We start from the raw sequence: 55111 nt of genomic DNA, 5'->3' as shown, positions 1-55111 counted from the left end.
GGCGTGGGCTACCGGCTGGAGGCGGCCCCTTGAACCCGGGCGGGGCCAGGTGGCGCGGGCCGAGCCTGGCGGTCACCCTGATGCTCGCCATGCTCCTCACCGTAGGACTGGCGGTGGGAGGGATGTTCCTGTTTTCCAACCTGGCCGTCCGCCGCCAGGTCTCCCGGCTGCCCCCCGAGGTGCAGGCCTACCTGCGCGCCCGCCAGGAGGCCGAGCGGCTGGGCCAGCAGCTTGCCCCCACCCCACCTGTCCCCGAGATCCGCCTGGGCGACGCGGATGAGAACACCCTGTCCCCCGGCCAGTCGAGCCCCGGCGTAAGCGGCAGCGTCGTCCTGCCCAACGGGGCGGTGATCGCGGTGACGGGCGGGCGCCGCGAGGAGGGGCAGGGCCGCCGCCCGGAGCGGGCCTTTCCCGCCGTGCTCAACCCCCGCAGCCAGGACTTCGTGCGCGACGTGCAGACGAGTTTGGTGCAGGCGGGGCTCCTCGCGGCTTTGGTCGCGGCCACGCTGGGGCTGCTCCTGGCCCGGCGGGTGGCGCGGCCCGTCACGGCGGTTTCCCAGGCCGCCGCGCGGCTGGCCGGGGGAGACCTGGGTGCCCGCGCCCCGGTGCTGACCGGCGAGCGCGAGGTCGCCGACCTCGCCCGCACCTTCAACGAGATGGCCCAGAGCCTCCAGGCCCTCGAACGTGAACGCCAGCAGGCCGTGGCCGACATCGCCCACGAGCTGCGCACCCCCATCGCCATCATGCAGGCCCGCCTCGACGCCCTCGAAGACGGTGTCTACCCCCTCGACCCCGCGCAGATCGGCCTGCTGAGCACCCAGACCCAACTGCTCACCCGCCTCGTCGGCGACCTGCGCACCCTGACGCTGGCCGACGCGGGGCGACTGGGCCTGCACCTGCGGGAGGTGGACCTGGCCGACCTCGCCGGGCAGGTGGTGCGCGACCTGGGGGACCGGGCGGGGGCGCGGGGGGTGACGTTGACCTTGCGGGCCGAGCCCGCGCCGCTGATGGCGGACCCGGACCGGATGCGGCAGGTGGCGGCGAACCTCATCGAGAATGCGCTGAGGCATGCCCGTGCCCGGGTGGAGGTGCAGGTGGAGGCGGACGCCGACGTGGCGCGGGTACATGTGGACGACGACGGACCGGGGATACCGGAGGAGAGCCGGGAGCAGGTGTTCACGCGGTTTACGCGGCTGGATGAGAGCCGGGCGCGCGACACGGGGGGGAGTGGGCTGGGACTGGCCATCGTGCGGGCACTGACGCTCGCCCACGGCGGGCAGGCGAGCGCGGGCACGTCTCCCCTGGGCGGCGCCCGCTTCACCCTGGTCCTGCCGCTGAGGGCCGGGGGGTGAGGCTGGCGGAGCGGTCGGCCTCCTCATTCCTCAGCGTTCCTTGAGGCGTGTGGGCTGTGCCGCCCCACTCCGGAATGCGTAGACTGACGCCCAGATGCTAGGCGCCAAGACCGCACTCAAGGCGATTCAACCCATGCTGGAGCGGGGGCTGACGGCCCTCGACAACGCTGTCAGCGGCTACGTCCAGCCCCGCCGGGCGCGCGGCAAGCTGATCTTGCAACCCTACGTGGGCTGGGGCACTCCGCAGGCGGTGGAACTGACCGGCCGGGTGCTCCTGCCCCGCATGGTCGCGCCCCCCAAAAGGGGCGACCCCCGCTGGCGCAACTTCCGCAATATCCTGCGCCGCCTGCTCTCCCGCGAGGTCTCGGGCGTGCGCGTGACGGGGAGGCTGGGAAACGCCGTGGCGAGTGCGGTGAGCGACGCCGACGGGTACTTCACCCTGACCTTCACCCCCCCGGAGGGCAACCCCCCCTTCGCCGACGGCTGGCACGAGGCAGGCCTGAGCATCGAGGGCCGCGACGGCACCACCCGCGCCCGGGTACAGGTGGTCGCCGACGCCCGCTTCGGCATCATCAGCGACCTCGACGACACAGTGATCCAGTCGGACGTGACGAGCCTGCCGCGAATGCTCGCCACCAGCCTGACCGGCAACGCGCGTACCCGCCTGCCCTTTCCCGGCGTCGGGGCGCTCTACCGGGCGCTCACCCGTGACGGCGAGGCGCGCAACCCGATCTTCTACGTGTCGAGCAGCCCCTGGAACTTCTTCGACCTGCTGTGGCAGTTCCTCGACTACCGCCGCATTCCCCTCGGGCCGATCTTCCTGCGCAACTGGGGCTTCGACCTGCTGGGGGGGCACGGCGGCTACAAGCACGGGGTCATCGAGCGCATCTTCACCCGCTTCCCGGGGCTGAGCTTCGTCCTCGTCGGCGACAGCGGCGAGAAGGACCCCGAGATCTATGCCGAGGTCGTGCGCAGATGGCCGGGCCGGGTCCTCGCCGTCTACATCCGCGACGTGACCGAGGCCACCCGCGACGAGGGCGTCATGAACCTCCGCGAGGAGGTCCGCAAGGCGGGCGTGGACCTCGTGCTCGCTGCCGACAGCCTGAACGCCGCCAGTCACGCGATGGCGATGGGCCTGATCACGCCCGGCGAGTTGCGGAGCGTGCTGACGAGCGTGGCGCGAGCGTACGAGACGTGAGGGAGGGGGTGGGGCTTTGCTCCCTCTCCCCTTGCGGGTGACTTGTAAAGCTGCTTGCAGAGGAGGCGTGTGACCCACTCCACCACCGAGAAGATGCCTTCCCCTTCCTGCTGGTCTTGCGACGCCCTGCCCGCTCACCCCCTCCCAATCTCCCCCCTCTGCAAGCAGCTCTCCGAGTCAAGGGGGAGGAGTTCTTGTGCGTGTTCCACTTTTCCGCGTCACGCCCTCCCAACCAGAAAGGCGGGCCAGAGGTTTTCCCCTGACCCGCCCCGTTGAGTGAATCTACGTCGCCTGACCCCTACCCGCCGTTTCCACCCCGGCGTCCCCGGCGACGGCGTCGGCGACGGGCCTCGGCGTCACCACCGCCCTGCCCGCCGTCCCCCTGCGAGGGAGCCTGGGCCTGCTGCGCCTGGGGACGGGGTGGGCGTCCTCCGCCCTGGCGCCCATTGGGGTTGGACAGCGCGCCACCGCCCTGCCCGCCGCGCGAGAAGCCCGGGCCGCGCCCGACACGGTCACCCCGGTCGAAGCCGCGTCCGCCGCGCTCGCCGCCGTGGCTTTCCTCGGGGGGCATGTTGTCCACCGTCCAGTCGCCGAAGTACATGCGCTGCACGGTGATGTTCACGGGCCGCAGGTGCTCGTTGCGGGGGCGCTCCAGCGTGATCACGCGCCGCTTGTAGCCGCCGCCCTGCCCGCCCGGGCGCAGGGGGGGACGGACGCCGGGGTCACGCCCGTTCGGCTCGCGGCCCTGTCCGTCACGCCCGTCGCGTCCCTGGCCGCGCCCGCGTCCGCCGTCGGCGCGGGCGGGGGCCGCCGGGGTGACGGGCTGGGGTTCGTCGAGGGTGAACTTGCGGGGGGCAGCCGTGCTCACCGCCTGCAACTTCTCACGTTTCTCTGCCTCCCGGTCCTCGCGCCGTCTCGCGCGGGGCCGGACTGGGGTGTCGCCGTCCATAGCGGTCTCCTGGGTGAAATCGATTTGCCGGGCCAGGGGGTTCACCTGGCTGATGGTCACGGTGAGGGCGTCCCCGAGGCGGAAGGTGCGCCCGTTCGAGCGTCCCCGCAGAATCTGGGCGTCCTCCAGGTAGATGTAGTAGTCGTCGTCGAGGTTGGAGATGTGCAGCTTGCCCTCGACGCCGTTGTCCAGCGCCACGAACAGCCCGCTCGCCACCACCCCCGACACGTTGCCGGGGAAGGTCTCGCCCAGGTGCTCCTGCGCCCACTTCGCCTGGTAGTACTTCGTGAGGTCGCGCTCGGCCTCGGCGGCGGCGCGCTCGCGCTCGGACGTGTGCTCCCCCATCCCCGGCAGTCTGCCCCGCAGGTCGTGGGTCCCCCGTGAGGAGGCCGTCAGGTCCCCCGCCAGCACGCCCTTGAGGACCCGGTGGACCAGCAGGTCCGGGTAACGCCGGATCGGCGACGTGAAGTGCAGGTACTCCGGGAAGGCCAGCCCGAAGTGCCCCAGGTTCTCGCCCGCGTACTTCGCCTGCTGCATCGAGCGGAGCAGCAGGGTATTCACCACGCTCTCGCGCGGCGTGCCCCGCACGCCCTTGAGGACCGCCTGGTACGCCTGCGGGGTCGGCTCACCGCCCGGGAAGGAGATGCCCAGGCGACCCAGCGCGTTCGTCACGTCCTGGAACTTCTGGAGGGTGGGTTCCTCGTGGATGCGAAAGAGGGCCGGAATCTCGCGCTCGATCAGGGAGTGGGCGACCACCTTGTTGGCGAGCAGCATCAGGTCCTCGATCATCCCGCGTGCCGTCTCCTCGCGGATGGGGATCAGTTCCATCCGCCCGTCCGGCCCCACGTCCACCTTGACCTCGCGCAGCTTGAAGTCGAGGGACCCCTCGCGCAGCCGCTTCTGGCGCAGCTTGGACGTGATCTTGAGCAGGAGGTGGAGGTCTCCCTCCAGCGCGCGGGCGTGGTCGGGCAGCGTGGCCGTCGCCTCCGAGTACGCCTGCACCTCGTCGTAGGTGAGCCGCGCCTTGCTCTGGATCACGCTGGGCGCCAGCCGCACGTCGAGGATGTCGCCCTCGGCGGAGAGTTCCACCAGCGCGGTCATCGTCAGGCGGTCCTCATACGGGACGAGGCTGCACACCCCGTTGCTGAGGTGCTCGGGGAGCATGGGCAGGACCCGGCCGGGCAGATACACGCTCGTGGCGCGGGCGTAAGCCTCCTTGTCGAGCGGGGTGCCCTCGCGCACGTAGTGGCTCACGTCAGCAATGTGGACGCCCACCACGAAGGTGCCCTGGGGTGTCGGTTGGATGTGGATCGCGTCGTCGAAGTCCTTCGCGTCGCGCCCGTCCACCGTGAAGATGTTGAACTCGCGCAGGTCGAGGCGGCCCATCAGCGCCTCCGCCGGAATCTCCGTCGGGATCGCGTTCGCCTGGGCCAGCACGTCGTCCGGGAAGTCGCCGCGCAGCCCGTACTTGACGATCACGGCCTCGGTCTCGGTCGCGGGGTCGTCCTGCTCGCCGAGGACGCGCTTGACCTGCCCGAACACCTCGTCCTCGCCCGTCTGCTCCGGCCAGTACAGGTCGGTGACCACGCGGGCCCCGCTGGGCAGGCCCTCGATCCCCTCGGTCAGCAGCAGGATGCGGTGCCGGGCGCGGGCGTCGTCGGGCTTGAGGATGGGGTGGCCCTTGCTGAATTCGAGGCTGCCCACGAGCTGCTTGTACGCCCGCTGCACGATGCGGACCACCGAGGCGCGCGGGCTGCCGTCGCCTCGCTGGCCCCGGCGGGGTCCCGTACCGCCCCGCCCGGTGTCGCCCCGGCCCTCCATGCGGACCAGCACGATGTCGCCGTTCCAGGCCTCCATCGTGTTCTCGGGGGCGACGTAGAAGTCCTCGCCGCCGGAGTCGGGCACCACGAAGCCGAAGCCCGCCGCCGACGCCTGGAAGCGGCCCCGCACGAGGCTCATCGCCTCGGGCAGACCGTAGGTGCGCCGCCGGGTGCGGATAACTTCTCCCGTCCGCACGAGGTCTTCGAGCAGCGATTCGAGGTCACGCCAGTCGCCCAGGCGGCTGACCATCTGCCGGGTGAAGGTGCGCTCCAGGTCGCGGACGTGGATGGGGCGCCCTACCTTGCGAAGCTGCGCGATCACGAGATCACGGGCGGGGTCGGGTCGTCCGTCGGCGTCGGCGTCGTCTTCCCCCGCTTCGGTGGTCTCCTCCATGCTGGCAATCGGTGTGCTGGACTCGTCGTCCTCGCCCTCGAAGGCCGGGTTGTCCACGACCGGCAGGGGCTGCCCGGCGTCCGTCGAGACCGTCAGCGACATCTGCGGCGCGTCCTCGGTGGTCGCGGCCTGGGCGCCTTCCTCCTCGACCGCCACGGGCTCCACGCCGCCCAGCACCTCGGTCAGCGGCACCTCTGCGGGGGCGGTCTCCTGGGGCAGTTCGGCGACGGGGCCGACGACCTTCGGCCTGCGGCCCCGTCGGGTGCGGGGCACTTCGAGGAGCACGGGCTCGGCCGCCTGGGCCTGCTCCGGCTCGGCCTGACCCTCGTTCCCGGCGGGCTCAGCCTCGGCGACGGTCTGGGCCTTCGCCTTGCGTCCGCGCCGGTTCCTGTGGGTCTCGGCGGGTCCCTCGGCAGGGGAGGTGATCGCCTCCGGCTGAGCCTCGGGCTCGGTGGCGGCGGCTTTTGCCCTGCGGCCCCGGCGGTTGGAAGCCTGGGGAGCGGGGGAGGGCCCGGCGGCATCGACGGGTTCCGCCGTGTTGACCTCCGCCGCACCGCCGGTGGGAGTGATTTCGACGGGAGCCGTCTCCACGGGCGCGGCCTCGACGGGCGTGGGCTCGGCGGTGACCGCTTCGGCGGGGGCGGCCTGGGCAGGTTGGGCCTCCGCCCTCGGCTGACGGCCACGGCGGGGCTTGGGGGCGGGCTGGGGCTGGGCAGGCTGGGTGGCGCGCTTGCCTCGCTGGGCTTTGGGCGCGGCGGTCTGGGCCTGCGGGGTTTCGTTCGTGGCGGGCGTCTTGCGGCCACGGCCACGCTTCGGGGCGGAGGTCACGGCCTCCTGCTCCGGGGATGGGGTTTCGGCGGACTGAGCGGCGGTCTTCTTGCGGCCTCGCCCGGCCCGGCTTGCGGCGCTTTGCTGTTGTTCGGAGTCGGCGGGGACGTTTTGAGTGTCCGGCACCGGGCGCTCCTGTTTCGCTCTCGGCATTCCTCACCTGGTCAGGACACCCGTGGCATGTTCTCGTGTAGGACGCGGGGAGTCACCGTTTCTGAAAAAGGGCGCGAGCCTCTGCGGGTTGCTCTTGCACTTTCGGCAGGGTCGCGGCGGAAACGGGGGCTCCCGACGTGCATCTCACCCACGGGTCGGGGAAAGTCGCGTGTCTCGGGCGGCGCCCAGCCTGCCCGCCTGCCCAGAAGGGAGAGGGGAGAGGTGGGGGCGCTGTCCTGTCGCCCGGCAGCAAAGCTATTCTACCATGCGCGCCCACCCCTGCGGCCACGCGGGCGAACATTTAGGAAAGGGGGCGTGTGTTCGGCCACGCTCTCCCTTTCCAGTCCCTCCCACGGTTCGTGCCCCCGGATCAGGCGTACCGTGATGCTCACCCTATGGCCGCGCCGCTCGGTGCCCCACCCAACTACAGCACGCCCGCGATGCTGGGGCTGTCGCTGCTGTCGATCATCGCGTCCCTGTGGCACTTCACCTTCGGGGCGCTGGACTACGCCTCCGCCGGGCGCTACGAGGGTCTGGTCCTGATCCTCCTCGCCGGGCTGCTCCTCGTGTACGGCGTCCTGACCCTGATCCGCTACGCCGAGGCCCGCGACGCGATGGGCGACCCTCACCCCCGCATCGCCATGTACGACACCCCGCACGAGAGCCGGGTGCCGCTGGCGGGCCTCATCCTGGCCGTGTCCATCGCCGTCGCCGACCTCGCGTTCGCCCTCGCCGCCCAGCACCCGCTCGGCCACCTCATCGGCATCGTGCTCGTCGCCCTGGTGGCCCGGCAGGCGCTGCGCATCCGGCCCGCGCGGGGCGAAAGTTAGAGGTCCGTCACGTCGGTCGTCCGGTTGTCACCCGCCATGTCCGTGTCGGTGGAGTCGATGTTCCCTCCGCCCCCGTCCATGCCCAGCGTGCCCGCCATACCGCCCATTCCCCCCGTGCGGGAGGTGTCGAGCGTGGTGTCGAGGCTCGGGGCGGCGTTGTTGCCCGGTTCGTTCGCCAGGTCGTTTCCGCCCTCGCCAGGCGTGCCTTCGGTGTCCACGGGTGGGTTGTAGGTGTCGCTGCTGTGATCATCCGTCATGGTTGTGTCCTCCCGGGTGGTTTCTCAGATTGTCGACCCCACGACTTCCCACTTCTTGAGAGGCGGGGCAAGGCGCGTTGGGTGTCGGGGCTTTCCTAAACGGCCTCCACCCGCCCTTCATCCCCTGCCTCCCCCGAGCCAGGAGACTTGCGCCCGTGAGCAAAGCGAGCAAATCCCTGATCCTCGCCGGAACCCTGCTGGTCGCCGCCCCGGTCCAGCAGGCACAGGCCACCGCCTTCGAGAAGGCCCGGTTTCTCTTCCACCTGGGGGCCGCGTACTACGCCTTCAACACCTGGGTGCTGCGGCCCTACCGCCAGTACAAGTTCCAGACGGGTGCGCCCGGCCAACGGTCCGCCATCGTCAAGGCGGGCCTGGCGCTGGGCTTCGCCGCCTATCAGGTCAACTCGGCGGTCAAGCTGACGCGCAACACGAATGACCCCTTCCTGGCGCGCATCGGCTCGCTGCTGCCGGGCTACCAGAAGTCGCTGACGAGCGTGGGCAATACGCTGAAAAGCGGCCAGTTCGACGAGCAGGGCATCCAGAACCTCAATACCCAGACGAGCACGCTGCTGAATGCCGCCGAGAGCCAGGGGCAGAGAATCCGCCCGGTGGCGGTGCCGATCCCGGGGCTGTAAGGGTTGAGGGTTGAAGGGGCCGCTCGTGGGGGCGGCCTTTTTGCTGCTTGGTACTGTGGGAAGAAGGGAGCCCTATGACGCCACTCAGAATTGACACAGCTCAACTGTTCGAGATCGAGGGCAGTCAAGCGGTGCGGCTGCCCGAGGCGTACCGTCTGGAAGGCGATGAGGTGATTGTCAAGCGGGTTGGGGACGGCGTGCTCCTGCTGCCCCGCAACAATGGGTGGAAGAACCTGCTCTCCAGCCTGGAGAAGTTCGACGGCTTCGAGTTCGAGCAGGACCAGGGGGAGCAGCAGGAACACGACGGGGGCGATTTCTAGGAGTGCCGTATGACCGACGACCCACGAGACCGCATCCGCCGCATCCTCGCCGCCGAGGGCCAATTCGACGCTGACCCCACCTTTGACTACAAGCGGCAGCGTTGGCACAAGCAGGAGGAAGCTGGGGACTACGAGTTGGACGAGGAGGCAGTGGAGTGGGTACGGGAACGCGCCGCCCGCGCCAACCGTGAGGCGTTCCTGGCTGTGCTGGACAAGGCGCCCGACGTGCCCCCGCTCCCCGGCGACGAACTCCCGTGACGTTCCCGGCAGGCTTCAAGCGATCTTCTCGAACGTCACGCTGTGACCTGCCAGCCGCGCCGCGTACTCCAGACACGCCAGCACGTCCTCCCGCGTCAGCCGTGGGTAGGCGTCTAGTGGATAACCACAGACATAGCTAGGCCTAATTTTGGGACGGATATTGGCGGCTTAATTTCACTCGTGCCTTGTCTGTATTGAATTGCCAGCTCACCTTAACTGACCGAGCATTTCGATCCGCTTCCCAGGCTTTGACTTCATTGTTGAGTTCCTCAAAGGTTGCCAACCGTCTTCTCAAGCACTGTCGCTCCAAAACTGACCATTCCATTTCCGCCATGTTCAACCAGGAAGCGTGCTTCGGCGTGTAGACCCATTCAAACCGCCTCTTCAAGGCGTTTGCTTCGTCGGGCGGGAGGTGCTGGTACAACGAGGACGGCGTGTGCGTGGACAGTTGGTCCAGCACCAGGCGAATTGTCTTCGCCTCGGGGTAGCGCAAGTGGAGAGCCTGCATTTGTGCCACGAACTCCTCGCTGCTGCGACGTTCGGTCACGGTGACTGTCCGCTGCCCGGTCAAGGGTTCAAAAGCAATGAAGAGATTGGCCGTTCCACAACGCCTGTACTCGTAGTCCACCCGTGCCGGGTGTCCCGGCACGGGTGGAAGCGGTTCAGTGATGTGCGCCAACAATTGATAGGACTTCTCGTCGAAGCAGACCACGGGGTACAGTGGATCATACGGCTCAGCGTACGTGTCCAGCACCTCTTCCATGCGCCAGACGAAATCAGCGCCGACTTTGGCGATGCACCAACTCTGGACTTGCCAGGGCTTCAAGTCGTTTTTTTCAGTGTTCGCCGGATCGTCTCATCACTGATGCTTTCCACTACGCCCAGCGTCACCAAACGATCTGCAAGGAGTTGCATGGTCCACTTGGCTTGCCCATCTGGACCTCCTGAACAGGCTTCTGCAATCAGGATTGCTGTCTCCTTAGGACCCAGTTTTGACGGCGGTTTCGGACGAGCCTTCTCGTACAAGGCGGCTTGCAGCCCACCTTGGGTGTATTTCTTCCGAATGCTGGCGACCGTCAAATGACTGATGTCCAGCCGCTCGGCCACGTCATCATCCTTCAACTGTTGGTCAGCCAGAAGCAAGAGACGTGCGCGGGTCATGACCCGCGCACTGATCACGCCCTTTCGCGTCATGTCGGTAAGTTGACGACGCTCCTCATCGCTGAGCGTCACGACAAACTGCTTCCGCCGTCCCATACCCTCATCTTAGACCTTCTCTTGTCCGTGGTCGACCACTAGATCATCTTCCACGCTGTCCCCGGCGCTCAGGTGCCCCAGCACGGTTTGCACGCTGACCCGCGTTCCGGTGACGGTGGGCTTGCCGCCGTTCACCTCTGGGTCAATGCTGATGCGGCCATTCATACTGGAGAGTGTAGACCCCGGCAGCCCTGCGCTTCCCAACCCCCACCCCGCCGCCCCCACCTTCGACCCCAAGCGGCAGCGCCTGCAAAAGCAGAAAGAAACCGGGAAGCGGGTATTGAGTGGGAAACACTAAGTAAGTCCGGCAATAACTTGGCAGAACTTGTTAAATGATGTTGACTGCATGCACAAGTCTAAATTCATGGAAGCGGTAAAGGATGCACAGTCAACTGTCTCTGAGTAGGAAAAGCCTATCATTCTGTCACTAATCCACTCTTTTGCACCCCTGATCGCGTCTGGATTTTCGGGGGGAAATATGTCATCTGGTAAGCCTTTCTTGCCAGCTAATGAGGAGATGCTGTGTATAATCCAACTTTCGAATTCTCGAACAGCTAAAATAACTTCAACGTTCAGATGTGGAGCTGCTGCTTTAGCCCTGATATTAAGAGAGCTTTCCAATAGTAATGGGTCGTCGTCAGAATCTATTAGAACTATAATATTCCCGCTCCCACCTAGCTTGATGGACGCCGCGGTTACAGCTTTTTCAAGTTCGCCATCTCGCAAAAGCTTACTCCTCGGGATTCTGAATATGTTTTTATGATTCAAATTATGTACTACTGGAAAGCCCTTTTCAATGCAGACTCTTCTTATTAAGATCGGTAGTGATTCTACTTCTCCATGACCCTCGACCACAGCTACAATTGACATTTATGATAACTGCCCCATGCGTAGAAGCTCGCCAGGGTGATACAGCCCTCTTCTTATTATTTCTTTGGTATCTGAACTTATATTTGAAAATATTGTAAAGCCGTCTTTTGACAAATTTGTGAAAATTATATTCGTTTTATCTACATTTACATCTTCCAGTATATCTGCGCTGTGTGTAGTTATTACTATCTGCCTATCCTTGCTCGCCTCTATAATAGCATCCATCATTATATTTGCTGCTGCTGGATGAAGTCCGGTTTCTGGTTCCTCGATGCATATAAGCGAGAGCTTTGGTGCATCCAGCGAATCGTCTTGAAACATAGCAATCAACAACGCAAAGGCTCGGAGGGTTCCATCAGACATGCTGTCTGGATATAAATAATATCTATTGTTGGAGGTGGTGAAGTTGACTGCTTGCATTTTACCGAATTTCCTTCTAACAAAGCTACTTATGATTGGATTTATCTTAGTTAAATACCGAGTGACCCTCATCTTTCCTCTCCCAGAGTCCAATGCCCCAACTATCCCGGCTATGTTTTCTGCACCTTTTGATAGAAGTTGATTAGAATCGGGTAGTGCTAATGTTCTAATAGCGTCAACATTAGGTTAATACAGCCTCATGCCAGAAATAAAATCCTTTACTTTTGTATAAGCTTCTGAAGAGGCAGGTACTGCAAGAAGAAGGTTGTTACCAATATTTTTAGGTGCGATGCCGCCCTGAAAAGAATTAACAGTGCCGTCTACTGCTCTAAACTTTATTTTGGAATTAGCGGTTAGTACCTCCTCTACTATTTGATACTCTCTATATTTTGGTCTCTTAACCTTCAACTTATAGGAGTATTTAACTCCATCGTCCAACACAAAAAACAACTTTATAGAAAAATAGGATCCTAATCTCTGAGTGTTTCGTACTATGCTCTGCATGTCTCCACGAGAATTGATGGCAAAATCTAAACCATGTAATACAACATCTGACAAAAAAGTGATAGCATCCAACATGTTACTTTTACCAGAACCATTCATTCCAACAAAAACAGTTAAATCGGTGAGATTTATGGAGCCGCTACGTATACTTTTATAATTCGAGACGTACACTTTTGTCAAAGTACCAATCCTGCCCCTTTTACTTTGCAGCGGTATTATTCGTCCCTTACCAAATTGCTCCTCTATTTTCTTCATAGCAAGCTCTACAGCTTTATTTCGTTCCAAATCCCCAGATTCGGTCATAATGTGAGCATTATAGAGGAAGTAGAGCAGCTCTGTGGTTCCAGAACTGCCCTACGCATCCAAAATTCTAGTTAGAGTTCTAAACTGCCGCCCACTCCTCCACCGGCGGGCATGAGCACACGAAATTCCTGTCGCCGTACACGTTGTCCACCCGGTTCACGGCGGGCCAGTACTTCCAGGCTTTCTGCGCGGGCGTGGGGAAGGCGGCGGTCTCTCGGCTGTAGGCACGCTCCCACTCGGCGCTCACAAGGTCTTCCTGCGTGTGCGGCGCGTGCCTCAGCGGGCTGTCCTCGGCGCCCAGCAAGCCGTCCTCGACCTCCTGAATCTCGCGGCGGATGCCCAGCATGGCGGCGATAAAGCGGTCGAGTTCGGCCTTCGGCTCGCTCTCGGTCGGCTCGATCATCAGGGTGCCGGGGACGGGAAAGCTCATGGTGGGGGCGTGGAAGCCGTAGTCCATCAGGCGCTTGGCGATGTCCTCCTCGGTGATGCCCGTGGCGGCCTTCAGCGGGCGAATGTCTAGGATGCACTCGTGCGCCACCCGCCCGTTCATGCCCGTGTACAGGATCGGGTACGCGCCGCCCAACTTCTTCGCTATGTAGTTGGCGTTCAGCAGGGCGACCTGGGTAGCCTTCCTCAGCCCGGCAGGCCCCAGCAGCCGGATGTACAGGTACGAGATGGGCAGGATGCTCGCGCTGCCGTAGGGCGCGGCGCTGACGGCCCCGGTGCGGCTCTCGCCCACGGGGCGAACGTCGTGGTTCGGCAGGAACGGCGCGAGGTGCGCCTTGACCCCGATGGGCCCCATGCCCGGCCCGCCGCCGCCGTGGGGGATGGCGAAGGTCTTGTGCAGGTTGAGGTGCGACACGTCCGAGCCGATCAGCCCCGGCTTGGCGAGGCCCACCATCGCGTTCATGTTCGCCCCGTCCAGGTACACCTGCCCGCCGTGCGCGTGGATCAGCTCGCAGACTTCGGTGACGTGTTCCTCGTAGACGCCGTGCGTGCTGGGGTAGGTGATCATCAGGGCGCCCAGCCGCTCGCTGTGCTGTTCCGCCTTAGCCTTCAGGTCGTCCAGGTCGATGTTGCCGCTCGCGTCGGTCTTGACCACCACGACCTGCATCCCCAACATGGCGGCGCTGGCGGGGTTGGTGCCGTGCGCGGAGGCGGGGATCAGGCAGACGGTACGGTGCGCCTCGCCCCGGCTCTCGTGGTACTTGCGGATGGTCAGCAGCCCCGCGTACTCGCCCTGCGCGCCGCTGTTGGGCTGGAGGCTCACGGCGTCGTACCCGGTGATGTCGGCCAGCCACGCCTCCAGCTCGGCGAGCATCTGCGCGTAGCCTTCCGTCTGATCAGCGGGCGCGAAGGGATGCAGGCTGCCGAACTCAGGCCACGTCACCGGAATCATCTCCGCCGTGGCGTTCAGCTTCATCGTGCAGGAGCCCAGCGGGATCATGCCGTGGACGAGGCTGTAATCCTTGTTCTCCAACCCCTTGAGGTAGCGGAGCATGGCCGACTCGCTGTGGTGCGTGTTGAAGACCGGGTGCGTGAGGTAGGGGGAGGTGCGCTTGAGGTTGTCAGGAATGCCGTCGCCGCCCTTGTACTGGTAAGACGACAACACTTTGAACTCTTGCCCAGTCTGAGAGTTGAACCGAGTCCCGGCGATGACTTCGATTAGGTCTTCAACATCAGCGGGAGTAGTCGTCTCGTCAAGACTGACGCTGATTCGACCGCTATTCTCATAGCGGAGGTTGATGCCTTTAGCTTCGGCCCGCGCTCGGATAGCGGCAGCGTTCCCTTCAAAAGTGAGCGTGTCGAAGAAGGTGCCGTTGAGGGGAGCAATGTCCGACTCAACCAAGAACCGTTCGAGGATTCCCGTCAGCCGCTGCACCCGCTGGGCAATCATCCGAATCCCCTCTGGCCCGTGATACACGGCATAGGCAGCGGCCATGTTTGCCAGGAGTGCTTGCGCCGTGCAGATGTTAGAGGTCGCCTTCTCGCGGCGGATGTGCTGCTCGCGCGTCTGCATCGCCATCCGCAGGGTGGTCTTGCCACGAGCGTCCTTGCTGACGCCGATCACGCGGCCCGGCATGGACCGCTGGTACTCGCTGCGGCAGGCCAGGAACGCCGCGTGCGGCCCGCCGAAGCCCATCGGCACCCCGAAGCGCTGGGTGCTGCCGATCACGATGTCCGCCCCCTGCTCACCCGGCGGCTTGATCAGCGCGCAGGCCAGCAGGTCGGTCGCCACGATAAAGGCGCCCTGGACCGCATGAACTTTGTCGGCGATGGGGGAGAGGTCGCGCAGGTCGCCGTAGGTCCCCGGGTACTGCACGAGCGCCCCGAACGTTCCCTCCGGCAGGTCGTTCGCTGGGTCGCCTACCACGACCTCGTACCCGAAATACTCGGCGCGCGTCTGGATCACGTCGAGGGTCTGCGGGTGAACGTCATGCGCCACGAAGAAGACGTTGCCCTTGCTCTTGACCTGCCGCTTGGCGAGCGTCATCGCCTCGGCGGCGGCGGTGGCCTCGTCCAGCAGCGAGGCGTTGGAGACGGGCATCCCGGTCAGGTCCATCACGGTCTGCTGAAAGTTGAGCAGCATCTCCAGGCGGCCCTGCGAAATCTCGGCCTGGTAGGGCGTGTAGGCGGTGTACCAGCCGGGATTTTCCAAGATGTTGCGCTGCACGACTCCGGGCACGTTCGTTCCGTAGTACCCCATGCCGATGTACGAACGGAAGACTTTGTTCTTTGAAGCCACCGCCTTCAGATCGGCGAGGGCCTGCGCTTCCGTCACGGGGCCGCCCACGTTCAGCTCACCTTTGAAGCGGATGGACTCGGGCAGCGTCGTCTCAGTCAGTTCGTCAAGGCTGGAGACGCCCAATTCGGCCAGCATCTCGGCCTGTTCGGCGCCCGTGGGGCCGATGTGGCGGGAGGTGAAGTCGTCGGTTTGTAGGAGGTCGGTCAGGGGGCGCATGGGGGCTCCTTGGGGGCGGTAGGGCTGGTCACACGCCCCCTCACCCCGGCCCTCTCCCACCGGGGGAGAGGGAGAAAAAAGATGTTGTTGCTCCCCTCTCCCCCGGTGGGAGAGGGGTTGGGGGTGAGGGGGCGACCGCGCAAACGTTCCCGCCCTCTCCTCCCCCTTACTGCGCGCTTTCCGTGTACTCTTCGGCGCTCAGCAGGTCGTCGGCGGGTTCGGGGTTCTCGATGCGGAAGAGCCAGCCGTCCGCGTAAGGACCGCTGTTGACGAGTTCGGGGCTGCCGCTCAGGGCGTCGTTGACGGCGACGATGGTGCCGCTCGCCGGGGCATAGATGTCGGAGGCGGTCTTCACGCTCTCGACCACCGCGACCGCCTCGCCCGCCGTAACCTCGCGGCCCACCTCGGGCAGCTCGACGTACACCACGTCGCCCAGTTGGTCCTGCGCGAAGTCGGTGATGCCGACGGTGCCGTCGTCCTTGAGCCACTCGTGCGTCTTGGCGTATTTCAGTTCGGTGGGCGTCTGCATGGGGGGCATTGTCCTCGATTTGAGAGTCGGGTGTGTAGCAGGGATCGTAGATCGCGGGGGACTTCTTTTACGTTCTGAAGTCCACGTTCTAGGCGCGTCTGTAGAAGGGGAGTTCCATCCGCCGCGCCGCATGCGCTTTGCCACGCACCTCGACCTCGTAGGCGTCGGCGGTGCTGGCGTCTCCGCGCACGAGCGCCATCGCTATCGGGTGGCCGAGCGTCGGACTGCTCGTGCCGCTGGTGACGTGGCCGACACGCTCGCCTTTCAGCAGGACGGGATAGCCCTCGCGCACGGGCACCCGCTCCAGGGCGAGGCCGATCAGGCGGACGGGCGGCGCGAGGCTGATGTGCTCGCGGCCCAGGTGCGCCTTGTCCTTCACGACCCAGGAGTACGTGCTGGCAAGGGGGTGAATGTCGTCGGCGAACTCGTGGCCGTAGAGGGGAAAGCCCGCCTCCAGCCGCAGGGTGTCGCGCGCTCCCAGCCCCGCCGGGGTGAAGCCGACCGCGAGCAGCTTGTCCCAGACCGTCTCGGCCTCGCCCGCATCGGTGAAGATCTCGAAGCCGTCCTCGCCCGTGTACCCGGTGCGGGCGAGGAACACGTCGAAGCCGAAGAGCTTGGCGGGAAAAAAGGCGTTCTTCTTCCTGGCGGCCAGGTCCACGTCGATATGCGGCTGAAGCAGCGCCTCGGCCTGCGGCCCCTGCACCGCGAGCAGGCCCCAGCGGTCGCTCTCGTCGGTCAGCTCCACGTCGTAACCCGCCGTCTGGCTTTGCAGGTGCGCCCAGTCCTTGCCGACGTTGGAGGCGTTCACCACCATCAGGAATTCCTGCTCGCCGACCCGGTAGATGTAGATGTCGTCCACCAGCCCGCCCGAGTCGTTCGGCAGCCAGTTGTACTGGCCGCGCCCGGGCCGGAGCTTGCTCACGTCGTTCGTGGTGACATGTTGGAGGAAACGTTCGGCGTCTGGCCCCTGCACGCGGAACTCGCCCATGTGCGACACGTCGAATACACCCGCCCGGGTACGGACAGCGTCGTGCTCGGCCCTCACGCCCGCGTACTGCACGGGCATCTCCCACCCGCCGAAGGGAACCATGCGGGCGCCCGCGCGCAGGTGCGCGGCGTGCAGAGGTGTCCGCTTGAGCGGCGTCTCGGTGGCCTGGGTCACGCCTGAACTGTACTGGAAAATGAGGCTGTCGCGTCCGGCGAGGCTGGACATGGGGCGGGGTAAGCTGACCTATGGCCGAAGCTGCAAGTGCGCTCCTGCAAGGCTTTTCTCGGGTGTACTCCCCACCGTTGGAGCGCCGTGGCTAGCTCGCCGTCCTGCCTTCTCGGCCTCCTCCCACCGCCCGATCTCGCGGCCCGGGTCGAGGACTTTCGGGCCGGGTTGAAGGTGCGCGAGAGCACTCCACACGTCACCGTCAAGGCCCGCAGCGGCCTGAGCCCCGACCTCGCCTGGGTGGAGGCGGCGCGGAGGGCAGTGGCGGCTCACCCACCCGTTACGCTGAGCATCGGGGGCGCGCGGGCCTTCCGGAACGGCAGCGCCGTGTACCTCCAAGTCCACTCGCCGGACGCCGTGGCCCTGCATCTGCGTCTGCTTGGCGTCCTGCGCCCCGCTCAACGGTTCGGCTACGAGGGTCCGCACATGACGCCCCACCTTATGCTCGTGCTCGGACGGCGCGGAGTCGACGTGTCCGGTGTGCTGAAGGAAGCTCAGGCCGCGTTCGCCGACCTGGAGGGCACACCCATCACCTTCGCGGCGCGGAAGGTGTGGCTGATGCGTAAACCGGGTCCGGGTGGTCTCTACGTGCCGGTGGAGGCGTGGCCGCTCGCCTGAGGTCGCCTACCCCTGCGCGTGAAGGGCCCGCCACTCGCGGATGTATTTGGCTAGCCTCATAAGGACTTCAGGACTTTCTTGGGCCATACCCAGAGCTACATTGCACTGGCCGCACAAAACTCCTCTAACCTTACCGCTTGAGTGGCAGTGGTCTATTGCGTGGCCTGCATTCTTTTTGCTCGTAGGCCTATCACAGGTCAAGCACCGACCGTTTTGTGCCTCCCACATAGAATGGAATTGTTCTGGGGTAAGACCGTATTTTCTGCGCCTATGCCCATCTCGTTCTGAGGTGTTTCCAATCTTGACCCGACGAATCTTGTTGTAATCCACCTTGCAGGGCTTACAGTAGGAATACAGGCCATCTTTGGAGTAGGGTCCACGATCAAGTGAAAACTCAGAGTTCGTTTTGACGACTTTGCACCTACGACACAGTTTATGACCTTCCGATACGATGACGGCAGTGGTATGCTCTGACATGCAAGGCCTCCTTCTAAGGCGTTGCCATTGCCCCGGCAGGTAACGACTGCGCGGGGCTTCGACTGTCAAAGTATACTACTATTTATCGTCCTAGTGGCTCTTTTTCAATGACATCCATTCGCGAAACGTCACCGGGAACAGGGGCTCGGCCAGCTCCGCCATCGCCCGCGCGAAGAGGCGGGTTTCATATTGCGCCCCCTCGTGGTCCCGCAGTTCGAGGAAGTGCAGGAGGGAGCGGATATTGAAGGTGTAATACGATTCGGTATACAACGACAGAGGCAGCACTCCCCGCGCCTGCTCGCGGGTCACGCCCAGGCGCAACAACTCCTGGTAGGCCCCGAACGCATTTCTCCATGCCTCCGCCCAGATGCGAGACGCCGCTTCCTGATCGAGCGTGCCGTCGTCTTCGACAGAAGCCTGTCTGTTGCTGGGCGCCTGCTTGCGAAAGGCAGGAGGTGTGAAGTTGCGTTCCTGCAATTCCACATAACGGCCGGAAACCTCATTTTTTGAAACACCGACTCGGTGGCGCACGGCCTGCCTATCAACAAAAATAGGGCACACCACTTTAAATGTAATCAGGTTGTGCTCAAAAGGGCTGCCGTGATGGTGAGTCAGAAGGTATCGAATGAGTTTCTCGTCACGGGAGTTCAGAGGCGCGCCGTTGTCTCCACCGAAGCTGACCCTGGCTGCGTTGACGATCATCTTGTCGTCCCCCACGGATTGAACGAGGCTGACGCTGCCTATGCCGTCGCCGAGGGGGTAGAGCGTTGCCGGGGTGGAGGTGGAGACGGTCATCCCTGTCAGCTTAACGCTGGCCGCGAGGGACCGGATGGGAGCCGTTCGGGCGGCCGGCCTCAGCGGCGGCGGCGCCGTTCTTCCACCGGTGCCTGCTCGGGCCTGCGCCCGCCTTGCTGGCTCAGCAGCAGCAGGGAGAGGACGATCACGAGGGCGGCCAGCGGAAGGTCCATGCCGCAGTGTGCTTCCGGGCGGGTGACCCGGGCGTGACCGGGGAGGACACGCCAGGCGCTCAATCCGACTCCAAGTCCTCCGGGCTCAGCCCTGCCGCCTCCAGCGCCGCCAAGAACTGCTCGGGCGTGACGGGCAGGACACTCAGGCGCGTGCCCTTGCGGGTCAGCGGTGAATCCTGCCACTCGGGCAACGTGCGGAGCGTTTCGAGGGTCACGACCCCGGGGAAGGCGAGCACGGGTTCCACGTCCACCATGCTCCAGCGCGGGGCTTCGGGGGTGGATTTGGGATCGAAGTAAGGACCCCCCAGGCCGAATTGCAGGTCGTCCGGGTACGCCTCCCGGGCCACCCGCGCGACGCCCGCCACGCCGGTCGGTCTCGCCCCCGAGTGGTAGAAGAGGCAGAGGTCGCCCGCCCGCATCTCGCGCAGGAAGTTGCGTGCCTGGTAGTTGCGCACGCCGTTCCAGGGCTCGCGGCCCACCCGCACGAGGTCGTTGAAGCCGAAGACGGCGGGCTCGGACTTCAGGAGCCAGTGACGCATGGCGAGAAGGGTAACGCGCACCACCGGGCTTCCGTGCCTTCCCGCACCCTGTCCCGGGCGGGGGCGCTCTACCATGTCCGGGTGCGCCCCCTGCCCTGGCTTCCCGTGCTGCTGCTGCTCGCGCTGGCGGCCTACCTGCTGCCGGAACGCTTGAGCCTGCCGGGCTTCGGGTCCTCCGCGCCGCCCACCCCGCCCGCCGTCTCGCAGACGCTGCCGAACGCGCTGCCCCCGGAGACCCGCGAGCTGTTCGAGCGTTCGCGCCCGGCGACCGTGCAGGTCGAGGCGCTCGACCCTGGCACGAACGAGGCGGGGCTGGGCACGGGCTTTTTCATCTCGCAGGACGGACAGGTGCTCACGGCGTACCACGTCGTCTCCAACGGCCGCCTCTTTCAGATTCGGACGCTCTCGGGCCGGACCTACCGCGCCCGGCTGACCGCCTACGACGCGCAGGCGGACGTGGCCCTCTTGACGGTGCAGGGGCGCGGGCCCTTCCCGGTGCTCAACCTCGCCACCCGGCCGCCGCGCGTGGGGGAGACGGTGCTCGCCATCGGGAACAGCGGCGGGGACTTCCTGCAACCGCGCCGGGGGCAACTGCTGCGCCTCTCCGCCGAGGCGGGGCGGGCTGACTTCCCGCAGGGCACGCTGGAGATGACGGCTCCCCTGGCGCCCGGCGACAGCGGCGGCCCGATCATCGACGGGAACGGGCAGGCCATCGGGGTCGTGAGTTACGTGCGGGTGGACGAGACCGGTCGGACCCGCGCGAGCTACGCCGTGCCCGTCACCGAGGGCAACCGCTTGATCGAGGCGCTCAGAAGGGGCGAGCAGCGCGACGTGCCCGTCGTGGGGCTGGTTTTCGACCTCAACCACAGCGGGTTCGTGACTCCCGCCGGGGCGGTCGTGTCACGCGTCGCCCGGGGCAGTCCCGCCGCCGCCGCCGGGTTGCGCGGCTCCGAGCTCAACCGGGAGGGCAACCTCGCCGCGCTGGGCGACATCATCACCACCGTGAACGGCACGCGCACCCGCAACGCCGACGAGGTGATCACCGCCATCCGCCGCGCGCAGGTCGGAGACACGATCACCCTGGGGTATGTCCGCGACGGCGAGGCGAGGCAGACGAGCATCACCCTGGTCGCCAAGCGCAGCGTGCCCGACCTGCGCGAGTGAGCCTGAAGGTCGGCTAAGCTCGTCGGTGCCCTGCCGGGGGCCGGGGCCTCACGCGGCGCCCCTACGCTGGGCCCATGTCACGGGCTTTCGTGAAGGAAGACGGCGGCGAGCGGTGGATGCCGCCCGCCACGCCCCACGCCTACCGCGTCCTCTGGCAGGGCACGCGAGGCCCCGAGGTCGTCCACGAGAGCGACGACCTCCTCGCTGCCCTGCGCTGGCTGTCGGGTCGGCCCCAGGGCGATTTCGAGCTGCGCGACCACGCCGGGGCCCTGCTCGCCACCGCGTAGGCCCTCCCCCACGGGCACTACCAGTTCCCCTCCAGCGTGATCCTCGCCGCCCCCGCCAGGCTCTGCCCGGGCGCGAGGGTCCGCATGTCCACACCGGGCACCCCCCGCGCGGCGAGGTTGAAGGCGTCGGTCACGTGGGAGACGGGCTCCAGGGCCAGGCTGCCGTCCGGCGCGGTGAACACGACGAGGTGCGAGAACACGGCGTCGGCGGTGAGGGTCAGCGAGCGGTCCTGCCAGTCGAGCCGCGCGACCCCGTCCCACGCGGTATAGACCCGGTCCACCTTCCGCTCGCCGACCGCGCTGCCCGTCCGGTAGTCCTCCTCGGGCCGCACAGGGCGCGCGGGGCCCGTGGGGAGGCTGCGCTCGTCGGTGTCGTAGGTCAGCGCCGCGTCCACGGTGAGCCGGGGGTCCTCCCCGCCTTGCCGCCGGGCGAAGTAGGGATGCAGGCCCAGCCCGGCGGGCATCTCGGAGGTATCGGCGTTCGTCAGCGTCACGCTCACGTCGAGGTGCGGGCCGTGGAGGAAGTAGTCCACCCGGGCGGTGAAGGCCCACGGCCAGTTCACGTCGGGGAAGGCCCGGCTGTCGAAGTCACATCCGAGGTGGCTGTCCGAGACGCGGGTGACCTGCCAGGGCCGGTTCCGCACGTCACCGTGCTGGGTGAGCCCGTCCTTGGTCGTGACGCGGAGTTGAACCTCCCCGCCCCCGAAGGTGAAGCGCGCGTCGCGGATGCGGTTGGAGTACGGCAGAAGGGTGAAGCTCGCGCACTGGCTGCTCGTCTCCACGCTTCCCGGGTCCACCTCGCGCAGCACCGGGCGGCCCGAGGCAGCCCGCAGCCCCAGCACGCTCGCACCGAGGTCGGGCAGAACCTCCAGGGTCATCGCCGGGCTGGAGATGGTCTCGATGCGGTGGGTCACGACTCTCCCCTCGCCCGCGCCGCCTCGTACAGCAGGATGCCCGCCGCGACGGAGGCGTTGAGGCTCTGCACCCGGCCCCGGGTGGGGATGCGGACCAGGGCGTCGCACTTCTCGCGCACGAGACGGCGCAACCCCTCGCCCTCCGCCCCGATCACCAGGGCGACCTTGCCGCGCAGGTCGGTGCGCGCGAGGTCCTGGGCCGCCTCGCCCGCCGCGCCGTAGACCCACACGCCACCTCCCTTGAGCCCGTCGATCAGGCGCGGGAGGTTCTTCGTCTGGGCGACGGGGAGGTAGCTCGTGGCCCCCGCCGCCGCCTTGGCGACGACCGGGCTCAGGGGCGCGCTGCGGCGCTCCTCCACGACGACCCCGTGCGCGCCGAGCACCTCCGCCGAGCGGATGATCGCCCCGAAGTTGCGCGGGTCGGTGACGCCGTCGAGGAGGACGACCAGGAGGTCCTCGCCGCGCGACTCGGCCCGGTCGAGGATGTCGTCCACCGTGGCCCAGGAGAGGTCCTCGACCTCGGCGATCACGCCCTGATGTTGCGTGGTGCCCGCGATCTGGTCGAGTTCGATGCGCGGGGCGAAGCGCACCCGCACGTCGAAGGTCTTCAGGTCGCGCACGAACGCCTCCTCGACCCCGCGCGCCACGAGCACCTCCGTCACCCGCCCCTCCCGCAGGGCCTCCAGCACCGGATTCCGCCCGTAGAGCAACATGGGCCCAGTCTAGCGGGCAGGGTCTAGCGGGCGAGGTCGGGTCTAGCGCTCCCGCAGCCAGGCCCCGAGGTCCTCCGGGTCGAGGGGAGGGCAGACTGCGTGCCCCTGCACCGCGTCGCAGCCGAGGTCGCGCAGCAGTTCCAGCGCGGCGGCCGTCTCCACCCCCACCGCCGTGACCTGCCAGCCCAGGCGCCGGGCGAGGTCGAGGGTCGCCTCGACCAGGGTGACGCCGCGCGGGTCCCCCGGCAGCCGGGCGGTGAGGTTCGGGTGCAGCTTGATACCGGTCAGGGGGAAGCGGCCCAGGGTGCTCAGGCTGGTCGTCCCCTCCCCGAAGTCGTCCACCCACAGCCGCGCGCCGTGCTCGCGCAGGGTGTCGAGCAGGTCCAGCGTGCCCTCGCCGGGGTCGAGGAGGCACGCGGCGCTGACCTCCACGTCGGGCGCGGGGTGCCCCGCGAGGAGCGGCCACAGGCCCTCCAGAGGGCCGGGGCACCAGCGGCCCCGCAGGCTCAGGTTCACGCTCAGGCGCAGCCCCGGGTGGGTCTCCCGCCACGCCTGCCCCTGGAGGGCGGCCCGGCCCAGCACCCACTCGGCGAGCGGGGCCATCAGCCCGGCCCGGGCGGCGAGCGGCAGAACCTGGCTGGGGGGCAACTCGCCCAGGGCGGGGTGGGCCCAGCGCAGCAGCGCCTCGGCCGCCGTCACCCGCCCGCTGGCGAGGTGGAGCGTGGGCTGGTAGTGCAGGGTGAGGCCCTTTTCCTCCCCGGCCAGCGCCTCCCGCAGCGCCTCCTCCAGCCGGAAGGTGGCCGCCACCTCCTCGCGCATCCCGGGGGTGAAGGTGCTCGTCCCCGCGCGGCCCCGGCTCCTCGCGTGGGCGAGGGCGATCTCGGCGTTCGCGAGGGCCGCGCCGTCCGTGCCCAGGGACACCGGGGCCACGCCGAGCGCGAAGGTGAGGGGCACGGCCTGGCGCCCGGCGCGCACCGGGGCGGCCAGGGCCGCGCGCACGGCCCCCGCCAGCAGGTCCGCCGTCTCCGGGGGGCCCGAGTGCGGTAGGAAGAGGGCGAAGGCGTCGTCGCCCAGCCGGGCCGCCCGCCCGCCGCGCGCGTCGGCGAGGTCGCCCAGCCGGGCCGCCACCCCGATCAATAGGTGGTCGCAGGCGGTGCGGCCCAGCGCGGCGTTCAGGGCCCCGAAGCCGTCGAGGTCGAGGCACAGGGCGGTGCCCGGCGCCCCCTGCACCAGGGTCTCGCGCAGTCCGGCGCGGTTGAGCAGGCCGGTCAGGGGGTCGTGGCGGGCCCCGTGCCGCAGCCGCGCCTGGGCGTGGCGCAGGGCCGAGACGTCGCGCAGGGTGAGGAGCAGGCCGGGCGGGGCGCCGGGGTGCTCGCCCGGCAGGAGGGTGCCGCGCACCTCCAGGTGCCGCCCGCCGCCGTCGGGGCGCACCAGGAGCAGTTCGGTCTCCAGCGGGAGTGTCAGGCTCCCGGCCCGCAGGTCCGGGAGGGAGAGGGCCGCGCCCTCCGGGGTGTGCAGCCGGACGCCGAGGTCCCCCAGCGCCCGCGTGAGGGGCACGCCCAGCAGCCGGGAGGCCTCCAGCCCGAGGAGTTCGGCCGCCCGCTCGCTGACGAGCTGGGTGCGGCCCGCGTGGTCCACGAGCAGGGCCGCGTGGTCGCCGAGGGCGAGCACCCGCGCCGCCGCGCCGCCCCACCCGTCGCCCGGAGTGCCGGGGCCCGCCTCGGTCCCCGCCTCCACCACGAGCAGGGGGTCGGCGTTCTCCCGCGCCGCCACCTGCCGCACGCTCAGGGTGACGCTGCCCCCCGCCGCGAGCGGCACCCGCGCCCGGGCCGGGCCGCCCTGCGCCGCCTCGCGCACGAGGGCTTGCAGCGTCTCCGGGGGCGTCTCCGGGAAGCACGCCCACAGCGGCGAGCCGGGAAAGGCGGCGCCGGGCAGCAGGTCGTGCCAGCCCGGGCTCGCGTGCAGCACCGTGCCCCCGGGCGTGAGGAGCGCGGCGGGGGTGGCGTGGCCGCCCAGCAGCGCCTCCAGCAGCTCCGCCTGGCGGTGTTCGGCGGTCACGTCGCGCAGGGTCCACAGCACCCCCGCGCCCGCCCCCCCGAAGGAGGGCCGCGCCTCGCCGCGCACCCAGACCGTCCCGCGCGCCGCCGCCCCACCCGGGGCTGGCGGCAGGGGCTCGTCGGGCAGGGACACCGTGCGGCCCGCCGCCGCCTGGACGAGCCCCGCCGCGAGGGCGGGCATCCCCGGCAAGAGTTCCCTGAGGGGCCGCCCGAGCACCTGCGCGTCGCTCAGGCCGAGGAGTTCGAGAAAGGGGCGGCTGACCTGCCGGAAGGTGAGGTCGGCGCGCAGCCACGCGGCGGGCAGCGGGAACTGGGTGACGAGCACGTCCGCCTCCCGCCCGTCGCCGTCCCCGCGCGCCGCCCCCAGGAGCAGCGTCAGGAGGTCCGCCACGTCCGCCGGCGGCGCCGCCCCCTCGCACCACATCAGGCCCAGCAGGGTGCCCCCCCGCGTGAGCCACGTCAGCTCGCCCCCCTCCAGCCAGGCGTCGGGCGGCACGAGTTCGCCGCCGGTCTCCCGGGCAATCCCGTCGGCCCCCACACGCAGCACCTCCCCCTCCAGCGCCGTGAGCAGCGTCGCGCCGGGCGCGTACAGGCGCAGCACCTCGCGCAGGGCGGTGTGAAGGGTCGGGGGTGGGGCGGCCGGGGTGAGGCTGGACGTGTTCATGGGAAGGGGTGGAGTCTCCTGGGAATGGGGGTGGGGCAGATTCGGAGGGGCAGGGAACCGCGTCCCCTCTCCGCGTCGGCATCGTGCCACGCGGACTCTTACGTTCCCCGTGCAAACTCCCCTGTCAGGAGAAAAACCCGCGCCTGGCGACAAAAACCCCCACCCTTCATGGAGGTGGGGGGTGGGGTGGAGAACCGCTTACGCCTCCCAGTCGTCCTCGTCCGGGCGCTGCGGGGGCAGGGCGGTGTAGATCGCGGGGTCGCTGGGGTTGCTCGCGGCGATCACGCGCGCGATCTCGTCGGCGCCCGGCTCGGCGAGGACCCGCACGAGGTCGGCCGGGTTCACCGCCGTCTCGCGCACCGGCATCCCCCGCGCCGACGCCCAGCGCGTCAGCTCGGCGAGGGCCTGCGCGCCCGCCCGCCCGTAGTGCGGCCCGAAGGCGGGGACGGTCACGACGGCGCTGTCCCCGGCGACCAGCACGGCGCCGTACCGCGCGTCCCCCCGGTCCCCCTGCCGGTCGCGGACCAGGATCAGCCGCCCGCCCGTCAGGTCGGCCCCCTCCAGGTGCGTGAGGACGGCCTGCAACGTCTCCAGCGGGGCGCCGGGCACCCCGAGCGGGTCAGCGATCTGCATGGGGGCAGTGTAGCGGGGTAGTGTGGCGGGGGCCGCCGGAACGCTGGGCATGACATCGGGAGAGCCGCCCCCTCCTCCCCGCCTTCCTGTCCGGGGCGCGGGCGACGCTATCCTGCCCCCATGAAGCAGAAGCTCCCCACCCTGGTGTCGCAGGCGCGCGGCGGGCGCGTGGTGCGCACCCCCTTCCTCGACGGCGACGACCTCGACCGCCGCGCCCTCCAGGACGACGAGGTGAGGTACGTCATCGCGGGCGGCTTCCCCGACGCCCGCCGGGTGATCCTCACCCTGTGGCCCGCCCACATCCCCGAGGTGGATTCGGGGGTGACCGTCCTGCGCGTGACCCCGGGGGAGGGCGGTCCCCCCTGGGACCTCCAGGACTTCGCCGTGCACCTGCGCCGCCTGAGCCTGCCCGAGGACGGGCTCGGCGACCTGCGCGAGGAACGGAGCGGCTCGTTCCTGGTCGCCGCGACTGGCAAGGCAGCCCAGACCCTCGCTGGGCTGACCGAACTCGGGGGCCGCGAGGTCGAGGTCGAGGAAGTCGGCGAGACGGCGGGGCGGGGGAGCAAGACCCGCGAGGTCGTCGTCCCCTCCATGCGGGTGGACGTGGTCGGGGCCAAGGGCTTCGGGGTGAGCCGCGCGTACTTCCAGCAGGGCATCGAGGGGGGCAAGGTGCGGCTCAACGGGCAAGTCGCCCGCGCGAGCACCGAGATCCGGGAGGGCGACAGCCTCAGCGCCGAGGGGATCGGGCGCATCGACTTCAAGCGGGTGGTGAACGAGACCCGGCGCGGGAACGTGAAGGTGGAGCTGGAGGTGCACCGGTAAGTGGCTGGCCCCAGCGCTCCGACTCCCCACGCCCTGAGCACCTGTTTGAGAGGTCGGGCGCCGGGCTTCGATGACCGGACGGAGACGAGTTTTTAACTCCTCCCCCTGGTGGGGGACTCGTAGAGCTGCTTGCAGAGGCCGGGACTTGTAAAGCTCCGCAGGAGAGGGGGAACGCAAACGACACCCGAGCGCACTTTGGCGTCCATGAGGACCCTTTCCAGACACGCCCTGAGAGACCCTGCCCCGTGATCGACCTCCTCGCCCGCAAACCTACCCTCACGCCCGAGGAACTCGCCGCCGGGCTGGCTCCCAGCGCCCGCTTCCGGGACGTGCGCTTCGAGACCTACCGCCCCAATCCCGGGTACCCCAGCCAGGCGGAGGCCCGCGCGAGCCTCCAGGCCTTTCTCAAGGGGGCGCAGGTGCGGCCCGGGGGCTTCCGGCTCTTTCGCCGCGCCAAGCCCGAGGGGCGGGGCATCTACCTCGACGGGGGCTTCGGGGTGGGGAAGACGCACCTCCTCGCCAGCGCCTACCACGCCGCCGAGGGCACACGGGCCCTGATGAGCTTTCAGGACCTGATGTACGTGATCGGGGCGCTGGGGATGGGCCGCGCCGTCGAGGCCTTTTCGGGGCACGACCTCCTCCTGATCGACGAGTTCGAGCTGGACGACCCCGGCAACACGCACATGGCGAACACCTTTCTGGGCCAACTCATGCCGGGGGGCACGAGCGTGGTCGCCACGAGCAACACCGAGCCCGGGGCGCTGGGGCAGGGCCGCTTCAACGCCGCCGACTTCCAGCGCCAGATTCAGGGCATCGCCGACCGCTTCGAGACGCACCGGGTGGACGGCCCCGACTACCGCCAGCGCGGCACGGCCCCGGAAGGACCCCTCACTCCCGACGAGTTCCGGGCGTGGCGGGCGAGGCAAAGCGAGGCGACCCTCGCCCTCGTCGCGCACCGCGACCTCAACCGGCACCTCCTCGACGTTCATCCCAGCCGCTTCGCCAAGCTCCTCGCGGGGGTGGGCGCCCTCGGCGTGAGCGACCTCGCCCCCATGCCCGACCAGAACGTCGCCCTGCGCTTCGTCCACTTCGTCGACAAGCTCTACGACCTCGGCCTGCCCGCCGCCTTCACGGGGGCGCCGCTGGGGAGCCTCTTCAGCGAGACGTACCGCCACGGCGCCTACGCCAAGAAGTACAGCCGTTGCCTCAGCCGCCTCTCCGAACTGCTGCGCGAGGCGCGGGCGCTCATCTGAGGGAGGTCAGGGGCGCGGTTCCTCCCCGGCGAGCAGCGGCAGCCCCAGGGTGAAGCCCCCGGAGACGGGCGGCACGCTGGGGACGACCGTGACGGTGCCTGCCGCCCACTCGGCGTGAAAGGCCTCGCGCACCAGGGGGTTGAAGGCTCCCCCCGCCGTGGCGAGCGTCGGGCGTCCGGTGCGGCCCAGCACGACTCCGGCGAGCCGCGCGAGTTCCTGCCCCGCGCGGCGCTGGATGGCGAGGGCGTCGGGATCGTCCTGGCGGGCGGCCTCGTACACGGCGGGGGCGAGGCGGGCGACGGCGGCGCGGCCCTCCCCGTAGATCAGCGAGCGGATATCCCCCCACTCGCGGGTGCCCAGCGCCCCGAAGACGTGCCGCGCGAGCAGCGTCTCGTGCTGCCCGGCCTCGCGCTGACGCAACACCCGCCGCAGGCCGACCTGTCCCTGCCAGAACGCCCCGCCGAGGTCGTCGATCAGGTAGCCGTACCCGCCCGCCCGCACGACCTCCTCCCGCTCGGTGCGGTGGTAGGCGACAGCACCCGTCCCGGCGTACACCAGGGTCCCCGCGCCCGGCGCGAAGTGCGCCGCATAGGCGAGGTGCAGGTCGTCGGTCACCAGGAGCCGCCCGGCGGGCAGGGAGAAGAGGCGCCCCAGCTCCCGTTGCAGCCACGGCCGGTACTCGGTCTGGAGCCCGGTCACCCCCGCGACCACGGCAGACGGCGGGGTCGGCAGGGCGGCGCGCAGCTCGGCCAGGGCAGCCGTCATCTCCCGGCGGACCTTCGGGGCGGAGAGGTGACCCGACAGGGGGCGCAGGCGGCCATCCGCGACCGCCGTTCCGCCCCGGTCGTACAGCGCCCACTTCGTGCCGCTCGCCCCCATGTCGATGCTGAGAATCACGGCTGGCCTCCACGGGCAGGAGCGAGCCGCCTGGCGATGAACGTCACCCCACCCATAAACCTCAGCGACGCGCGTCGGTGCAATGAAATTGTCGTGCCTCCCGCAAAAGCGTACCGCCCCAGCCTCCGGGAGACTGGGAGCGGTGCTTATTTCCCGCTCAGATCAGGCTGAGCTGGTCACTCCCCTCCAGGTGCGCCAGGTGCTCGGGCAGCGCGCTCGGCTTCTCCATCAAGACCTGCTCGGCCTTATACGACGAGCGGACGAGGGGACCCGAGACGACCTCCAGGAAGCCCAGGCCCAGGCCCTCCTCCCGGATTTCGTCGAACTCGGCGGGGGTGACGTACCGCTCGACGGGAAGGTGGTGCATCGTCGGGCGCAGGTACTGCCCGAAGGTGATCACGTCCACCCCATGTGCCCGGCAGTCCTCCATCGCCTCCCGGATTTCCCCCCGCGTCTCGCCCAGGCCCAGCATGATCGAGGTCTTCGTGATCACGTCGGGGCGGCTCCTCTTGGCGTGCGCGAGGACCTCCAGCGTCCGCTCGTAGCCCGCGCGGATGTCGCGCACCGGGTGGGTCAGGCGCCGCACCGTCTCCAGGTTCTGCGCGTACACGTCCACGCCGCTCTCCAGCACGAGGTCCACGCAGTGCGGGTTGCCGCCGAAGTCGGGGGTCAGGGCCTCGACCCGCGTCTCCGGGTTCACCCGCTTGATCGCCTGCACCGTCTTGGCGAAGTGGTAGGCGCCGCCGTCGGGCAGGTCGTCGCGGTCCACCGAAGTCAGCACGACGTACTTCAGGCCCATCAGGCGCACGGAGTCGGCCACGCTGGCGGGCTCGTCGAGGTCGAGCCTGCCACCCGGGTTCCCGGTATCCACCGCGCAGAAGCGGCAGGCGCGGGTGCAGATGTGGCCCATCAGCATGAAGGTGGCCGTGCCGCGCGACCAGCACTCGCCGATGTTGGGGCACATCGCCTCCTCGCAGACGGTGTGCAGGCGGTGTTCCTTGACGATCTTGCGGACCTCGCCGAAGACCTGGCCCGTCGGGATGGTGACTTTCAGCCACTCGGGTTTCTTCTCGCGCACGGGCACGGAGTCCTTGCGGTAGATGCCGTTCTTGACGAATCTCGGTTCCTGCTGGGTCATCGTTCGCTCCCCGCCCCCGCGAGCGCCGGGAGCGTCCAGTCGTAGTTCTCGAAGGTGGTGTGGAAGGCGCGGGTGAGGGCCGCTCTCGCCTCGTCCACGCTGGCCTTCCCGCCGATGCCGCGCAGCTCGTACTCCCGCTCCACGCTCGTCATCTGCGTCCCGCTCAGGCCGCAGGGCACGATCAGGTCGAAGTGCCCCAGGTTGGTGGTGACGTTCAGCGCGAGGCCGTGCAGGGCGACGTTCCGCTGCACCGCCACCCCGAAGGAGGCGATCTTCTGCTCGTACTCGCGCCCGTTGACCTCGCGCGGGTCCACGTACACGCCCGCGTACCCGGGATTGGGCCGCGCGTCCGGGAGGCCGAGGTCGTGCAGCGTCTCGATCACCGCCCGTTCGAGCAGCCGCAGGAAGTCCTGCACCCGTCTCCCCACCGGGAAGATCGCGTAGGCGACGAGTTGGCCGGGGCCGTGGTACGTCACGTCGCCGCCGCGCTCGACCTCCAGCACCTCAATCCCCTGCGAGGCGAGGTACTCGCGCGTGACGACGATGTTGGTGCCCTCCTTCGCCTTGCGGCCCAGGGTGAGCACGGGCGGGTGCTCGACGAGGAGCAGGGTGGGCCGCCCGCCTGCCGCGACCCGCGCGTGAACGTCATGCTGCACGTCCCACGCCTCGCGGTAGGGGAGCACTCCCAGGTCCAGCACGTCGAAGGGAACGTCTCTCACGCCCCGGATTGTACGCCCGCCCTTCAGTGCTCAAGGTGCCCGAGGGCGAGATTGGCGGGGGGATTGACCACACCGGGTGGTGAATGGGGACAGACGAAGGCGCTCAGTCTGCCGGGCTGGTCGCAGCGTCGAGCAGGGCATCTGTGACCGGGCGGAGATGAAGGTCAACCTCGCCAGGGAACACGGGCCGATTCGCCAGGACCCACGCTGCCGCCGCGTCCCAGTCATAGGGCACGCGGCGATGCTGGGCGGACCATCGCCCGCGCCGCCGCCTCAGCAGGGTCCACCGCGCCCGGGGATCACCGTCGTTTTGAAAGCTCACCGAGCCGACATTGACGAGCAGGAGATTCCCAAGTGTGCGCACATACTCGCGGTGCGTGTGACCGACGAGCACCACCTCCACCCCGTCGGGGAGGTCCCGCCCCAGGCGGTTCTGAACTTCTCCAGCGTTCCAGTGGACGTAGGCTTGGCCGTTCCACTCCAGCATCAGGCTGTCCCAGGCGGAGGTGGGGGTGCCGTGGGCGGCAAGGACGGTGCCCTCGGCAATGGTCGCGGTGAGGGGGAGGGTGGCGAGCCGGACACGTTCGGATTCCGGGAGACGTTCGGCGAGCCAGGCCTGAAGTCGAACGTGCGCCGGGGCGAGCGCCTCGGCGGGCATGGTCAGCCGCTCGTCGTTGTTGCCGCGCACCTCGACGGCATTCAGAGACTGTTGGAGGTCGAGGGCCCGCCGTGGGTCCGCCTGTCCCCAGACCTGATCGCCCAGGTTGACGATCACGTCGGGCCGGAAGCGCTGCATGTCGGCGACGACGGCCCCGGCGGCGAAGGCGTTGCCGTGAACGTCCGTAAGGGCGGCGACGGTGAGGTCCTGGGGCACGGTTGAGTGTATTCGTCCGGTCGCCGCCCTACCCTGGGCCATGCCCGAACTCGTTCGCCCGTCGGAGAGGTACAAGACCAGCTTCATCGAGGCGGTGAGGGAGGCCCAGGCGAGCGGCAGCGGTCTGGGAGACACCCTCACCTGGGAGGTGGGTGATCTGGAGGCCGACTTCGGCGCCTTCCTGACCCACCTGCGCCGCTTCGAGCCGCCGAACGTTCCGCCGGAAGGCTTCGTGAACTCCGAATACCTGTGGCTGGTGGAGGGGGAGACGTACCTGGGCCGCGTCAGCATTCGCCACAGCCTCAACGAGCGGCTGCGGGAGTTCGGCGGGCACATCGGCTACGAGGTGCGTCCCTCGGCGCGGCGGCAGGGGCACGCCACCCTGATGTTGCGGCTCGCGCTGGACCGCGCCCGCGAACTGGGGCTGACGCGGGTGCTCGTCTCCTGTGACGTGGACAACCTCGCCTCCCGCCGCGTCATCGAGGCGAACGGTGGAAAGCTGGAGGGCGAATTCAGGCTGGACTTCCACGAGAAGCCCATCCGGCGGTACTGGATCGAGCTGTGACGGGGACGGGGAGGTCACTCACCCCTCCTCCCACGGCCTCCCCTCCACCCCCGCCACCCGCGCCGCGAGGTCATAGGCGACCGCCAGCCCCAGCGTGTCGGCGAGCGGGCCGCCGAGGAGGAGGTGGACACCGGGCGCGACCTCCTCGTGGGTGGGGGGAGCGTCCGCCCGCCCCCCGGGCAGCGCGAGCCACGCTCCCGGCACGTCGGCGAGGCTGCGGCCCACCTCCAACGCCTCCGTGGCGAGGGGGGGCAGGGCGTCCATCAGGGTGACGAGGTCCTCCAGCGTCTCGCGCCGCACGCCGACGGGCACGCCGGTCAGCCGTCCCCCGGTGGGCACGTAGCCCTGGGGGTCGCGGTGGTGGACGGGCGGGATCAGGGTGAAGCCGCCGCTGACCGGGCGCAGGGTCAGCCCGCCCGCGCGCAGGGTGGGGGTCCGGTCATCGCTGGGAGTGTTCAGCCGGGGCGTCTGCCGGTACGCCCGCCCGTGCGCCGTGTGCGCCCCGAGGTCTTGCTCGGCGGCGGGCGGGCCGTCCGCCCCCAGTGCCACGATGGTCACCCCCGCCCGCACCTCGCGCGTCTCGTGGGTGACGACCTCGTGGGTGTTCGTGACGGTGAGGCGGTCGAGCCGGACGCCGCCGGGGAGGAGGTGGGCGTGGGTGTTCAACAGCAGGTCGGCGCCCGCCCGCACGGCCCCCTGCCCGCACGCGAGGGCGACGGAGCCGGGGCGGTAGGTGGCCGCCTCCTCGTCCACCCGGGCGAAGGGGAGGGCGGCGGGGTTGATCAGGGCGGCGGCCTCCGGGAAGCGGGCCAGGGTGGCGGTGGTGGACCTCCCTCCCGGGACCGCCCCGGCATGGAGGTCGAGCAACGGGCGGGGCTGGAACGGCAACGGGCCGAGTTCCCCTGCGACCTGGGCGTTGACCCACCGCGCCTCGGATGCCCGACCCGCTGGCACGTCGAGAATCGTCCACACCCCCGGCGCGAGGATCGTCGCCCCCTCCTCGTTGGGGAGGCCGCCGCGCTCGACGATCAACAGGCGGCGATCCGGGGCGAGGCGCCGCAGGAAGAGGGCGCAGGCCGTGCCCATCCGCCCTGCGCCGAGGACCACCACGTCGTACCCGGTCTCCGTAAATCTCTGCCCGACGTGCGCCCACACGCGCCCCGCCTCTCCCGCTCCCGTGCCCATAACCGCATGATGCCGCGTCGAGCCGCCCGGCCTCTCACGCCCTTGTCAGACCCCGCACAGAGGCGGGCCCTTATACTCGCGGGGCAGATGCGGTTTCTGATGCTTGCGCTGGCGCTCGGGTCGGGTGCGGGGGCGCTGAACGTGAGGGTGCTGGTGGCAAGTGGCCCGCAGCTCGGCGTGCGCGTGCCCACCCCGGCCCCGGCCGACCCCGTTCCCCCCGGCCTGGGCCTGACCCCGACCACCCCCGTGCCCGGCGCACCCGACGCCACTCCCCCGCCCCCTTCCCCGAGCCTCTGGACCGTCGGCGTGCGGGGCGCCAACCTGACGCTGAACGGGGCGGACGCGGGCAGCCCGTCCCTCTACCTGCCCCCCTCGCCCGGCAGCGTCGTGGAGATCGGCGGCCGGACGTACCGGGGCGGGGTGCTGCTGCGGGCCGAGCGCGGCACCGTGCAGGGCATCAACGTGGTGGACGTGGAGGACTACCTGCGCGGGGTGGTGCCCGCCGAGATGCCCTCCACCTGGCCCGCCGCCGCCCTCGCCGCCCAGGCGGTGATCGCCCGCACCTACGTGGCCGCGCGGGTGAACCCGGCCCTGCCGTACGACACCTGCGCCACCGAGACCTGCCAGGTGTACCGGGGTGTCACGGCCGAGCGCGCGAACGCCGACGCGGCCATCCGGGCGACCGCCGGGGAGGTCGTCGCTTACGACGGGCGGCCCGCGAGCACGTACTTCTCCAGCGACTCGGGAGGCTTCACCGCGTCGAGCGCCGAGGTGTGGGGCCGCGACGTGCCGTACCTGATCGCCCGGGCCGACCCCTACTCGGTGGGCGGGCCCCGGTCGCGCTGGCGACTGGAGGTCGGCGCGGCCAGGGTGCAGGAGGTCGCCGCGCGCTACGGGGTGGGGGTGGGCCCCCTGGCGTCGGTGCGGGTCACCCGGGCGAGCGTGTCGGGCCGGGCGCAGGAGATCACCCTCACGGGCACGGGCGGCACCGCCCTCCTGTCGGGGGCGAACGCGGGGGGATTCATCCGTTCTCTCGGCGCCGCGAGCAGCCGGGCGACCCTGAGCGGCCCGGTGGGCCCCGGCACGCCCCTCGTCGTGGAGGGGTTCGGGGCCGGGCACGGGGTCGGCCTCTCCCAGTACGGGGCGCTGGGCCTGGCGCGGCAGGGCATGACCCACCCGCAGATCCTGGGCTTCTACTACCCCGGCACGTCCCTGGGGTTGCTCGCACGCGGGCCGGGGGTTGGACGCCCCAGCTTCGCCGGGTTGCGCCCACTGCCCTCCCCCGCCGTGCTCGCCCGGAGTGGGTCCCATGTCGAGTAGGACGGTCGGCCGCCTCTTCCGGCGCGGCGGGGGAAGGCTGCGGCGGGGTATGGTCGTCGCGCTCGCCTCGCTGGCAGCGGCGGCGGCGCTGGGGAGCGCCGAGGCGCGCACGGTGCGGATCGTGCAGGCGCAGACGCTCGAACTGCGCCGCCTCGACGACCAGGAGATCGTGATCATCAGCGGGGACGACCAGGGCAGTCAGGTCGAGCTGCGGGTGGACGACGACGTGGTGCGGGCCGCCCGCGTCGAGTACAACCGCACCCGCCGCACCCTCACCCTCGTCGGGGCGGCGACGTACCGCACCGCGCGGGACGGGCAGACCCTGACGGGCGAGGACCTCGTCGTGGACCTCGGCCAGGAGCAACTGACGGGCGAGGACGTGATCATCAGCGACGCCGACCTGGAGATTCGCGGCGGTCAGGTCGAGCGGGTGCCGGGCCAACTGCGGGCCACGCAGGGTTACTTCACCCCCTGCGCGAAGTGCGGGCGGACGCCGAACGACTACGCCTTCCGCGCCGAGAGGCTGATCGTGTACCCGGGCGACCGCCTCGTCGCCTACCGGGCGCAGCTCCTGATCGCCGACTTCCCGGTCCTGTACCTCCCCGTCGTGGTGCTGCCGCTAAACGACCCCGACCGCCAGCCCCGGCTCGTCGTCGGCAACGGCGCCCCGGACGGGCTGACGGTCGAGGCCGACCTCCCCTTCAGCGTGGGGACGAGCACGCTGGGCACCACGCTCTTGCGGTACTACGAGAACCGCGACCCCAGCATCGGCCTCGGCGTGAGCCTGCGCTCGTACGCGCCGCTGCCCTTCGTGGACCGGGTGAACCTCTACACCCTCGCGCAGCCCAAGCCCTTCGCCGCCGACGGGACCCAGCGGGTCGGGTACGACCTCGACTTCGACCTCACCGCGCGGGGCCGCGTCCCCCTCACCCTGGCGGTGCGCGACCTCGACTACTCCCTGAACGTCTTACGGCGCGACATCGGGCGCAGCGAGACCGACCCCGAGCGGGGGGTCACGCGGGTGACCTTCGGGGCGAACGTCGAGTATCCCCTGTTCTCGGCTCAGTTCAACTACGTGGACCGCTTCGGGCCGGAGCCCACCACGGCGCTCACCACGCCATTGCGGCAGCCCGAACTCGTGATCGACCCCAAGCCCGTGACACTGGGGGGTTTCAGCGCGGACTTCCGGGTGTCGGCGGGGCGCTACACCGGGCAGAGTAACCCCCTCTCGCGCAGCGCGACCTCGCAGGGGGTCAACATCTCGACCACCCGGCTGGAGGAGCAGCACGCGCTGAGCTTCACCGCGAGCCCGTGGCGGAACGCCGACCTGACGCTGCGCAACACTTTCACCGGGCGGTACTACGGCACCGGGGCCCGCACGGTGAACCTGGAGGCGGGCGGCACCCTGACCCAGCGGTTCAACGAGACGAACACCTTCGGGGTGAGCTACAACTACATCCGCATCGAGGGGACCAGCCCCTTCGCCTTCGACGCGGTGGCGGGCCGCCGCCTGAGCGCGCCCCTGACCCTCGACCTGAACACCGTGCCCGTGCGGGACGTGACCTTCCGCGCGACGTACACCCGCGACCTGATCCTGCCGCCGAACTCGGCGGGGCAGCTTCCCGCCACCTTCCGGCTGGGGGTGAACCGGGCGCCCGTCAACCTGACGTACAACCTCGCGTACAACTTCGGCACGGGAGAGCTGGAGAACACCAGCTTCAACGTCACCGTGGGCGACCCCAACTCGGGGCGGGTCACCGTCATGCCCGCCACCCCGGCCCGCCCGGCGACGGCGACGAGCCCCGCCGTGCCCGCCCGCCCCGAGACGGTGACGCGCTCCAGCCGCTGGCCCGCGCCCAACCTCACCCTCACGGCGAGCGGGAGCTACACCCGCACCGGGGGCTACGACCCCTTCACCGTGCGCGCGACCGTGACCGACGACGTCCGCACGAACAACTTCAGCGTGTACGCCACCCACGACATCGACACGCCCCGCCTCTCGGCGGTGGGCTTCGAGGCGAGCGCGGCGACGACCTTCGACAACGTGCTCAACCCGGTCAGCCTCACGGCGCGCGAGAACCTCGACCTGCTCACCCCGCGCCTCACCGGGAGCTACGCGCTGACCTGGCGGGGGGAATACACGCTCTCGACCGCCCACGACCTGCTGCTCGACCAACCCGAGACGGCGCGGGAGAGCGGCACGGTCACCTTCAGCGTGGGCACGGCGGCGGGCCGGGCGACGAACTGGCAGCTCACCTACGGCGGCCCCTACGACTTCCGGCGGCAGGGCTGGACGCGCCCCAGCCTCACGGGCACCCTGCGGGCCACCCGCCCCGGCCAGAGCCTCGCCGTGGCCGCCGTCCTGAACACGCCGGGCCTCGACCAGCCGCGCACCGAGTTCTCCCGCGCGGACGTGAACGCCGTGTGGCAGTTCGGCTCGCGCGCCGCGCTCTCGGGCCGGGCCGTGTACACCCGCACCCGCAGCGGCACCTTCCCGGACGACGTCGCCACCGACACGCTGGTGCTCGATCCCGTCCGCGTCGGTGTGGCGCTGGGGAACGGGCCCAGGCCGGGGGCGTACCTGACGGCCAGCCTGCGCCAGACCGTCGTCTGGCAGAATGGTCAGCGGGTGGGGGACTGGAACTTCACGCCCGTGATCGGCCTGACCATCGACCGCTGCTGCTGGGCCCTCCAGGCGGAGATCGACCTCAGCATTCGCCGCTACCGCCTCGCCATCGGCCTGCCGGGCAGCACCTCCTACCCCCTGTTCGACTACGGCGAGGAGAGCGGCCTGAGCATCCCGCTCCTGCCCTGATTGCCCCCACGGAGGCCAACACGCCATGACCGCATCCCCCCTGCGCCCGCTTGCCCTGGCCCTGCTCCTGCCCGGCCTCCTCGCCGCCTGCACCGGGACGGAGGAGACGCCTCCCAGCCTGCGCCTCGCGGTGCTCACGGACGGGGGCGCGACCGTCCGCACCGTCACGCCCGGGAGCGGCGCGTCCGACGTGAGCGTTCCCCTCGGTCAAGACAACAGGGGGGTGACCCTCGACACGCTGCCGGGCGGCACGCGCGTCGCCCTGACCCTGACGTCGGGGATCGAGAGCCGGGACGTGAACCTCGCCAATCCCGTTCCCTTCGCGGCCCTGCCCTTCACGCCGGTCTGCCTGACGAGCACGGTCCTGAGCGCCGCCCGCGACCGGCTGCTCACCCTCAGCGACTGCGCCACGGCGAGCGGGGGCAGCGTGAACGGGCCCCAGCAGCTCGCCCTGTACCGCACCGACGGCAGCCTGGTCTGGACTGCCCTGCTGCCCACCTTCACCCCGCCGAGCTCCACGACCGACCGGCCCCCCGTGCGTATCGCCGTGATCGGCGACCGGGCCGTCGTCGCCCGGCCCGCGCTCGGCGGCGGCAGCGAGACGATCCGCGTCGCCCCCGAGAACACCGGGGACATCGTCGCCACCGCCACCCTGCCCCTCGCCACCCCCGCGATCCGCGACCTCGCCCCGCTGGGGAACGTCATCTACGCCGCGACCGACACCGGCATCCAGCCCCTGACCGACCTCGGCGTGCCCAACGCGGCGGCCACGGTGGGCGCCTTCGGGAGCGGGCGGGTGGACCGACTCTGGACGAGCGCGAGCACGGGCGGGGCAAGCAACCTGATCGCCGCCTGGCGTGACACCACCCTCAGCGGCAACGGCAGCGAGCCCCTGCGCCTGTGGGACAACACCCGCGCGAGCGCCGTCATCGTCGCCAACATCGCCGAGCTGCGCGACGTCTCCTTCGGCATCGACGGCAACCTCTACGCCCTGACCCGCACCACCCTGACGAGCTACGACACGGTGTTCGGCCTGGGGCAGGGGAACTGGAACCCCACCCAGCTTGCGGGCGGACTGAACGACGCGCGGGCGGTGACGTGGCTGGTGCCCTGAGGGTCGGGTAAGCTCCCGACATGCAGATGCAGGACATTCCCTTTGGCACGACCGACTGGGAAATGGTCGAGGAGACGATCCACCCCGGGCAGACCGGTACCGCGCGCTGGCGCACCCGCCATTTCGGGGGCATCCGCGTCCGGCGGGTGGAGTACACGGCGGGCTACCTGGCCGACCACTGGTGCCATAAGGGCCACATCCTGCTCGTGCTGAGTGGGCAACTGGACACGGAGTTGGAAGACGGCCGGACCTTCATCTTGCGGTCCGGCATGAGCTATCAGGTGGCCGATGGGGCCGAGGCGCACCGCTCGTCGTCGCTGGGGGGCGCCACGCTCTTCATCGTGGACTGAGCCCCCGCCGTCAGGGGAGGCCGGACCCCCGCTCTCCACCGGCCGCTGACGGCTGAAAGCTTCCCCCCAGCATTGCCAGCAGCGCCGCCGGAACCGCCCCCCGCAGCCCCACGAGCGGCAGGCCGCCCCGGGCGAGGAGCACGGCCGCCGCCCCGTCCGCCGGGCACATTCCCAGGGCCGTGCGGGTGCCGCGCGCCACCCCGTCGTGCCACCACACGCCGCGTGTCTCGAACCAGCCGGGGGCCGCCCCCGTCGCGTGCGGGGGCAGGCCGGGGGGACGGGCCACCTCCCGCCACGCTTCCCCGGCCCGCCCCTCCAGGTGCGCCGCCGCGAAGGCGAGCAGGTCCGCCGCCGTCCCGAAGAGGCCCCCCGCCCCCGCCAGCGGCCCGAAGCCGGTGACCCCCTCGCCGAAGAGGGTGGCGGCGGGCGTCACGAGCCGGGCGGAACTGGGTGTGAGGGACACGTCCCCCAGCCTCAGCGGCCCGGTGACGTGCCGCACGAGTGCTCGCCCGTAACCCGCCGTGTCCACCGCCTCGCCCGAGGCGTGCGCGAGGGCCAGGGCAAGGACGCCCACCCCCAGGTTGGAGTAGGCGAAACGGCCCGCCGCCCGGCGGTTGGCCCAGCGCCGCGCGCTCGCCAGGGCGCCCCCGGCGCTCATCCCGCCGTAGGGGTCCTGAAAGCGGGTGAAGGTCGTCACGATGACCCGGGCGGGGTGGGGAGGCAGTCCCGCCGTGTGGGTCGCCAGGGCGCGCGGAGTGACGAAGGCGGGGAAGCCGCGAAAGGGCCCTCCCAGCCGGGAGAGGGGCGCGTCCCACTCCAGCCGCCCCGACCCCGCCAGCGCGTCCGCCAGCGCCGCCGTGAAGGGCTTGGTGACGCTCGCCAGCTCGAAGACGCCCTCCCGGGGCACGCCGCCGAGGCCGACCACGACGGCCCGCCCTCCCCGCGCCGCGCCGATCACCCCGCCCCGCCGCAGAGCCAGGCGCACGAGGGGGAGGGCCCGCCCCGCGTCCGCGCCCAGAACCTCGCCCACCTCTCGCAGGGCCTGGCGAAGCGGGTCTCGGCGGAACATGGGGTCAGGGTAGCGCCCCTGGTAGGCTCGGGCATGGCCCTCACCCCGCCCCGCGCCGCCAGAAAGCCTGTCATCCACTCCCTGCACGGCGAGGACCGCCCGGACGACTACCACTGGCTGAGGACCCAGGGCCGGGCCGACCCCGAGGTGCTGGCCTATCTGCACGCCGAGAACGCCCACCTGAACGCGGTGATGGCTCCCCTGCGCGACATGCAGGGGGCGATCTACCGGGACCTCCTCTCACACGTCCAGGAACGCGACGAGGGCGCCCCCGTGCGCGAGGGGGGGTGGCTGTACCTCACCCGCACCGAGGAAGGCCGGGCCCACCCCATCTTCCTGCGCCGCCCCGTGGCCGGGGGCGAAGAGGAGGTGCTTCTCGATCTGAACGCCCTGGCCGAGCGGGAGGGCCACGCCAACGTCTGGGTGTACGCGACCCGGCCCAGCCCGGACGGCCGCCTCTGGGCCTTCCTCCTCGACACGACCGGGCAGGAGGTGTTCGAGTTGCGGGTGCTCGACACGGGGACGGGCGACCTCGCCGAGCCTCCCCTGACGGGCGTGAGCGGCTGGACGCTCGATTGGGGCGCGGACGGCTCGCACCTGTACTACGGCCGCGACGACGAGACGCAGCGCCCCCACCAAGTCTGGCGCCACACCCTCGGCCAGCCCCAGGAGACCGACGAACTGCTGTACCAGGAGGACGACCCCACCTTCCGCGCCACCGCCCACCTCTCCGAGAACGGCGAGACCCTGCTCGTCGGGAGCGAGGCGGGCGTCACGTCAGAGTGGCACGCCCTGGACGTGCGTGACCCGGAGGCCCGACCTCACCTCATCCTGCCCCGCGAGCACGGGGTCGAATACTCGGTGACGGACGGCGGCGACCACTGGCTCGCCCTGACGAACCAGGGGGGCGCGACCGAGTTCCGGCTCGCGCGGTTGCCGAAGAGGGAGGGCCTGACCTGGGGAGACGCGCAAGGCGTGCTCCCGCACCACCCGGCGCGTTATCTGACCGGGATGCACCTCTTCGCCTCGCACCTGCTCGTGTCGGGTCGGGAGGGCGGCTTCACGCGGCTGTGGGTGCTGCCCCGCCCCGGTGGGGGTTATGCGGAGGCCCGCCGCGCCCGGTTCCCGGAGGCGAGCTACACCGTCCACATCGGCCCGAACCGCGTCTTCGACACCGCCACCGCCCGCATCGTGTACACCAGCCTGACCCGGCCCGCCGAACACCTCGACCTCGACCTGAACACGCTGGAGACCACGCTCGTCAAGGCGACGCCCGTTCCCGACTACGACCCGGCGGAGTACGTGAGTGAGCAGACCTGGGCGACCGCGCAAGGCGGCGAGCGCGTGCCCGTCAGCCTCGTGCGCCGCCGGGACACGGCCCTGCCCGCCCCGACGCTGCTGTACGGCTACGGCAGCTACGGCATTCCCACCGACCCCGAGTTCCGCTCGACCCGGTTGCCCCTGCTCGACCGGGGCTGGGTCTTCGCCATCGCGCACATCCGGGGCGGGAGCGAGCTGGGCCGCCGCTGGTACGACGCCGGGCGGCTGGGCCACAAGCTGAACACCTTCACCGACTTCATAGCCGCCGCCGAACACCTGAAGGCGGAGGGCGTGGCGGGCGACCTCGTGGCGACCGGCAGCAGCGCGGGCGGTCTGCTCACCGCCGCCGCCGTCAACCTGCGCCCCGACCTCTTCCGGGCGGCCTTCGTCGGGGTGCCCTTCGTGGACGTGCTCTCGACCATGCTCGACGCCTCCATCCCCCTCACGACCGGCGAGTACGACGAGTGGGGCAACCCTGGGGAGCCGGGAGCTTACGCCACCATGCGCGCTTACAGCCCTTACGACAACCTCGCCTCCCGCGTCTACCCCCACCTCTTCGTCTCGACGGGTCTGAACGACCCCCGCGTCGCCTACTGGGAACCCGCCAAGTACGTCGCCCGCCTGCGCGACGTGGCCGCCCCCGGCAGCGGTGTGATCGTCCTCAAGACCAACTTCGGCGCCGGGCACGGCGGCTCCAGCGGTCGCTACGACGCCATCGACGAGATCGCCGAGGAGTACGCCTTCGCGCTGGCGGCGGTGGAAGGGAAGTTGGGGGAGGACGGGCAATAAAAAAGCCGCCTCTCGGGCGGTGATGAAAAAAGAATAGCGCCCTATACACCCCCTGTCAAACTATGCAGCCGGGTTCTGCTCCGCCCACTCCAGGCTCACCTCCACCTCGACCGTCCCCACCTCCCGCCCCGCCCAGTTGTGCAGGGTGGCGGGGGCGAGGGCGCGCAGCTCCTCCGTGACCGGCGCGCCCAGTTCTCCCAGCACGGCGAGCGCGACGTGGGGCCGGGCCCGCTCACCGCCGTCCATGACCTTGAAGGCGATGCCCAGGGGCCCGCGCGGCGTCTCCCGCAGTGCGAGGCCGTAGAACGCCTCCGCGCCCATCTTGGCGGCAAGACCGGGGACGAGGGGCATCAGGGTGGTGTCGAGCCGCCCCGCGCCCGCGACCAGGAAGGGGTGGGCCCGCATCGCCCCAAAGACGCGCTCCAGGGCGGGGGCCAGTTCGCCCTCAGGGGCCGCTATCCGCGCGAACGTCCGCGCCACCGCGTGCAGCGGCAGGGCCAGTGCGGGGACGCTGCACCCGTCGGTGCCGACGTGAACGTCATCCAGCCCCACCCCACCCAGCTCGGCGTGGAGTTCCCGGATGCGGACCTGTAGAGGATGAGCAGGGTCCGTGTACCCCTCGCGCGGCCAGCCATTGAGCACGCAGGCGAGGAGCATCCCCGCGTGCTTGCCCGAGCAATTGTGGTGCAGCGGGGTGGGCGCCTCTTCCGCCCGAATCAGGCCCGCCGCCACCTCCGGGTCGAAGGGCGGGTGGGTGCCGCAGCGCAGGTCGTCCACGGTGCTGCCCGAGCGGGCCAGGAGCCGCGCCACGACGGCGAGATGTTCGGGCGTCCCGGCGTGGCTGGCGCAGGCGATGGCGAGTTCGTCCCCGGGCAGGTCGGGGGCGCCCAGGGCTACCGGGAGGGCTTGGACGGGCTTGCTGGTGCTGCGCGGAAAGGCGACGAGCGCGGGGTCGCCGCACCACGCCACGGTCTGCCCCCGCGCGTCCACGACCGCCGCGTGAACCCGGTGGACGCTCTCGGCGAGCCCTCCCCGCTTGAAGGTGACCCGCCCCACCCCGAGAGGTTGTGTCATGTCCGGCAGCCTAGCTCACGGGCCGGGCCACACCCGCGCGGCTTGACAACCCGCCCGCTGGCCCTTAACCTTCACTCCGCTGGCCTCCGCCAGTGTTGGTCCGGTGATTTTGGTCCGGTAGTGTAGCGGTTAGCATAACTGCCTGTCACGCAGTAGGTCGCGGGTTCAAATCCCGTCCGGACCGCCACAGTTCGAGCAGGGCAGAGGGGAGCGAGGTGAACGCCTCGCCCTTCTTTTTTGGAGCCGTCAGCGGTCCGCCATCGGCTTTCAGCGACAAGCTGCTTTTGCTGACGGCTGACTGCTTCTCCCCCAATTGCCGCCTACGCCCCTACCCCGGCGCCCGCATTGCCCTATCATGCCCGGCGGTTTCGCACGGCGTCCGTGAGCCCCAGCGGTGTTCCCGCGCTCCGAACCCCGCGCACGGCGAGCCTACCCCACGGACGGAGGACGCCTGAGTTGACGACAACACCCTCTTTTTCCACCCTTGACGCCGCCGAACTCTACCAGGTGCCCAACTGGAGCGGTGGCTGGTTTCGCGTCTCCGACAGGGGCCAGCTGGAGGTCACCCCTGGCCCCGGCCTTCACGCGCCGCTCCGCGCCATCATCGACGAGATCGTCGAGCGCGGCGAGAGCCTGCCCGTCATCCTGCGCTTCCCCCAGGTGCTCGCGGGGCGCGTCAGGCACCTCAACGACGCTTTCGGGAAGGCCATCGCCGAGTACGGCTACACCGGGCACTACCAGGGCGTCTTTCCCATCAAGGTCAACCAGCGCCGCTTGGTGGTGGAGACGGTCGCCGCCGCCGGGTACGACCACGCGCACGGGCTGGAGGCGGGCAGCAAGGCCGAGCTGGCGCTGTGCCTCGCCCAGAGGATGCACCCCGACGCCCTGCTGTGCTGCAACGGCTTCAAGGACGACGGCTTCATCAAGCTCGCCCTGTGGGGCCGGACCCTCGGCAAGAACGTGGTCATCACGCTGGAGAAGTACAGCGAACTCGACCGGGTGCTCAAGCAGGCCCGCGCGCTGGGCGTCAAGCCCGCCATCGGCGTGCGCTTCAAGCTCCACGCGCGGGGCTCGGGGCAGTGGGAGGAGTCGGGCGGCGACCAGGCGAAGTTCGGCCTGAACGCCTACGAACTGTTGCGGGTGGTCGAGCGGCTGCGCGAGGAGAACATGCTCGACTCGCTGGTGATGCTCCACACCCACATCGGCTCGCAGATCACCGACATCCGCCGGGTCAAGGTCGCCGTGCGCGAGGCCACCCAGACCTACGCGGGCCTGATCGCCGCCGGGGCGCAGCTCAAGTACCTCAACGTGGGCGGCGGCCTGGGCGTGGACTACGACGGCTCGAAGACCACCTTCTACGCCTCCATGAACTACACCGTGGGCGAGTACGCCGCCGACGTGGTGTACACCGTGCAGGAGACCTGCCGGGCGCGCGGGGTGCCCGAGCCCACCATCATCTCCGAGTCGGGCCGGGCCTTGACCGCCCATCACGCCGTGTTGATCATGCCCGTGGTGGACGTGACGGGCCCCACCCGCAACCTCGAAGAACTCGCCGCGCCGAACGAGGACAGCCACCAGGTCGTCAAGGACCTCGAAGAGATTCTGGTGAACCTCAGCGCCCGCAACTACCGCGAGATGTACAACGACGCGGTGGGCGACAAGGGGACCCTGCACAACCTCTTCGACCTCGGCTACGTGACGCTGGAGGACCGGGCGCGTGGCGAGGCGCTGTTCAACGCCATCCTGCGCAAGATCGCCAAGCTGATTCAGGGCGAGAAGTACGTGCCCGACGAGCTGGAAGACCTCCAGAAGGTGCTCGCCGATAAGTACATCTGCAACTTCTCCCTCTTCCAGAGCCTGCCCGACAACTGGGCGATCCAGGCGCTCTTTCCCATCGTGCCGGTGGACCGGCTGGACGAGCGGCCCACCCGGCAGGGCACCATCGTGGACATCACCTGCGACAGCGACGGCAAGATCGAGAAGTTCATCGACCTGCGCGACGTGAAGGCCACCCTGCCCCTGCACGAGCCGGGCCACGAGCCCTACTACCTGGGTGTGTTCCTGATGGGCGCGTACCAGGACGTGCTGGGCAGCGCGCACAACCTCTTCGGCAAGGTCAGCGAGGCGCACGTGACCGTGCGGCCCGGCGGGCGGTACAACATCGACCTCTTCGTGCGCGGCCAGAAGGCCCGGCGCATGATCGAGTCGATGGGGTACGAGGAGGTCATGCTCCGCGACTCCATCGAGGACCAGACCGACGCCGCGCTGGAGAGGGGCACCCTGACCCCCGAACAGGAGAACGAGCTGCTGGAGGACTACGGCGAGGAGTTGCTGGGCTACACCTACCTGGAGTACGAGGAGGGCTGAGCGGGGCAGGGGAGAGGGGCGGCCGACCGGTAAGACGGGGTCGCCCCTTCGCCGTGGAGGGTCAGCCGCCCCCCACCGCCAGGGCCCGCACGCGCACGTCGGGGGCCTCCACCCCGTCCAGCGTGAACCACAGCTCCGCCCCCACGGCCTCGATGTCCGCCAGGAGGTCGAGGAGGTTTCCGGCGACGGTAAAGACCTCCAGGGGATAGGCCGTCTCGCCGCCTTCCACCCAGAAGCCCTCGGCCTGGAGGCTGAAGTCCCCGGTGACGGGGTTGGCGCCCGCGTGCCCGCCCTCGACCCCGGTGAGGCGAACGCCCGTGACTCCCCGGGCGAGATCGGCGGGGGAGGTGGTGCCGGGGTGCAGGCGCAGGTTGCTGGGTGCCACGCCCACCGTGCCCTGGAGCCCCTGGCGGGTGGCGTGCCCGGTGCTGCGGGTACCCGCGCGGGCCGCCGTCCCCGCGTTGTGGAGGAAGGCCGCGAGCCGCCCCTCCCCGATCAGGGTGAGAGGGGCGCTGGGGCAGCCCTCCGCGTCGAAGGGGCGCGAGTTCAGGCCGCGCAGGAGGGTCGCGTCGTCCGTCAGGGTGACGAGCCCGCTGGCGACCTGCTCGCCCAGTCGCCCCGCGAGCGGGCTCTTGCCCTCCTCGACCATCTGGCCGCTGAACATGCCCGCGAAGATGGCGAGGAGTTCGGCCAGGCACTCGCCGCTCACGACCGCCGGGAAGGTGCCGCTGGGGGCAGGCCGCGCGCCGAGCAGGGCCAGCGACCGCTCCACCGCCGAGAGGGCCGTGCGGGTGGGGTCGAGTTCGGTGAACTCGCGGGTGAACTGCCAGTCGCCCTTCATCTTGTTCTGGCCGCCCTCCGACACCAGGGGGGAGACGTACTGGAGGGCGTAGAGCTGCCGCGTCTCCCGGCTCAGGCCCTCGGTGTTGGCGACCAGCCCCTCGGCGTCGCCGTCCTGATAGACCGCGTAGGGCACGCTCACCACGCGGGGGTCGGCCTCGCGGGTGACGCGTTCGAGGTCGAGCGCGACCCGCACCTTCTGTTCCGCCGTCACGCCGCTCAGGCCCTCGCCGTGGAGGTCGAGCGCGGGAGGAGGGGGCCAGTCGTGCAGCCCGGCTCCCCGCTCCGGCGCGACGAGTTCGGCGTTCTCGACGGCGCTGTCCAGGGCCCGGTCGAGGGCGGGCCGGGACAGGTTCTCGGTGAAGCTGTGCCCCCACGCTCCGCCGACGAGGGCGCGCAGCGCGACCCCCTGCCGGGTCTGCACCTTGAACTCGCCCACCTCGCCGCCGAAGGCCCGCACGTTCGTCGAGGCCCGGCGCTCCCCATACACCTCCAGCGTCACGCCCCGCTCCCGGGCGCGGTCCAGCAGGTAGGCGCGTGCCTCCGCGACCGTCAGTTGCTCCTCCGGCCCCGTCGTCATGCCCGGCCTCCCACGGTGATCTCCGAGACGAGGATGTGCGGCTGGCCAACGTCTGTCGGGATGGAGCCCGAGACGCTGCCGCACATCCCCTGCCCCAGCGCGAGGTCGCCCGCCACGCCCACGATGTTCTTCAGGTCCTGCGCCCCGTTCCCGACGAGTGAAGCTCCTTTCAAAGGTTCGGCGATCTCCCCACCCCGGATCATGTACGCCTCCTGCACCGCGAAGTTGTAGTCCCCGGTTCCGGGGGTAACGCTGCCGCCGCCCATCCGGCGGGCGTAGATGCCATCCCCCACGCTGCGGATCAGTCCCTCCGGCGTCTCGCCGCCCCGGTCGATGAAGGTGCTCCTCATGCGGCTGGCAGGCGCGTAGGTGTAGTTCTGCCGCCGCCCGCTGCCCGTGCGCCTGTGCCCGGTCTTGAGTTCGCCCACCCGGTCGGCCAGGAAGGACTTCAGCACGCCGTTCTCGATCAGGACGGTGCGCTCGCCCCTCATGCCCTCGTCGTCCACGGTGACCATGCCCCAGGACCCCGGAAGGGTGCCGTCGTCGATGGCGGTGACCGACTCGTGCGCGATCTTCTCGCCCAGCTTGCCCGCGAAGACGCTGGCGTTCTTCTCCACGGCGGTCGTCTCCAGGATGTGCCCGCACGCCTCGTGGAAGATCACCCCGCCGAAGCCGTTGCCGATCACGACGGGGAGCCTCCCGGCGGGCGCGTACCCCGCGCGCAGCATGGCGTTGGCGACTCGGGCGGCCTCGGCGCCGACGCTCTCGGGCGGCACCGTCTCGAAGAACTCCAGCCCCTGCCCGGCCCCGGGCCCGTCGAAGCCCGTCTCGCGCCGGGGGCCGTCCTGGGCGATGGCGGTGACCGTCAGCCGGGTCCACACCCGCTCGTCCTCCGCCCACAGCCCCTCCGAGTTGGCGACGAGGACGCGCTGCACCCGGTCGAGATAGTTCACGTCCACCGTCTTCACGTCTCCCACGCCCGCCGCCGCCCCGTGGGCCCGCCGCATCAGGGCGAGCTTGTCGCGTTTGGCCGTGTGCAGGGGATGTTCGCGGGCGACGTACAGGGGCCGGGCATCCAGTCGGCGGAAGTCGAGCCCCCCCGCGCCCGCCCGGTCCGGCTCGCCCGCCCCGCCGCGCGCCGAGGCCACCGCGTCGGCGAGGTCGCGCAGGCCCGCCGGGGTCACGTCGTTCGTGTAGGCGTACACCACGCGGGTGCCGTAGAGCAGCCGCAGCCCCGCCCCGAACAGGTTCCCGCCCCCGGCGTCCTTCACCTCCCCCTGATGCAGGCGCAGGGTAGTCGTCAGGGTGTCCTCCGCGAACAGTTCCGCGAAGTCCGCCCCGCCCGCGCGGGCACGGGTGAGAGCTTCGGCGGCGAGGTGCTGGTCGATCATGTCTTTCTCCTAAGGGGAGGCGAGTGGGCGAGAGATGCGAGGTCCTTCACATTCTGCGCCACCGTGGGGTCGGCCCGGCATGAGATTGGGCTAGGCCATTTCGCTGAGCCTCTGAGCCACGGCGGGCCACTCCTCCCGGATGACCGAGTACATTACCGTGTCGCGCATGGTGCCGTCGGGCCGCCGCATGTGCCGCCGCAGCACGCCCTCGTGGACGGCCCCGAGCCCCTCGATGGCCCGCTGGCTGCGAGTGTTCAGGATGTCGGTCTTGATCTGCACCCGCTCCATCCCCATGACCTCGAAGGCGTGGGCGAGCATCAGGCGTTTCATGCGGCGGTTGAGGCCCGTGCCGTGCCAGCGGGGGTGAAGCCAGGTCCAGCCGATCTCCAGCCCGCCGTGCGCTGTGCGGATGTCACCGTAGCGGGTGCTCCCCGCCGGTTCGCGGCCAACCTCCACCACAAAAGGCATCTGGTCGGGGGCGCCCAGCGCGGCCCGGTAGTAGGCGGGAGAGACGGGGGGTGAGCCCATCAGCCGCAACTCGTCCCCGCAGTCCGCCGCCAACACGCACAGGGCCGGAATGTCCCCTTCCTCCAGGGGCCGCAGGGTCAGGTCGGCGTCTCTCAGCGTCAGGCTGTGCCGCATGGGGCAGTGTGGCACGTTCCCAAGCTCAGACGTTCGCCGCGCTACCCTGTGGGGGTGAAGGACGAAGAACGCCGCGACTCCCACCCCCCGGCCCCCGAACGCTGGATCGTGGACGGCATCGAGGACGGCCCGCGTGGCCGGGTCGCGCGGGTGGAGCGGGAGGACGGGCGCACCTTCGATCTCCCCCTCTCGGCCCTGCCCGACGGGGTGCGCGAGGGCGACCTCCTTGCCGTGCAGGACGGCCCCGACGGGGTGACCGTCCGCCTCCTGCCGGGGGAGACCCGGGCCCGCCGCGAGTCCGCCCAGCGCAACCTCGACCGCCTGAATGCGGGAACGCCCCGCGAGGGGGAAGGGGAGATCACGCTATGAGCGGCAAGAAGGCGATTTCCAAGGCCCCCGCCCGCAAGAAGGCCGCCAAGCTCAAGAAGGGCAAGGCCGGGCACCACCACGGCCCCAGCACCAGCGACCTCGCCGGGGTGCTCGTCCTGGGGCTGATCGTCAGCCTCGCGGCCTGCGCGGGGGGCGGCGGGAAGGAGAAGGGCGGCGGGCAGGGGGGAACCGCCAACCCCGGTGGCCAGGTCACCATCCGTTTCCTCGACGTGGGACAGGGGGACGCCGTGCTCGTGACCAGCCCCGAGGGCAAGACGATGCTCTACGACGGCGGGCGCAGCGCCGAGCGGATGCGGGGGTACCTGGAAGCCTACGGGGTCACCAAGATCGACCTGATGGTCGCCAGCCACGCCGACGCCGACCACATCGCCGGCCTGATTCCCGCCGCCGAGACCGCCAAGCCCACCCTCTTCATCAACAACGGCCTCGCGGGCACCACCCGCACCTGGGAACGCCTCGTCGCCGCGCTTCAGGAGGACGGCACCACCTTCCAGAAGGCGAACGGGCAGGTCATCAACCTCGGCTCCGTGAAGGTCCGCGTGATCGCCCCGCCCGCCGGGATGGGCGACGACCAGAACGACAACAGCGTCGGCGTGCGCGTCGAGTTCGGCAAGTTCCGCGCGCTGATGACCGGCGACAGCGAAAAGCCCGAGACGGAAGCCTGGCTGGAGGAGGACCGGGCCGAGATTCAGGGTCCCTTCCAGGTCTACAAGAGCATCCACCACGGCGCAGCGAATGGCGACCACCAGGCCTGGCTCGCCGCCGTCCGCCCCGAGAACGTGGTCATCGGCGTCGGCGAGAACAACTACGGCCACCCCACGAAGACGGCCCTCGACCTCTACAAGGAAAACGGGGTCCGCGTCTACCGCACCGACCAGCAGGGCACCGTCACCTTCACGGGCGAGGGGGACGGCACGTATCAGGTCCAGACGGAGCGGTAGGGGGTCGACTGGACGTGGGCCTGTGCCCCCGTCGCCCGTGACACCCGCCCAGGTGGATTGCGTACAATCCATTCAACGTCGAACCATAAGACCCCCGAGGGAAAACCTCACATGGGATGGCGGCCCACCTCCTAGCCTTGATGGGCGAACGAAGCTCCACCCCGAGGAGGGAACTCATGTCTTACGTGAAGGTCGGCAAGGAGAACGGACAGAGCATCGAGCTGTACTTCGAGGACCACGGTCAGGGCCAGCCCGTCGTGCTGATCCACGGCTTCCCGCTGAATGGCCGCTCCTGGGAACGGCAGGAGGCCGCCCTGCTGGACGCCGGGTACCGCGTCGTCACCTACGACCGTCGCGGCTTCGGCCAGTCCAGCCAGCCGTCGGTGGGCTACGACTACGACACCTTCACCGCCGACCTGAACGCTCTGCTCACCCACCTCGACCTGCGCGACGTGGTGCTCGTGGGCTTCTCGATGGGAACGGGCGAGGTGACGCGCTACGTCGGCCAGTACGGCAACGAGCGGGTGAGTAAGGCCGTCCTGATCGGCCCCATCCCGCCCTACCTGCCGAAGACGGACGACAACCCGGAGGGGGTGGACCCCAGCGTCTTCGAGGGCATCAAGGCGTCCATCCGCCAGGACCGCTTCGCGTACCTCACCGAGTTTTTCCAGAACTTCTACAACACCGACGCCCTGCTCGGCAGCCGCGTCAGCGAGGAGGTGCTGCGCGCGAGCTGGAACGTCGCTGCCCGCGCCTCGGCCCGCGCCACCCTCGCCTGCGTGGACACCTGGCTCACCGACTTCCGTCAGGACGTGGCGAACATCAAGGTCCCCACCCTGATCATCCACGGGACCGACGACCGCATCCTGCCCTTCGACGCGACCGCCAAGCGGCTGCCCAGCCTGATCCCCGGCAGCGAACTCGTGACCATCCCGGAAGGCCCGCACAACATCCTGTGGACCTTCGCCGAGGAGGTCAACGGCGCCCTCCTGAACTTCCTCGGGAAGTAAACCTGAGGTTACCTCAGGCCCCCGCTTCAGGGGGTCTTTCTTTGTGTACTACACTCCCCCCTGATGTTCGGTCCCCTTCAACCCCGCAGCCAGCCGCAGCCGGGGCACCTCTACGACGTGGCGGTGGTCGGCGCGGGCCTGGCGGGCACGGAACTCGCGTGGCGCCTCGCGCGCTCGGGCTCGGACGTGCTCCTCGTCTCGCAGGCCCTCGACCACCTCGGGAACCTGTACCAGCCGACCGTTGAGGGCGCGGGCTTTCCACCGGGCAGCGTCTTCGCCCTCGTCGCCGGGAAGATCGCCCCCGACACCGACGGCTGGACCTTCCACCGCCACCTCAAGGCGGAGATCGAGGGCACGGCGGGCATCCACCTCCTGCAAAGCACGGTGACAGAACTCGGCGAGGGGGAGGAGGAGGTCACGCTCTCCACCTGGGAGGGCCCCACCCTGCGCGCCCGCCGCGTCGTCCTGGCCGTCGGCGCCTTCCTCAAGGGCCGCCTGCTGATCGGCGAGACGATGGAGGAGGCCGGGCGGCTCTCCGAGGTCGCGTATGACTTCCTGGCGGACGACCTTGCGCGGGGTGGAGTGTGGTTGGTCGGGGGGGAACAGACTGCCGCCGGGGTGGAGGGGGCGCCGCCCTACAACGTGCGCTTTCTGACCCCCGCCCCGACCGAACTCGACGGCTTCCGTATCAAGCGGTTCGAGCGGGTGTACGTGGTGGGTCGCTGCACGCCGGGCGAACACACCTACGCCTCCGTGCTGGAGGACGCGGCGCGGCTGGCGGAGGAACTTCTTTTGTCCCCTCCGCTGCGCGGCTCTTCGAGTCCCCCCTCGCGGGGGAGGTCGGGAGGGGGGGAAACGCCGTGATCTACCGCCTCTCCGACTTCCACTTCCCAGACACCGCCGCGCGCCTCTACCCCGACACCCCGCACCGCCCCTGGGTGCTGGAGGTGGGTTTCGGCGACGGGCGGTTCTGGCCGCATTACGCCGCCACCTTCCCCGAGGCGCCCAACTACCTCGGCGTGGAACTCAGCGGGGTCAGCCTGCTCAAGGCGGAGAGGCGGCTGCGGGCGGCGGGGCTGACAAACGCCGTCCTCACGAAACTGCCCGCCACCGTCCTCGTCCGCGAGGTGGTGCCGGAAGGGGCGCTGGACGCCATCGTCGTCAACTTCCCCGACCCCTGGCCCAAGGCGGGGCACACCGACCACCGCCTGCTGCGCGCCCCTTTCTTCCGGCTCGCCGCCAGCCGCCTGAAGCCGGGGGGAGCGGTCCTGCTCACCACCGACCACGACGAGTATTTCGAGTTCGCCTGCGCCGAGGCCGAGGAAAGTGGCGTCATGCGGGTGGACCTGACCGACGCGCCGCCCGCCGCCCTGGAGACGAAGTACGCCCTGAAGTGGCGCGACCTGGGCCTGGGCGCCCACCATGCCCGCTTCACGCCGACCGCTCAGCCGCAGGTGCCCCACGGCGCCGTCACTCGCTACCCCGACGAGGAGGATTCCCCCGACGTGCCCCACGCCATCCTGACTCTGCCCCCGGACTTCGACCCCCGCGAGTTCGGTAAACACACGGCGCGCGGCGGGCAGACGCGCGAGACTGCATCAGAAAGAGACGGGACGGGCTGGACCGTCGTCCTCCTCGACCTGTACCGCAGCCTGGGCAAGGACGGCTGGGTGTGCCTCGCGCACGTCGTCGAGGGGGAGCTGACCCAGGAGGTTCTGGTCGGCGTGACGGGGCGGGGGGACGGCAGCCACCTCGTCCGCCTCGCCCGCTTCGGGGGACCGATCATCACGCCGGGGGTGAAGGCGGCGGTGGGCACCGTGACAGGCTGGCTGGAGGAGCGGGGCGCGGTGGTCACGCACCGGGGGTATTAGCGTGGTGCCCACGGTCACGGAGCTTCCCACGCCGGACCCGCGCGTGCGGATGTTCCGGTCGGACCCGGAGGTGGACTGCTTCGCCGTGGTCACGCGGCGGCACGTGGTCGTCGTGGACACTTTCGGCACCCCGGGGGAGGCCGCGCAGATGCTGGCGCTGCTGGGGGACGATCTGGCCGGTCGCTCCCTGCTCGTCGTCAACACGCACAGCCACTTCGACCATGCCTGGGGCAACGCGCTGTTCGCGCCGGGCGGCCCGCATCCCGCACCGATCCTGGGAAGCCGCCTTGCCGGGGAAGTCCTGCGGTCACCGGAGGCCCAGGCCAAGCTGGCGCGCAAGCAGGAGGGGGACGCCCGCTTCGCCGGGGTTGTCCTGCACCCGCCGACGGTGACCTTTGGCGGCGCCCTGACGGTGGACGGGGGAGACCTGACGCTGGAACTGCGACCGGCGCCCGGGCACAGCGCGGATCAACTCGCCGTGTGGATTCCCGAACTCCGCTTCCTGCTCGCGGCGGACGCCCTGGAATTCCCCTTTCCCTATGTCGAGAAGGACGCCGACCTGCCCGTGCTGCTCGCCACCATGCGTGACCTGAGGGCGCTGGACCCGGCGGTGGTGTTGCCGTGCCACGGCGGCCAGCACGACGCGTCCCTCGTCGAGCACAACCTCGCCTACTTCGCCCGCCTGGCCGCTCACCCCGACACCACCTTCGAGGAGGCCCTCGCCGACCTGGGACTGGCGGACGTGCCGAACGCCGACTTCTACCGGGACCTGCACGGTTTGAACGTGCGGGCCACCCGGGCGGCCCTTCGCTAGCGCACCGTTTCCCTGCCAGGGCTCGCCGCGTACTCCTCCCGGTACGCCCGCTGGAGGTGCGGGAGGGTCGGCGAGAGGGCGATGGCGCGAATCAGGGAGCCCCCTATCCGCAGACGGCCTTGAGTCATCGCCGTCATCGGATTCAGTTCGCCGAGCCAGAAGGGGTGAGCGGCGTCCCCGGCCATGCGGAAGGTGAGGTCGGCGGGGAGGCTCGCGGCCTCCGGCCCGAACGTCACCTGAACCGTCTGCCCGTCTCGCCCGTCCACCCGGGCGTGGAGGTCGGGATCGGAGATGACGAAGGCCACGGCGAGGCGCTGGCGCAGGATCAGCCCCGCCTCGTCCCCGGCGTACCCGCGCCGGAAGACCCGTTCGAGGATGGCCTGGAGGTGCGCGGCGTCGCGGTAGGGAGACATGGGGGGCAGTATCGCGGCCCGGAAGCCGTTGGAGGGCGATAGTAGGCCCCTGTACATCTCCCGAGCGGAACATGGGCGTCTCATGGTGCGGCAGGACCAGAGGAGGCAACCCATGAACGAACAACTCCGGCAGACCTTGCAGGCCCTCGGGGGCGGCGTGACGAACGTGGACCCCAGCGCCGCCGCGACCGTCGCGCTCGACTGGCAGCAGACCCTGACCGACGTTCCCGGCGCCGCAACGCTGGCCGATCACCTCGCCCAGCTTCAGGGTGTGCTGTCCTCCGGTGACCTGGAGGAGGCCGCCCGCCTCCTGCCCGCCCTCGCCGACGAGACCGAACGCCTCGCCGCCAACGCCCCCGCCGAGGACCAGGACGGCCTGCGCCAACTCGCCGCCCTTCTGCGGGGGTGACTCGGCACCTCCTCCGCGCACTACTCTCGGCGGGTGTCCGTCCCGCCCGAGCT

The 55111-nt window shown here is 69.7% G+C and carries 55 protein-coding genes and 1 tRNA gene (2 of these 56 running past the window's edge); 28 read left to right on the top strand and 28 right to left on the bottom strand.

Annotated features, from left to right (window positions below; all coding sequences use genetic code 11):
• From DAETH_RS14200 to DAETH_RS14190, 3 genes are all read left to right on the top strand, one after another.
• A protein-coding gene (locus DAETH_RS14200; RefSeq protein WP_264775530.1) for a response regulator transcription factor crosses the window boundary here: on the top strand, positions 1 to 33 show its end. The gene continues 651 nt to the left of window position 1, outside the view; 33 of the gene's 684 nt are visible here — the last part of the coding sequence; its start codon lies beyond the left edge, outside the window; its stop codon occupies positions 31 to 33.
• Positions 30 to 1352, top strand: a complete 1323-nt coding sequence (locus DAETH_RS14195) for a sensor histidine kinase (protein WP_264775529.1) — start codon at positions 30 to 32, stop codon at positions 1350 to 1352. Before DAETH_RS14200 ends, DAETH_RS14195 begins: the two co-directional genes overlap by 4 nt.
• A gap of 94 nt (positions 1353 to 1446) precedes the next feature.
• Positions 1447 to 2550, top strand: coding sequence for an App1 family protein (locus tag DAETH_RS14190; RefSeq protein WP_264775528.1), 1104 nt, complete (start codon positions 1447 to 1449; stop codon positions 2548 to 2550).
• A gap of 298 nt (positions 2551 to 2848) precedes the next feature.
• On the opposite strand, the gene rnr is transcribed toward DAETH_RS14190, so the two are convergent.
• A complete protein-coding gene (gene rnr, locus DAETH_RS14185; RefSeq protein WP_264775527.1) occupies positions 2849 to 6694 on the bottom strand; it encodes a ribonuclease R in 3846 nt (1281 codons plus the stop codon).
• Positions 6695 to 7089: 395 nt separating this feature from the next.
• Here rnr and DAETH_RS14180 point away from each other — a divergent pair, with 395 nt between their 5' ends.
• Positions 7090 to 7524 carry a hypothetical protein gene (locus DAETH_RS14180; protein WP_264775526.1) on the top strand — a complete coding sequence of 145 codons (435 nt, stop codon included), beginning with the start codon at positions 7090 to 7092 and terminating at the stop codon, positions 7522 to 7524.
• On the opposite strand, the gene DAETH_RS14175 is transcribed toward DAETH_RS14180, so the two are convergent.
• Complete coding sequence (locus tag DAETH_RS14175; protein ID WP_264775525.1) at positions 7521 to 7781, bottom strand: hypothetical protein; 261 nt, start codon at positions 7779 to 7781, stop codon at positions 7521 to 7523. The genes DAETH_RS14180 and DAETH_RS14175 overlap by 4 nt on opposite strands.
• Before the next feature lie 155 nt (positions 7782 to 7936).
• Here DAETH_RS14175 and DAETH_RS14170 point away from each other — a divergent pair, with 155 nt between their 5' ends.
• From DAETH_RS14170 to DAETH_RS14160, 3 genes are all read left to right on the top strand, one after another.
• Positions 7937 to 8416 carry a hypothetical protein gene (locus tag DAETH_RS14170; protein ID WP_264775524.1) on the top strand — a complete coding sequence of 160 codons (480 nt, stop codon included), beginning with the start codon at positions 7937 to 7939 and terminating at the stop codon, positions 8414 to 8416.
• 74 nt (positions 8417 to 8490) lie between these two features.
• Positions 8491 to 8736 (top strand): antitoxin, encoded by a 246-nt coding sequence (locus DAETH_RS14165; RefSeq protein ID WP_264775523.1) that lies wholly within the window; start codon positions 8491 to 8493, stop codon positions 8734 to 8736.
• Between the two features lie 9 nt (positions 8737 to 8745).
• Positions 8746 to 8994 (top strand): hypothetical protein, encoded by a 249-nt coding sequence (locus DAETH_RS14160; RefSeq protein WP_264775522.1) that lies wholly within the window; start codon positions 8746 to 8748, stop codon positions 8992 to 8994.
• Between the two features lie 142 nt (positions 8995 to 9136).
• Here the strand turns inward: DAETH_RS14160 and DAETH_RS14155 are convergent.
• The 8 genes from DAETH_RS14155 to gcvT form a co-directional block, all read right to left on the bottom strand.
• A protein-coding gene (locus tag DAETH_RS14155) for an IS630 family transposase (protein ID WP_264775521.1) occupies positions 9137 to 10251 on the bottom strand; the annotation gives its coding sequence in 2 pieces (ribosomal slippage) (positions 9137 to 9834 and positions 9834 to 10251; 1116 coding nt in all).
• A gap of 9 nt (positions 10252 to 10260) precedes the next feature.
• The gene (locus tag DAETH_RS14150) at positions 10261 to 10416 is read right to left on the bottom strand and encodes a DUF433 domain-containing protein (protein ID WP_264775520.1); all 156 of its coding nucleotides are present in this window, start codon (positions 10414 to 10416) and stop codon (positions 10261 to 10263) included.
• Between the two features lie 129 nt (positions 10417 to 10545).
• Positions 10546 to 11121, bottom strand: a complete 576-nt coding sequence (locus DAETH_RS14145) for a DUF4276 family protein (protein WP_264775519.1) — start codon at positions 11119 to 11121, stop codon at positions 10546 to 10548.
• Positions 11122 to 11613: an AAA family ATPase gene (locus DAETH_RS14140; protein WP_264775518.1), complete on the bottom strand. Its 492-nt coding sequence runs from the start codon at positions 11611 to 11613 to the stop codon at positions 11122 to 11124.
• Positions 11614 to 11727: 114 nt separating this feature from the next.
• The gene (locus DAETH_RS14135; RefSeq protein WP_264775517.1) at positions 11728 to 12348 is read right to left on the bottom strand and encodes an AAA family ATPase; all 621 of its coding nucleotides are present in this window, start codon (positions 12346 to 12348) and stop codon (positions 11728 to 11730) included.
• A 79-nt stretch (positions 12349 to 12427) separates the two neighbouring features.
• Positions 12428 to 15310, bottom strand: a complete 2883-nt coding sequence (gene gcvP, locus DAETH_RS14130; protein WP_264775516.1) for an aminomethyl-transferring glycine dehydrogenase — start codon at positions 15308 to 15310, stop codon at positions 12428 to 12430.
• A 166-nt stretch (positions 15311 to 15476) separates the two neighbouring features.
• The gene (gene gcvH, locus DAETH_RS14125; protein WP_264775515.1) at positions 15477 to 15839 is read right to left on the bottom strand and encodes a glycine cleavage system protein GcvH; all 363 of its coding nucleotides are present in this window, start codon (positions 15837 to 15839) and stop codon (positions 15477 to 15479) included.
• A gap of 88 nt (positions 15840 to 15927) precedes the next feature.
• A complete protein-coding gene (gene gcvT, locus DAETH_RS14120; RefSeq protein WP_264775514.1) occupies positions 15928 to 17001 on the bottom strand; it encodes a glycine cleavage system aminomethyltransferase GcvT in 1074 nt (357 codons plus the stop codon).
• Positions 17002 to 17139: 138 nt separating this feature from the next.
• Here gcvT and DAETH_RS14115 point away from each other — a divergent pair, with 138 nt between their 5' ends.
• Positions 17140 to 17670 carry a 2'-5' RNA ligase family protein gene (locus tag DAETH_RS14115; protein ID WP_264775513.1) on the top strand — a complete coding sequence of 177 codons (531 nt, stop codon included), beginning with the start codon at positions 17140 to 17142 and terminating at the stop codon, positions 17668 to 17670.
• A gap of 6 nt (positions 17671 to 17676) precedes the next feature.
• On the opposite strand, the gene DAETH_RS24665 is transcribed toward DAETH_RS14115, so the two are convergent.
• The 3 genes from DAETH_RS24665 to DAETH_RS14105 all read right to left on the bottom strand — a co-directional run bounded on the left by DAETH_RS24665 (position 17677) and on the right by DAETH_RS14105 (position 19654).
• Positions 17677 to 18147 (bottom strand): endonuclease VII domain-containing protein, encoded by a 471-nt coding sequence (locus DAETH_RS24665; RefSeq protein ID WP_406585083.1) that lies wholly within the window; start codon positions 18145 to 18147, stop codon positions 17677 to 17679.
• A gap of 90 nt (positions 18148 to 18237) precedes the next feature.
• Positions 18238 to 18942 carry an FAD-dependent thymidylate synthase gene (gene thyX / locus DAETH_RS14110; protein ID WP_264775512.1) on the bottom strand — a complete coding sequence of 235 codons (705 nt, stop codon included), beginning with the start codon at positions 18940 to 18942 and terminating at the stop codon, positions 18238 to 18240.
• 232 nt (positions 18943 to 19174) lie between these two features.
• Complete coding sequence (locus DAETH_RS14105; protein WP_264775511.1) at positions 19175 to 19654, bottom strand: EVE domain-containing protein; 480 nt, start codon at positions 19652 to 19654, stop codon at positions 19175 to 19177.
• Between the two features lie 81 nt (positions 19655 to 19735).
• On the opposite strand from DAETH_RS14105, the gene DAETH_RS14100 reads away from it, so the two are divergent.
• The gene (locus DAETH_RS14100) at positions 19736 to 20818 is read left to right on the top strand and encodes a S1C family serine protease (RefSeq protein WP_264775510.1); all 1083 of its coding nucleotides are present in this window, start codon (positions 19736 to 19738) and stop codon (positions 20816 to 20818) included.
• 74 nt (positions 20819 to 20892) lie between these two features.
• Positions 20893 to 21105 carry a hypothetical protein gene (locus DAETH_RS14095; RefSeq protein ID WP_264775509.1) on the top strand — a complete coding sequence of 71 codons (213 nt, stop codon included), beginning with the start codon at positions 20893 to 20895 and terminating at the stop codon, positions 21103 to 21105.
• A 17-nt stretch (positions 21106 to 21122) separates the two neighbouring features.
• On the opposite strand, the gene DAETH_RS14090 is transcribed toward DAETH_RS14095, so the two are convergent.
• From DAETH_RS14090 to DAETH_RS14075, 4 genes are all read right to left on the bottom strand, one after another.
• Complete coding sequence (locus DAETH_RS14090) at positions 21123 to 22019, bottom strand: aldose 1-epimerase (RefSeq protein ID WP_264775508.1); 897 nt, start codon at positions 22017 to 22019, stop codon at positions 21123 to 21125.
• Positions 22016 to 22732 carry a 23S rRNA (guanosine(2251)-2'-O)-methyltransferase RlmB gene (gene rlmB, locus DAETH_RS14085; RefSeq protein WP_264775507.1) on the bottom strand — a complete coding sequence of 239 codons (717 nt, stop codon included), beginning with the start codon at positions 22730 to 22732 and terminating at the stop codon, positions 22016 to 22018. Before rlmB ends, DAETH_RS14090 begins: the two co-directional genes overlap by 4 nt.
• A gap of 42 nt (positions 22733 to 22774) precedes the next feature.
• Positions 22775 to 25453, bottom strand: coding sequence for a sensor domain-containing protein (locus DAETH_RS14080; RefSeq protein ID WP_264775506.1), 2679 nt, complete (start codon positions 25451 to 25453; stop codon positions 22775 to 22777).
• Positions 25454 to 25651: 198 nt separating this feature from the next.
• Positions 25652 to 26086, bottom strand: a complete 435-nt coding sequence (locus tag DAETH_RS14075; protein WP_264775505.1) for a DUF3197 domain-containing protein — start codon at positions 26084 to 26086, stop codon at positions 25652 to 25654.
• Positions 26087 to 26206: 120 nt separating this feature from the next.
• On the opposite strand from DAETH_RS14075, the gene DAETH_RS14070 reads away from it, so the two are divergent.
• Both DAETH_RS14070 and zapE read left to right on the top strand, forming a co-directional pair.
• A complete protein-coding gene (locus tag DAETH_RS14070) occupies positions 26207 to 26908 on the top strand; it encodes a S4 domain-containing protein (protein WP_264775504.1) in 702 nt (233 codons plus the stop codon).
• 245 nt (positions 26909 to 27153) lie between these two features.
• The gene (zapE, locus tag DAETH_RS14065; RefSeq protein WP_264775503.1) at positions 27154 to 28161 is read left to right on the top strand and encodes a cell division protein ZapE; all 1008 of its coding nucleotides are present in this window, start codon (positions 27154 to 27156) and stop codon (positions 28159 to 28161) included.
• Positions 28162 to 28167: 6 nt separating this feature from the next.
• On the opposite strand, the gene DAETH_RS14060 is transcribed toward zapE, so the two are convergent.
• The 4 genes from DAETH_RS14060 to DAETH_RS14045 all read right to left on the bottom strand — a co-directional run bounded on the left by DAETH_RS14060 (position 28168) and on the right by DAETH_RS14045 (position 31789).
• Complete coding sequence (locus DAETH_RS14060; RefSeq protein WP_264775502.1) at positions 28168 to 29058, bottom strand: N-acetylglucosamine kinase; 891 nt, start codon at positions 29056 to 29058, stop codon at positions 28168 to 28170.
• 157 nt (positions 29059 to 29215) lie between these two features.
• Complete coding sequence (gene lipA / locus DAETH_RS14055) at positions 29216 to 30196, bottom strand: lipoyl synthase (protein ID WP_264775501.1); 981 nt, start codon at positions 30194 to 30196, stop codon at positions 29216 to 29218.
• Positions 30193 to 30915 (bottom strand): lipoyl(octanoyl) transferase LipB, encoded by a 723-nt coding sequence (gene lipB / locus DAETH_RS14050; protein ID WP_264775500.1) that lies wholly within the window; start codon positions 30913 to 30915, stop codon positions 30193 to 30195. Before lipB ends, lipA begins: the two co-directional genes overlap by 4 nt.
• A 103-nt stretch (positions 30916 to 31018) precedes the next feature.
• Positions 31019 to 31789: a metallophosphoesterase family protein gene (locus DAETH_RS14045; RefSeq protein ID WP_264775499.1), complete on the bottom strand. Its 771-nt coding sequence runs from the start codon at positions 31787 to 31789 to the stop codon at positions 31019 to 31021.
• A gap of 40 nt (positions 31790 to 31829) precedes the next feature.
• Between DAETH_RS14045 and DAETH_RS14040 the strand changes: the two genes are divergently transcribed.
• The gene (locus DAETH_RS14040) at positions 31830 to 32354 is read left to right on the top strand and encodes a GNAT family N-acetyltransferase (RefSeq protein WP_264775498.1); all 525 of its coding nucleotides are present in this window, start codon (positions 31830 to 31832) and stop codon (positions 32352 to 32354) included.
• An 18-nt stretch (positions 32355 to 32372) separates the two neighbouring features.
• Here DAETH_RS14040 and DAETH_RS14035 read toward each other — a convergent pair whose 3' ends face one another.
• Positions 32373 to 33539, bottom strand: a complete 1167-nt coding sequence (locus tag DAETH_RS14035; RefSeq protein ID WP_264775497.1) for an FAD-dependent oxidoreductase — start codon at positions 33537 to 33539, stop codon at positions 32373 to 32375.
• Positions 33540 to 33626: 87 nt separating this feature from the next.
• Here DAETH_RS14035 and DAETH_RS14030 point away from each other — a divergent pair, with 87 nt between their 5' ends.
• Genes DAETH_RS14030 through DAETH_RS14015 form a run of 4 tightly spaced genes read left to right on the top strand, consistent with a single transcriptional unit; the run spans position 33627 to position 39138 of the window.
• Entirely contained in the window at positions 33627 to 34859 is a 1233-nt protein-coding gene (locus DAETH_RS14030; RefSeq protein ID WP_264775496.1) for a SpoIID/LytB domain-containing protein, read from the top strand.
• Positions 34849 to 37674, top strand: a complete 2826-nt coding sequence (locus DAETH_RS14025) for an LPS-assembly protein LptD (protein WP_264775495.1) — start codon at positions 34849 to 34851, stop codon at positions 37672 to 37674. Before DAETH_RS14030 ends, DAETH_RS14025 begins: the two co-directional genes overlap by 11 nt.
• Positions 37675 to 37699: 25 nt before the next feature.
• On the top strand, positions 37700 to 38788 hold the full coding sequence (locus DAETH_RS14020) for a hypothetical protein (RefSeq protein WP_264775494.1): 1089 nt from the start codon (positions 37700 to 37702) through the stop codon (positions 38786 to 38788).
• Between the two features lie 20 nt (positions 38789 to 38808).
• On the top strand, positions 38809 to 39138 hold the full coding sequence (locus DAETH_RS14015; RefSeq protein ID WP_264775493.1) for a DHCW motif cupin fold protein: 330 nt from the start codon (positions 38809 to 38811) through the stop codon (positions 39136 to 39138).
• A gap of 10 nt (positions 39139 to 39148) precedes the next feature.
• Here the strand turns inward: DAETH_RS14015 and DAETH_RS14010 are convergent, their stop codons facing one another.
• Entirely contained in the window at positions 39149 to 40207 is a 1059-nt protein-coding gene (locus tag DAETH_RS14010; RefSeq protein WP_264775492.1) for a serine hydrolase domain-containing protein, read from the bottom strand.
• A 33-nt stretch (positions 40208 to 40240) separates the two neighbouring features.
• Between DAETH_RS14010 and DAETH_RS14005 the strand changes: the two genes are divergently transcribed.
• Positions 40241 to 42316: a S9 family peptidase gene (locus tag DAETH_RS14005; RefSeq protein WP_264775491.1), complete on the top strand. Its 2076-nt coding sequence runs from the start codon at positions 40241 to 40243 to the stop codon at positions 42314 to 42316.
• 60 nt (positions 42317 to 42376) lie between these two features.
• Here DAETH_RS14005 and DAETH_RS14000 read toward each other — a convergent pair whose 3' ends face one another.
• Positions 42377 to 43390, bottom strand: a complete 1014-nt coding sequence (locus tag DAETH_RS14000; protein ID WP_264775490.1) for an asparaginase — start codon at positions 43388 to 43390, stop codon at positions 42377 to 42379.
• 111 nt (positions 43391 to 43501) lie between these two features.
• On the opposite strand from DAETH_RS14000, the gene DAETH_RS13995 reads away from it, so the two are divergent.
• A tRNA-Asp gene (locus DAETH_RS13995) sits at positions 43502 to 43577 on the top strand.
• Positions 43578 to 43846: 269 nt separating this feature from the next.
• Positions 43847 to 45757: a biosynthetic arginine decarboxylase gene (gene speA, locus DAETH_RS13990; RefSeq protein WP_264775489.1), complete on the top strand. Its 1911-nt coding sequence runs from the start codon at positions 43847 to 43849 to the stop codon at positions 45755 to 45757.
• A 61-nt stretch (positions 45758 to 45818) separates the two neighbouring features.
• On the opposite strand, the gene DAETH_RS13985 is transcribed toward speA, so the two are convergent.
• The 3 genes from DAETH_RS13985 to DAETH_RS13975 all read right to left on the bottom strand — a co-directional run bounded on the left by DAETH_RS13985 (position 45819) and on the right by DAETH_RS13975 (position 49210).
• Positions 45819 to 47177 (bottom strand): TldD/PmbA family protein, encoded by a 1359-nt coding sequence (locus DAETH_RS13985; protein ID WP_264775488.1) that lies wholly within the window; start codon positions 47175 to 47177, stop codon positions 45819 to 45821.
• Positions 47174 to 48568 carry a TldD/PmbA family protein gene (locus DAETH_RS13980; RefSeq protein ID WP_264775487.1) on the bottom strand — a complete coding sequence of 465 codons (1395 nt, stop codon included), beginning with the start codon at positions 48566 to 48568 and terminating at the stop codon, positions 47174 to 47176. The genes DAETH_RS13985 and DAETH_RS13980 overlap by 4 nt, the downstream gene beginning before the upstream one ends.
• 90 nt (positions 48569 to 48658) lie before the next feature.
• Positions 48659 to 49210 carry a GNAT family N-acetyltransferase gene (locus DAETH_RS13975; RefSeq protein ID WP_264775486.1) on the bottom strand — a complete coding sequence of 184 codons (552 nt, stop codon included), beginning with the start codon at positions 49208 to 49210 and terminating at the stop codon, positions 48659 to 48661.
• Positions 49211 to 49264: 54 nt separating this feature from the next.
• On the opposite strand from DAETH_RS13975, the gene DAETH_RS13970 reads away from it, so the two are divergent.
• From DAETH_RS13970 to DAETH_RS13945, 6 genes are all read left to right on the top strand, one after another.
• A complete protein-coding gene (locus tag DAETH_RS13970; protein WP_264775485.1) occupies positions 49265 to 49579 on the top strand; it encodes a DUF3006 domain-containing protein in 315 nt (104 codons plus the stop codon).
• Positions 49576 to 50541: a ComEC/Rec2 family competence protein gene (locus DAETH_RS13965; protein WP_264775484.1), complete on the top strand. Its 966-nt coding sequence runs from the start codon at positions 49576 to 49578 to the stop codon at positions 50539 to 50541. Before DAETH_RS13970 ends, DAETH_RS13965 begins: the two co-directional genes overlap by 4 nt.
• Before the next feature lie 176 nt (positions 50542 to 50717).
• Positions 50718 to 51551: an alpha/beta fold hydrolase gene (locus DAETH_RS13960; protein ID WP_264775483.1), complete on the top strand. Its 834-nt coding sequence runs from the start codon at positions 50718 to 50720 to the stop codon at positions 51549 to 51551.
• 63 nt (positions 51552 to 51614) lie between these two features.
• Positions 51615 to 52415 (top strand): FAD-dependent oxidoreductase, encoded by an 801-nt coding sequence (locus DAETH_RS13955; protein WP_264775482.1) that lies wholly within the window; start codon positions 51615 to 51617, stop codon positions 52413 to 52415.
• The gene (trmB, locus tag DAETH_RS13950; RefSeq protein WP_264775481.1) at positions 52412 to 53422 is read left to right on the top strand and encodes a tRNA (guanine(46)-N(7))-methyltransferase TrmB; all 1011 of its coding nucleotides are present in this window, start codon (positions 52412 to 52414) and stop codon (positions 53420 to 53422) included. The genes DAETH_RS13955 and trmB overlap by 4 nt, the downstream gene beginning before the upstream one ends.
• A 4-nt stretch (positions 53423 to 53426) precedes the next feature.
• Complete coding sequence (locus DAETH_RS13945) at positions 53427 to 54236, top strand: MBL fold metallo-hydrolase (RefSeq protein WP_264775480.1); 810 nt, start codon at positions 53427 to 53429, stop codon at positions 54234 to 54236.
• On the opposite strand, the gene DAETH_RS13940 is transcribed toward DAETH_RS13945, so the two are convergent.
• Positions 54233 to 54649 carry an SCP2 sterol-binding domain-containing protein gene (locus tag DAETH_RS13940; protein ID WP_264775479.1) on the bottom strand — a complete coding sequence of 139 codons (417 nt, stop codon included), beginning with the start codon at positions 54647 to 54649 and terminating at the stop codon, positions 54233 to 54235. The genes DAETH_RS13945 and DAETH_RS13940 overlap by 4 nt on opposite strands.
• Positions 54650 to 54761: 112 nt before the next feature.
• Here DAETH_RS13940 and DAETH_RS13935 point away from each other — a divergent pair, with 112 nt between their 5' ends.
• Both DAETH_RS13935 and DAETH_RS13930 read left to right on the top strand, forming a co-directional pair.
• Positions 54762 to 55058, top strand: coding sequence for a hypothetical protein (locus DAETH_RS13935; protein WP_264775478.1), 297 nt, complete (start codon positions 54762 to 54764; stop codon positions 55056 to 55058).
• Positions 55059 to 55091: 33 nt separating this feature from the next.
• On the top strand, positions 55092 to 55111 hold the start of the coding sequence (locus DAETH_RS13930; protein WP_264775477.1) for a class I SAM-dependent methyltransferase. The gene runs 907 nt beyond the window's last position; 20 of the gene's 927 nt are visible here — the first part of the coding sequence; its start codon is at positions 55092 to 55094; its stop codon lies beyond the right edge, outside the window.

It is taken from the genome of Deinococcus aetherius (assembly GCF_025997855.1).
GTDB classification, from domain to species: Bacteria; Deinococcota; Deinococci; order Deinococcales; family Deinococcaceae; genus Deinococcus; species Deinococcus aetherius.
The sequence above is the reverse complement of the archived record's forward strand: the minus strand, read 5'-3'. Positions and strand labels throughout refer to the sequence as shown.

What these genes read in the sequence shown, in the direction of transcription:
- DAETH_RS14190 (WP_264775528.1), top strand. Translation starts at nt 1,447, where the DNA reads ATGCTAGGCGCCAAGACCGCACTCAAGGCGATTCAACCCATGCTGGAG.
- rnr (WP_264775527.1), bottom strand. Translation starts at nt 6,694, where the DNA reads ATGCCGAGAGCGAAACAGGAGCGCCCGGTGCCGGACACTCAAAACGTC.
- DAETH_RS14180 (WP_264775526.1), top strand. Translation starts at nt 7,090, where the DNA reads ATGGCCGCGCCGCTCGGTGCCCCACCCAACTACAGCACGCCCGCGATG.
- DAETH_RS14175 (WP_264775525.1), bottom strand. Translation starts at nt 7,781, where the DNA reads ATGACGGATGATCACAGCAGCGACACCTACAACCCACCCGTGGACACC.
- DAETH_RS14165 (WP_264775523.1), top strand. Translation starts at nt 8,491, where the DNA reads ATGACGCCACTCAGAATTGACACAGCTCAACTGTTCGAGATCGAGGGC.
- DAETH_RS14160 (WP_264775522.1), top strand. Translation starts at nt 8,746, where the DNA reads ATGACCGACGACCCACGAGACCGCATCCGCCGCATCCTCGCCGCCGAG.
- DAETH_RS14150 (WP_264775520.1), bottom strand. Translation starts at nt 10,416, where the DNA reads ATGAATGGCCGCATCAGCATTGACCCAGAGGTGAACGGCGGCAAGCCC.
- DAETH_RS14145 (WP_264775519.1), bottom strand. Translation starts at nt 11,121, where the DNA reads ATGTCAATTGTAGCTGTGGTCGAGGGTCATGGAGAAGTAGAATCACTA.
- DAETH_RS14140 (WP_264775518.1), bottom strand. Translation starts at nt 11,613, where the DNA reads ATGAGGGTCACTCGGTATTTAACTAAGATAAATCCAATCATAAGTAGC.
- DAETH_RS14135 (WP_264775517.1), bottom strand. Translation starts at nt 12,348, where the DNA reads ATGACCGAATCTGGGGATTTGGAACGAAATAAAGCTGTAGAGCTTGCT.
- gcvP (WP_264775516.1), bottom strand. Translation starts at nt 15,310, where the DNA reads ATGCGCCCCCTGACCGACCTCCTACAAACCGACGACTTCACCTCCCGC.
- gcvH (WP_264775515.1), bottom strand. Translation starts at nt 15,839, where the DNA reads ATGCAGACGCCCACCGAACTGAAATACGCCAAGACGCACGAGTGGCTC.
- DAETH_RS24665 (WP_406585083.1), bottom strand. Translation starts at nt 18,147, where the DNA reads ATGTCAGAGCATACCACTGCCGTCATCGTATCGGAAGGTCATAAACTG.
- thyX (WP_264775512.1), bottom strand. Translation starts at nt 18,942, where the DNA reads ATGACCGTCTCCACCTCCACCCCGGCAACGCTCTACCCCCTCGGCGAC.
- DAETH_RS14105 (WP_264775511.1), bottom strand. Translation starts at nt 19,654, where the DNA reads ATGCGTCACTGGCTCCTGAAGTCCGAGCCCGCCGTCTTCGGCTTCAAC.
- DAETH_RS14095 (WP_264775509.1), top strand. Translation starts at nt 20,893, where the DNA reads ATGTCACGGGCTTTCGTGAAGGAAGACGGCGGCGAGCGGTGGATGCCG.
- rlmB (WP_264775507.1), bottom strand. Translation starts at nt 22,732, where the DNA reads ATGTTGCTCTACGGGCGGAATCCGGTGCTGGAGGCCCTGCGGGAGGGG.
- DAETH_RS14080 (WP_264775506.1), bottom strand. Translation starts at nt 25,453, where the DNA reads ATGAACACGTCCAGCCTCACCCCGGCCGCCCCACCCCCGACCCTTCAC.
- DAETH_RS14075 (WP_264775505.1), bottom strand. Translation starts at nt 26,086, where the DNA reads ATGCAGATCGCTGACCCGCTCGGGGTGCCCGGCGCCCCGCTGGAGACG.
- DAETH_RS14070 (WP_264775504.1), top strand. Translation starts at nt 26,207, where the DNA reads ATGAAGCAGAAGCTCCCCACCCTGGTGTCGCAGGCGCGCGGCGGGCGC.
- lipA (WP_264775501.1), bottom strand. Translation starts at nt 30,196, where the DNA reads ATGACCCAGCAGGAACCGAGATTCGTCAAGAACGGCATCTACCGCAAG.
- DAETH_RS14040 (WP_264775498.1), top strand. Translation starts at nt 31,830, where the DNA reads ATGCCCGAACTCGTTCGCCCGTCGGAGAGGTACAAGACCAGCTTCATC.
- DAETH_RS14035 (WP_264775497.1), bottom strand. Translation starts at nt 33,539, where the DNA reads ATGGGCACGGGAGCGGGAGAGGCGGGGCGCGTGTGGGCGCACGTCGGG.
- DAETH_RS14030 (WP_264775496.1), top strand. Translation starts at nt 33,627, where the DNA reads ATGCGGTTTCTGATGCTTGCGCTGGCGCTCGGGTCGGGTGCGGGGGCG.
- DAETH_RS14025 (WP_264775495.1), top strand. Translation starts at nt 34,849, where the DNA reads ATGTCGAGTAGGACGGTCGGCCGCCTCTTCCGGCGCGGCGGGGGAAGG.
- DAETH_RS14020 (WP_264775494.1), top strand. Translation starts at nt 37,700, where the DNA reads ATGACCGCATCCCCCCTGCGCCCGCTTGCCCTGGCCCTGCTCCTGCCC.
- DAETH_RS14015 (WP_264775493.1), top strand. Translation starts at nt 38,809, where the DNA reads ATGCAGATGCAGGACATTCCCTTTGGCACGACCGACTGGGAAATGGTC.
- DAETH_RS14010 (WP_264775492.1), bottom strand. Translation starts at nt 40,207, where the DNA reads ATGTTCCGCCGAGACCCGCTTCGCCAGGCCCTGCGAGAGGTGGGCGAG.
- DAETH_RS14005 (WP_264775491.1), top strand. Translation starts at nt 40,241, where the DNA reads ATGGCCCTCACCCCGCCCCGCGCCGCCAGAAAGCCTGTCATCCACTCC.
- DAETH_RS14000 (WP_264775490.1), bottom strand. Translation starts at nt 43,390, where the DNA reads ATGACACAACCTCTCGGGGTGGGGCGGGTCACCTTCAAGCGGGGAGGG.
- DAETH_RS13985 (WP_264775488.1), bottom strand. Translation starts at nt 47,177, where the DNA reads ATGACGACGGGGCCGGAGGAGCAACTGACGGTCGCGGAGGCACGCGCC.
- DAETH_RS13980 (WP_264775487.1), bottom strand. Translation starts at nt 48,568, where the DNA reads ATGATCGACCAGCACCTCGCCGCCGAAGCTCTCACCCGTGCCCGCGCG.
- DAETH_RS13975 (WP_264775486.1), bottom strand. Translation starts at nt 49,210, where the DNA reads ATGCGGCACAGCCTGACGCTGAGAGACGCCGACCTGACCCTGCGGCCC.
- DAETH_RS13965 (WP_264775484.1), top strand. Translation starts at nt 49,576, where the DNA reads ATGAGCGGCAAGAAGGCGATTTCCAAGGCCCCCGCCCGCAAGAAGGCC.
- DAETH_RS13960 (WP_264775483.1), top strand. Translation starts at nt 50,718, where the DNA reads ATGTCTTACGTGAAGGTCGGCAAGGAGAACGGACAGAGCATCGAGCTG.
- DAETH_RS13955 (WP_264775482.1), top strand. Translation starts at nt 51,615, where the DNA reads ATGTTCGGTCCCCTTCAACCCCGCAGCCAGCCGCAGCCGGGGCACCTC.
- DAETH_RS13940 (WP_264775479.1), bottom strand. Translation starts at nt 54,649, where the DNA reads ATGTCTCCCTACCGCGACGCCGCGCACCTCCAGGCCATCCTCGAACGG.
- DAETH_RS13935 (WP_264775478.1), top strand. Translation starts at nt 54,762, where the DNA reads ATGAACGAACAACTCCGGCAGACCTTGCAGGCCCTCGGGGGCGGCGTG.